Origin of the sequence: Micromonospora inaquosa (genome assembly GCF_003857055.1) — a bacterium.
GTDB classification, from domain to species: domain Bacteria; phylum Actinomycetota; class Actinomycetes; order Mycobacteriales; family Micromonosporaceae; genus Micromonospora; species Micromonospora inaquosa.
Genome location: NZ_QGSZ01000203.1, coordinates 1 through 56557, shown reverse-complemented (window position 1 = coordinate 56557; position 56557 = coordinate 1). Strand labels below are relative to the sequence as shown.

Here is a 56557-nt window from a genome sequence, read left to right as displayed (position 1 = left end):
GACCGGCCGAGTTCGTCCGGCACCTGGTGGAGACCGGGCGCACGTTCATCTTCGACACGGCACTGCCACCGGCGGTCGCCGCCGGTGTGCACGCCGCGTTGCGGCTCGCCCAGGTCGGCGACGACCTGCGCGCCGAACTGTCCGACCGGGTGGCGCTGGCGGTCGGTCGACTGCGGGCGGCCGGGTTGACCGTTTCCGCCCCCGACGCGGCGGTGATCTCGGTGACCGCCCCCGGGCCGGAGGCGGCGACCGCCTGGGCCGCGGACTGCCGGGACCGGGGCGTCGCGGTGGGTTGTTTCCGGCCGCCATCCACCCCGGACAGCCGCTCCCGCCTGCGGCTCACGGTCAGCGCGGGGGTGCCCCGGGCAGCGTTCGAGCGGGCGTTGGACGTCATCGTGGACTCTGCCCCGTGAGCGCGAGGAGTGAGCCGGGTTTGCGAGCCCCGCAGTCGCGAACAGATGGTGTCGCCGTGAGCGCGAGGAGTGAGCCGGGTTTGCGAGCCCCGCAGTCGCGAACAGGGGTGGCCCCATGACCGGGTGGGTGGGGCCGGTGTTGGTTACCGGGACGGACACCGAGATCGGCAAGACGGTGGTGACCGCGGCGATCGCGGCCGCCGCGCAGGCCTCCGGCCTGCGGGTGGCGGTGGTGAAACCGGGCCAGACCGGTACGGCCGGTGGTGAACCTGGTGACGTGGACGTGGTCAACCGGCTGGCTGCGCCGCTGACCGGTCGGACCTTGGCCAGCTACCCGGATCCGCTGGCCCCGTTGGCCGCCGCGCGGGTGGCCGACCTGCCGCCGCTGGAGTTGTACACGGCGGTGGACGCTGTCCGTGCGGAGGCCGACAAGCACGACCTCGTGTTGATCGAGGGCGCGGGTGGGTTGCTGGTTCCGATGGGGCTGCGGCCGTCGGGTGAGCCGTGGACGATGGCCGACCTGGCGGTGTCGCTGGGCGCGCCCGCGGTGGTGGTGGCCCGCGCCGGGTTGGGCACGCTCAACCACATCGCGTTGACCATGGAGGCGCTGGACCGTAGGGCGGTGCCGGCCGGCGTGGTGATCGGTGCCTGGCCGGCCCGGCCGGAGCTGGTGCACTGGACGAATCTCACCGACCTGGTGCCGAACCTGCTCGGCGCGCTGCCCGGCGGCGCGGGCGCGATGGACCCCGGTGTGTTCCGGCGTTCCGCGCCGGGTTGGCTCACCCCGTCCCTGCACGGCGTGCTCGACGACTGGCGGGTGTGGGCCGAGGAGAGCAGCTGAACACCTGACCTTTGTCGAGTGTCCACGCGGGTCGGGCTCCTCCCCGGTTGCGGGCCGTCATCGGCCGGCAACCGGGGATGTCGAACGTCGGAGCGCGGCGGGCCCGGTCAGGCGGCGGACAGGAACCGGTTGACCTCGCCAGCGAACTGGTGCGGGTACTGGAAGAGGAACCCGTGGTTCGCGTCCGGGTAGATGATCAGCTCGGCGTTCGGCAGGTGCCCGGCGAGCAGGTACGAGTTCGAGGTGGGCACCAGGATGTCGCGGTTGCCGTTTGCCACCAGCGTGGGCTGCTGGATCGCGGCCAACCTGTCGAACTTGGTGGTGCTGGGGATGCCCCAGTCGGCGATGGCCTCGGCCTGCGCGTCCCGTACGGCGAGCGTCGTGGGCGCGTCGCGGTCCTCCTGGCGGCTGAAGATTCGGCCGACGTACTCCATGCCCTTGGCCCGGCTCTCCTCGCTCGGGGCGAAGAAGAGGTAGAGCAGGTCCTCGGCGTCCTGTGCCTCTCGGTAGGCGTGTCCGCGGGTCTCTTCGGACCAGGCGTGGAAGTCTCGTCCGCCCTCCGGCCCGGTGCCGGCGAGGATGAGCCGACGCACCAGGTAGGGACGCTGCAGGACGATGCTCTGCGCGACGAAGCCGCCCATCGAGAAGCCGAACAGGTCGACGTTGGTCAGCGCGAGCGCGTCGATGAACGCGATCGCGTCGCGGGCGAACTCCCGTACGGTGTTGGGCACCTGTCCGGTCGATCCGCCGACCCCGCTGGCGTCGAAGAGGATGACCTCGCGCTCGGCGGCGATGTCGTCCACCAGTGCCGGGTCCCAGATGTCGATGTTGCCCCGGAAGCACTGCAGGAACACCACAGGCGTGCCGCCTGTCTTGCCGAATCTCCGGTACGTGTAGGTCGTCCCGCCGTTGGCCTGCACTGTCTGATTGGGCGCGGTGAGCAGTGACATGGTCTTTCTCCCGTTCGGAGCTGTCGTAGGTTGTTTAGATGACGACCATAATCTAACACTGGCAGAAAGATTGGCCGCGTAATCTAAATCTCAGCTGCGAGGGGTCTTCGCGGAACGGGGTGGGCTACCGCTCTGGTGCGGTGAGGGCCTCCCTGACGACGTCGAGGATCTCGTCCGACAGCGGTGTTCCACTCGTCGCCCGCGCCAGGGTGAGCGCCCCGACCATCGACGTCAGATCGACAATCGCGCGGCGACGGGCCTCCCCGCCCTCCGCGTCCTGATACTCGGCAACCTGGCCGAGAATGGACTCCAGCCCGGCCACGTACGCCTTCCTCAGCGGGCCTTCGACCGGGCCCCGGGCGGCGTCGGAGGCCAGCGCCGTGATGGAGCACCCGTCGCCCGGCGAGTCGCGGTGCGTGGCGGCGAGGTACTGCGCGAGGAGTTCGGCGCGAGCCTCCGCCCGGTCCGGGATCTCGCCGAGAAGCTTGTCCAGCAAGCTCTGGATCTCGTGGTGGGCCGTCCCGGTGGCGATGCCCATCAGCTCGTCCTTCGAGCTGAAGTGCTTGTAGAACCCGCCGTGGGTGAGCCCTGCCGCCGCCATGAGGTCCTGCACGCTCACGTCGGCGGCGCCGCGTTCGCGCAACAGCCGTGACGTCGCGGCCACCACCTCTTCGCGATGCCTCGCCGCGTCAGCCCGTGACGATCTACCCATCGAGCCGTCTCCTTCCGCGCTGTCCATTGGGCGAACCCGCGTCGTTTAGATTAGCTCTCTAATCCAAAGGCGGTGGGCCACTGGCGGGTCCGGGCCCCGGAGAGAGCGGCCGAACACCTGACTTTCGTCGGTGTCCGGGCAGGTCGCGCGTGGGTAGCCTGGCCGCCGTGCGGATCCTCGACTCCGCGCCGCCGGCGTGGTCGCACCGGCGGCGTCGCCTGCTGCTGGACGTGCTGCTCTGGGCGGTGGTAGCCGCTCCGGTCGGTTATGCCGGGGCCAGCCCGCCCTACCCGCCGTACGCGTTGCCGCTGCTGGTCGGCAAGCTGCTGCTCCTGGGTGTGGCGGTGGCGGCGAGCCGACGGCAGCCGTTGGTCGCCCTGGTGCTGGTGGTGCTCGGGTCGCTGGTCGATGGCAACTTCGTGTTCGCCATTCCGGTCTTCAGCTATCTCGCCGGACGGCGCAGCCCCACGGCGGGCCCGGTGGTCGCGGTCTTCGTCCTGATCGCGGCCGGCGGCACGGCGCTCAACCTGCTGCTGCTCGGCACCGGCGCGGCCACCTGGTTCCTGCTTGCCTCGGTGTTGCTCTTCGCCGCAGTGTTCCCCTGGCTGGTCGGCCGGTATCGGCGTCAGCAGCAGGAACTCGCGGAGGCGGGTCGCCGGCACGTCGACGCCTTGACCCGGGAGCAGCGCGGTGCCGCCGAGCGGATCCGGCTCCGGGAGCGGGCTCGGATCGCCCGCGAGATGCACGACTCGCTCGGTCACGACCTCAGCCTTATCGCGTTGCGCGCTGGTGCCCTGGAGGTCGCCGCCGACCTCGACGAGCGGCACCGGGCCGCGGCGGCGGAGCTGCGGGCCAGCGTCTCCGCCGCCACCGAGCGACTGCACGAGATCATCGGCGTGCTCCGCGAGGAGGGTGGCGCGTCGCTGCGCCCGAGCGGGGAGACCGTCGCCGACCTGGTCATGGGTGCCCGGGAGGCCGGCATGGCGGTACGGCTGGACGCCGCCCCGGCGGTCGCGGAGCTGCCGGCGATGACCGGTCACGCGGCGCACCGGATCGTTCGCGAGGCGTTGACGAACGCGGCCCGGTACGCGCCCGGCGCCCCGGTCGACGTGCGCCTCACCCGCGACGGTGACCGGGTCGAGGTGACAGTGGTGAACGACCCCCCACCGGCCGGGCCGCTGCCCGCCCCGCCGTCGCAGGGCAGTGGGCTGCTCGCCCTCGCCGAGCGGGTCCGTCTCGCCGGCGGGACGCTTGACGCCGACCACCGCCCCGACGGCGGTTTCGCGCTACGCGCGGTGTTGCCGGCAACCGCGCCGCCGCCTGAGGCGATCGGGTCGGCGGCGGAGGCCGAGTTGGCGCCGTGGCCGGAACCGTCCGGTTCGGCGCAGCGGCCGACCGATGCCGAGCGGCGGCTGCACGACGCCCGGCGGCGGGTTCGGCGCAGTCTGCTGGTGGCGCTGGTGGCACCGGTCGGCTTCGCCCTGGTGCTCTCGCTCGTCTACTACCCGGTGGCGACCGCCGGAACGGTGCTGGACCAGGCCACCTTCGATCAGATGCGCGTCGGCACCGCCCGCTCGGAGCTGACCGGGCTGCCCCGGCGGCAGTTGGAGGCCCCCACGACGGTTGGTCGGGCCGGCTGCGAGTACTACACCGACGGTAACTTTCCTCTCGCGGAGCCGACCTGGCGACTCTGCTTCACCGATGGCCGGCTGGTCAGCAAGGAGTGGATCGCCTAGTGGACACCGACACGACGGGGGCGTCGCCGATCCGGGTCGTGCTGGCCGACGACGAGGCGATGATCCGGGCCGGTGTCCGGGCCATCCTCGCCAGCGATCCCGGCATCGAAGTGGTCGCCGAGGCCGGCGACGGGCACGCGGCAGTGGAGTTGGTCCGGGCGCACCGACCCCGGGTAGCGCTACTGGACATCCGGATGCCGCGACTGGACGGGTTGGCCGCCGCCGCCGAGATCCGCCGGGTCGTGCCGGACACCGCGACGATCATGCTGACCACGTTCGGCGAGGACGACCACGTGGCCCGGGCGCTCGGGCATGGTGCCAGCGGATTCCTGCTCAAGGCCGGCGACCCGCGTGAGCTGATCGCCGGTGTGCACGCCGTCGCCGACGGCGGGGCGTACCTGTCACCCAGGGTGGCCCGCCGGGTGATCGAGCTGGGGGCCGGCCGGTTGGCCCGCCGACCCGCGGCACGGGACCGCGCCGCCGGGCTGACCGAGCGGGAACGGGAGGTGCTGGCCCTGGTCGGGGCAGGCCTCTCCAACGCCGAGATCGCCCGCCGGCTGCACCTCGTGGAGGGCACCGTGAAGAGCTACCTGACCAGCATCTTCACCCGGCTGGATGTGCGCAACCGGGTGCAGGCGGCGATCCTCGCGTACGAGGCGGGGTTGGTCGACGGCTGAGCGGGGACCGGCCGGCCCCCGCTCAGCGCGCCGTTCCTACGCGTCGCGGCGGCGCAGTGCGGCCCGGCCCAGCAGCAGCGCGGCGGCGGCCCACCCGGCGAGCAGGAGCAGCCCGACCGGGCGCGGATACGGCTCGGTGTCGCCGGCCAGGAAGTGCCCGCCGGCCACGCCGGGGAACACGTCGGCGATCCGGTTCAGCACGTCGATGTCCGGCTCCTGAAGCGACAGCGGCACGATCATCAGGGTGGCGAGGAGCACGGTGAGGGTGAGCACCGCGCTGCGTAGCGCGGCGCCGAGGCCCAGGGCGAGGACGCCGATCAGCGCCAGGTAGGCCGCCACCGCCACGATGTCGCCGATCGTGCCGGCGGTCGGGGCGCTGCCCCACTCGCCGAGCACCGGGCGGGCGACCAGGGCGCCGACGCCGCCGAGCAGCAGCCCGAGCGCGAAGGTGACCGCGCCCGTGACCGCGGCCTTGGCCAGCAGTACGCGACCCCGGGACGGGGTGCACTGCAACGTCGTCCGAATGGTGCCACTGGTGAACTCGGCGGTGATCGCGAGCAGACCCAGCGCCAGCACCACGTACTGGGTTAGCTCGACCGAGTCGATCAGCACGCTGCCGACGGTGACGATCCCCCGATCGTCGGTCGGGTCGTCGTTGGTGTTGTCGTTCGCCGCGTAGATGGCCAGTTGTCCGGCGCTCGCGGCCATCACCAGCAACCCGGCCAGCGCCGTCCACCAGGTGCTCCGCACCGAGGAGAGCTTGGTCCACTCGGCGGCCACGACGCCGTGACGGGTGTTGGTGCTCATCGCGCCCCACCTCCGGTCGGGCCGCCGGCGTACTCGACGCTGTCGGCGGTCAGTTCCATGAACGCCTGCTCCAACGACGCGGCGTGCGCGCTCAACTCGTGCAGTCGTACCCCCAGCTCGTGGGCCAGGTCGCCGACCTGGTCCGCGGTGACGCCGGTGACGGTCAGCTCGTTGCGGTCGGCCGCCTCGACGCTCGCCCCGGCGGTGGTGAGGCGCGCGGCGAGGGCGGCCAGCCCGTCCGGGTGCGGGCTGCGGACCCGGACCGCGACGGTGCTGCGGGCGATGACCTCGCCGATCGGCGCGTCGATGAGCAGCCGTCCCCGGCCGATCACCACGAGTTGGTCGGCGGTGAGCTGCATCTCGCTCATCAGGTGACTGGAGACGAAGACCGTCCGCCCCTCGTCGGCCAGTGAACGCATCAGCTGCCGCACCCAGCGCACCCCGTCCGGGTCGAGGCCGTTCACCGGCTCGTCGAACATCAGCACCGGCGGGTCGCCGAGCAGCGCGCCGGCGATGCCGAGCCGTTGGCCCATGCCGAGGGAGAGCGTCCGCCCCGGCTTGCCGGCGGCCCGTCCGTCCAGCCCGACGGTGTCCAGCACCTCGTCGACCCGGCGGGTCGGGATGCCGTTGCTGTGCGCCATGGCCCGCAGGTGCGCCCGGCCGGACCGGGCCGGATGGATGGCCCGGGCGTCGAGCAGCGCGCCCACCTCGTGCAGCGGCCGGCGCAACTCCCGGTACGCGCGCCCGCCGACCAGGGCCTGCCCGGCGGTGGGACGGTCCAGCCCAAGGATCATCCGCATGGTGGTGGACTTGCCGGCGCCGTTGGGGCCGAGAAAGCCGGTGACCCGGCCGGGCGCGACGTCGACTGTCAACGCGTCGACCGCGACGGTCGACCCGAACCGCTTCGTCAACCCACGTAATGTGATCATGCGCTGACGCTAGGCGAACGGCAGGTTGCCCCACCGCGCCCGAACGGCACCACCCACCCCTCACTTTCGTCAGGTCGGTGGCGGGCTGATCACCGTACGTACTGCTCCAGGAGTGCCGGGGTGAGCCCGGCCCGGTGGATCGCCTTCAACGCCGCGAGGAGGTCGTCCATCAGCGCCGGCCGGAAGTGCATCAGCAGCACGTCGCCAGGTTGGACCACCTTCTCCGGGGTCTGGTAGCGCACCTTCCCCTCGTGGACCGTCTCGGTCCAGTGGAAGACCGCCTTCGCGCCGCAGTCGTATGCGGCCTTCAGCGTGGTGCTGTCATGCTCACCGAACGGTGGCCGGAACAGGGTGGGCCGCTTGCCGAACAGCCCCTCCAGCCGGTCGGCGCCGCCGCAGATCTGCTGCTTCTGATAGTCGTACGACCGGCCGGCCAGCGAATTGTGCGCGATGGTGTGGTTCTCCACGACCCCGCCCACCGCCTCGATCTGCCGGAAGTAGTCGGTGTGCTCCGCCGCCGCCGGCGAGTTGAGGAACATGGTGACCGGGATACGCGCCTCCCAGACGAAGTCGATCACGCCCGGTGGGCGGGCCAGCCCACCGTCGTCGATGGTGATGAAGGCGACCTTCTGGTCGGTCGGCAGACGGTGCCAGAACGGGGCCGAACCGGTCGTCGGCAGCTGCACCGGCTGCGGCAGCGGCGCCTCGGGAAACGTCGGCACCTGGGACACGTACCAGGCCAGGCTCTTGAACGCCGGTTTCGTGGTCGCCGACGGCGACGCCGAAGGGGTCGGAGCCGACGCGGACGCGGTCGCCTCGGCCCCGGTGACCTGCCGGGCGTGGGCCGGGTGGCCCGGGCCGACTGTGCAGGCGGTCAACGCCAGCAGGGCCAGAAGCGTTACGACGACAGGGATCCGGCGGGTGGGGATGGCTGACACGCCCGGAAACATACCGACCTGAGATCAGGATCCGGTCAGCCCGGTGACCCTGGGGATCGGCGGACCACGAACGCGTCCGGCATCCGGAAGGTCAGATTGTCCGGGCACCACGGCGGGCGGAGCACTGTCACCCCGTCCAGCAGCGGCGCGGCCTCGGCCACCACCACGGCCGCCTCCATCCGGGCCAGCACGTCCCCGACGCAGCGGTGCGCGCCCGCCCCGAACGCCAGGTGCCGGCGTGACCCACGCTGACCCGGTCGGAACTCGTCGGGCGACTCCACGACCGCCGGGTCCCGACCGGCGCGGCCCAGCCACAGCACGAGGCTGCTGCCCGCCGGCACCACAGTCCCGCCCAGCGTGCTATCCGTCGCGGCCACCCGACGCCACGTGACGATCGGTGGTTCCAGCCGCAAGCCCTCCTCCACCACGTCGGCCACCGCGACCTCGCCGGTGCGCAACCCGGCCCGTACCAACGGCTCGCCGGCCAGCCGGTGCAGCAGCAGGGTGAGGAACTGCGAAGTGGTCTCCTGCCCGGCGACCAACAGGAAGAAGAGCGCGCCAACCACCACGTCCGGCGGGTGCCCGGCCGCGCGCAGCTCCGCGGCCAACCCGCCACCGACGGCCGCGAAGTCCCGCAGTACGTGGTGGAACCGGCCCACCTCGGCGGCGAGCGCCAGTTGCCGGTCGGCGTCCAGTGGTGCCCAGAACAACTCCAGCGCGGCGCGGGCGAACTCCTTGACCGCGCCGACCGGCGCGTCCGGCAACTCGACCAGCCGGGCCAGCACCAGCAGCGGCAGGTCCGCGGCGAGGTCGGCGTACAGGTCGACCGGCGCACCGGTGTCGAGCGCGGCGCTGAGCCGGGCCACCCGGTCCCGGACCAGCGCGGTGAGCCACTGCCGCTGCGCGGCGACCCGGGCGGGGTGCAGCGCGTCGGCGACAATCGCCCGGATCTGCGGATGGCTCGCGCCCGAGTTGTTCGCCAGGGTCGGCGGCAGCCGGAACCGGTGCCCGGCGAGCACCCGCAGCGCGGTCACCGGCATCGGCGTCACCGCGTCCAGCGCGTTGTCCGGCCGGTAGGTGACCGGGTCGGCGAGGACCTGGCGGACCAGCGCGTGCCGGGTCACGACCAGGTGGGTGCCGCCGACGTGGTCCGGCACCCGGGCCACGTCCGGCCATGCGGGGTCGGCCACCTGCGCCCAGCTGCGGAACAGCACCCGGACACGCTAGCTGGCGGCCCCCGGCAGCCCGGCCCGCAGCCGCCAGACGGTGGTGCGCTTCACCCGCACGCTCTCCAGCGCCTCCGGCACCGGCACGTCGTACGCCGCCACCTCGTCGAAGCGGTCCCGGGGCAGGAACGCCCGGCCGGGATCACCGACCAGCGCCGGCGCGCCGGCCCGCGCGGCGCGCAGCAGGAACCGCAGAACCCGGCGGGCCATCGCCTCGCTGTAGAAGACGTCCCCGGCGAGCACCACCTCGGCGTCCCCGGCGTCGCCGTCGAGGATGTCGCCGAACTCGGCGTCGACGCGTACCCCGTTGGCCTCGGCGTTGAGCGCGACCGCCGCCACCGCCAACTCGTCCACCTCCACGGCCCGCACCGACGCCGCGCCGGCGCGGGCGGCGGCGATGGCCACCAAACCGGAGCCGGAGGCGAGGTCGAGCACCCGCCGGCCGGCGACCAGCTCCGGGTGGTCGGTCACGTAGCGGGCGAGGGCCTGGCCCCCGGCCCAGGCGAACGCCCAGAACGGCGGCGGCCGGTCGCTGGAGAACTCGCCCTCGGTCAGCTCCCACAGCCCGATCGGCTCGTCGGCCTGGTGCAGCCGCACCTCGGGAACGAAGGCGACCGGGGCCAGCCGGGCGTGCAGCCGGACGAACGTGCTGGAGAGCTCGGACACGGCGTGATTCTCCCAGCGGCCCGACTGCCGGCGTGTCGCGGGGGAGCGGTGACCGGTTCACCACGGTCGGTGAAAACCCACACCAGCCTTGCCGTCCGGTGCGAACACACCCGTCTGGTCGGGCCGGTGCCCCGCTTCTAGCGTTGCCCAGTGGAGGCGACCGAACGGAGGACGGCGGTGGTGACGGTGTGGCGGTATGCGCTGAGGGCAGGGGTGGTGCTGGCCTGTCTGAGCGGGGTGGAGCTGGCGGCGGCCGCCCCGGCACAGGCGGCCTTCACCACCGAGATGAGCGGCCTGCCGGGACGGTTCACCGCCGGCGAGCAGGTGCGGACGATCTCCGCGGTGGTCTCCCAGACGGATCGGCGCGGCGGGTGCGCCAAGGTGCGCTGGTCGATGGTGCTCAGCGTGCAGGGCCTCCGGCTCGACCAGGTGAAGATGGACCGGGTGGAGGAGAACGGCGACTTCCCGCTGGAGATCCGTACCGAGGGTGACGTGGCCCGGCTGACCGACCGGCAGCTCGACCCGGGCACGCTCTGCCCAGGCCGCACGGTCACCGCCCGCTACCGGGTGGCCTTCGCCGAGGACGTCACCCAGGGGCGGGTCACCCTCGCCGCTGAGGCGTACGACGCCAACCTGCGTCTGCTGGCCCGGCAGACCGCCACCCGTTCGGTGGTGGGGGTGGGCGGTGCCCCGACCAGCAAGCCGAAGCCGACGAGGACCCCACCGGAGCCCACCGAAGCCGCGAGTGCGCCGACCGAGGACGAGAGCGCGGCGACGGAGGAGCCGGTCGCCGAGTATCCGGCGGACGCCGCACCACCGGCGGCCAACCGTCCGGTCTCGCAGTCCGGCGCGTTCGGCGTGGTGCAGGTCGCGTTCCTGCTCGGCGGGCTGCTGCTCTTCCTCGGCATGGGGCTGCTGCTGCGGCTGCGGCAGCTGACCCGGGCCGCCGCCGGGGACACCGACGAGGCCGACGAGCCCCCGGTGGACCGGCGCTGGGAGCGCCCGGCCGTGGCCGACCCCTGGCGCCGGGCGCACCGCTGATCTGGCCGTGGGGCCGGCGGGGTGCCGCCGGCCCCACGGTGTCACTTCGAGAACGCCTGGAACTCGGCGATCCTGACCTGACTCCGGGCCGGGCTGGCGGTCGCGCAGTCCGTCGTCGTGGCCGGGTCGTCGTCCTGCTCGCCCGCGTAGTGCGGGCCGCCGGTGCACTGGCTCGCCAGCACCTCGAGTCGCAGGTGGGTGGCGAGGGTGGTGGGTACCGCGAACGTCCGCAGGTTGATGTCCCGGTTGTACGCCCGGTACGCCCCGCCGGGGAACGCGTCCGCCGCGCTGGTGTAGATGCGCTGCCAGCGCGCCGGGTCCGCGCAGTCGGTGGTCTTCGCGTTGCAGGCGGACACCGCGAACGAGCGCAGCGCGGTGAGCGCGTTCTGCGCGCCGGTGTCGGCGTCGCCGGTGATCGCCGGGCGCAGCATCGCGCTGACGTTCACCCGCTTGACCGTCTGCGGGGCGTCCCCGGGCAGCGCCACGGTGAGCTGCCGACCGGCGACCCCGTCCAGGGAGGCCCAGTTCGTCGCCTCGGTGTCGTCGACGACCCGGTCGAGGTTGACCCCGTCGCCGCTGATGGTGGCGCCGGACGCGGCGGAGGCGAGGTTGCGGCTCATCCGCAGGTCGACGTAGCCCTCCTGACCTGCCTTGGCGACCACGCTGAGCCGCTGGTGCCCGAAGCCGGGGGCCACGGCGAGCAGGTCGTACGTGCCGGCCACCAACTCCACAGTGTCCGGGATGGGCGTCGCCGGGTCGGTGTCGGCCACCGGCACGGCCCGCGCCTCGTACGCCCCGACGTACACCCGGATCGGCGCGTCGGCGCTGTCCCCGCGCGGACGCAGGGTGAGCGTCGCGTTGCCGCCGCGCGGCGAGGCGAAACTGGGCGTCGGGTCGGTGTCGCCGGCACCGTTGGTGGCGGCGTCGCGGCCCATCCCGGAGCGGGCGAACTCGGTCCAGATCAGATCCTGGTTCGCGCCGCCGAAGCGGAGCAGGTCGGCGGTGAGCATGTTGTCCCGCATGTCGAGCATGCTGACCTGGCTGGCGGCCTGCAACAGGAACGAGTCGAAGACCAGCTGCGACCAGCGCCGGTTGCCCGGGCACTGGTCGGCCGCGACCTTGCCCTGCGCGCAGTCGAGCTGCCGCTGGGGGGTGCCGAGGCCGTACCGCTTGACCAGGGCGGAGCGGACCCGGAAGTTGGTGGCGCCCCAGATCTCCCCGTCGGCGTGCACGGCGGGGCCGGCGGTGTTGTAACCGATGTCGGAGTAGTTGAGCGGGCTGCGGCTCAGGTCGTAGTTGCGGATGCCGCTGACCAGGTTGCCGGTGACGTAGCCGCCGGTGACGAAGGGAGACTCGCCGGGTGCGCGCAGCCCGTGCTGGAAGAGGTACTCGGCGGCGAGCAGGTCGCCCCACGACTCACCCATCGACCCGCCCTGGTGGCCGCTGATCCCGCTGTCCGGGCCGGCGATCATCCGGTTGGTGATCGCGTGGGTGTACTCGTGGCCGATCACCGTCATGTCGTAGTCGCCGTCCACGCACGGTGGGTACGGCCCGCCGGCCTGCGGCTGCCACAGGTACATGTTGGTGGTCGGCGGCAGCCCGTCGCGCGGGGTGCCCTGGTTGGCGTTGTTCCGGTTGCCGCTCAGCGCGCCCTGCTGGGCGCGGCCCTGCTCGGCGTCACCGCCCAGCCCGGACGGGGTGAGGTTGACCGCCTGGAGGTTCCACGCCGACTCGGTGAAGCCCAGCTGGTACGACCAGTCGTGCATCCGGTTGTGCATGGCGAAGAGGTTGGCGATCGACGCGTCCGCGTCGTTGCGCTGGGCGGAGGTGAACACCGCCGGGTTGCAGCGAGCCTGGTGCCACTGGTCGGTGAAGGGGTACTCGTAGCGGCGTTCCGGGCTGGTGGGGGCCGGAACGACAGGGGTGTTGGCACCCCAGGACAGCACCGTGTTGGCCGAGTTGCCGCGTGAGGTGAAGGTCGGCGTGCCGGTGGCCGCGTCGACGTCCCACTGTTGGCCGGTGGCCGGGTCGCGGAAGGCCGCCTGGCAGCCGGGGGTGGGGTCGCCGCACCAGCGCACCCGGGGGTCCTGCCCGGGGCCGAGGTCGCGCGGCGGGGTGGCCGGGAAGACCGCCCAGCTCGGGTTGTCCGAGTCGAAGTCGACAAGATCCTCGCGGACCAGCACCTGCCCGGTGCTGCCGTCCACGTAGCTGGTGAACGCGGCCGGCTGCTCGGTGTCCGCGCCGATCATGGTCACCTCGTAGCCGGCCCGGGGCCCGTCCAGTGGGGTGGGCACGGCTACCGCACGGATGGTGTGGCTGGCCACCGCGTCGGCGGTCAGCTTGGCGTCGGCGAGCGCGGCGGCGTACGCCTGCTCGGGGGTGCGGGTGGCCGGTGCCGGCGTGCCGGTGTTCCGGGCCAGCGATGAGCTGACCGAGAGCACCTTGCCGTCGGCGACCGCGAGGGTGACCAGGCCGTCCGGCCCGGCGGGCAGGTCGCCGAAGCGTTGCCGGAGGGTGACGACGGTGCCGCTGCCGATCGGCCGGACCAGCACTCGTTCCATGCTGGCCACCGTGGCGGCGTCCATGCCGAACAGGTCGCGGTTGGCGGCCAGGTAGGCGCGGGCGGCGGCCTCCGGGTCGGCGGGCAGCCCGGTGGCGAGCGGGGTGCGACCGGGGCCGAGCGCCTGCGGGGTGCCGAGCCGGTTCCACCGGACGTCGGGGTCGACGGCGCGGGCCAGGCCGCGTTGGCGGGCGTCAGGTGCCGCCGTACCGGTGCGGTTGTCGGCGTCGGCGGGCGCGTGCCCTTCGGCGAACGGCCCGGACCGGCGCTCGGCGGACGCCGCGCCGCCGGTGGGAGCCGCGGTGCTCACGCCGCTGGGGAGCAGCGCGGCGGCCGTCGCCGTCGTCGCCAGGATGGCGATGAGCCGGCGTCGACGCCGGCTCATCGGGGGTGACCACTCCGGTCGTGGCACGGGACCTCCTCGTGGGAGCGGGATGGCCGGCGAGTCGCCGGCCACAGATGCGCGGTGACGCATGCGCATCTGTGGATATCAGTCTCCCGAGGTCACGGCAAGGTCCCGAGCCGCTGTCGCACCACCAGATCGAGATTGGTCAGGCGCCCGGCGCCCAGTCGGGGTCGCGGCCGAACGCGGCCAGCAGGTGGTCCTGTTCGTCGGCGTCGTCGGGCACCCGTACCCCGGTGTGCACCAGGTTGTTGCTCCGGTAGGCGTCGATCTGGCCGGCGAACCACTGGGCGGCGGCGTGCACCGCGTCCGGGTCGAGCCGCGGCTGCGCGCCGATCGCCACCGCCACGTCCCAGCCGTGCACGAGGTGCTCGGCGAGGAGTTGCTGGAGGTACTCGGCGGCCGGGGTGTCGCCGCCGGAGAGCTGCACTGTGCGGTCGATCGTGCCGGGGTGGGTGGCGGCGATCTCGGCCTGCGCGGCGGCCTCCCGCGCGGCCGCGATCGGGTCGGCGCCGAGCTGGTCACCGTCGAGCCGGTCGCCGACCTCGTTGATGGTCCGGCCGGCGAGCAGCGGAACGCTCCACCGGTCCTCGGTCACCACGTGGTTGACCAGGGTGCGGACGTCCCAGTCCGAGCAGGGCGTCGGGTCGGACCACTGGCCGGGCGTGATCTGCTCCACCCGGTCGATGAATTCGGCCAGGCTCCGGCGGTACGCCTCCAGGAGATCCATGCTGCCGATTGTTCCGGTCGGCGGGGCGGTTCGAGCCTGTTTTGCCCGGCCTGGTGCCTGGGTTCGGTGCCGGTTGCGTAGCTCAGTCCAGATCGGTCGGGTCCAGGCCGAGCTCCCGGGCGGTGACCAGCCGGACCCATTCGCCGAACTGCCGGCGGGAGATCACCCGGTCGTGCACGGCGAGTTGGACGGCGAGGCCGTCCATCACCGCGCTGATCCGCCAGGCGGCCCCGTCGGGGTCGGCGCACTGGAAGGTGCCGTCGGCCACCCCGGCGGTGATCACCGCAGCCAGGTCCTGCCGCCAGCGCAGGTCGAGCCGGCGGGAGACCTTCTCCAACTCGGGTGTACGCAGGGATTCGGACCAGCCGTCGATCCACATCGACCAGGAGGTCGCACGCCCGGCCGGGGTGTAGAGCTTGAGGATCCGGCGGAGCTTGGTCAGCGGTGGGGCCGAGGAACGGGTCACCGCGTCCAGCCGGGCCAGGTCCTGTTCGACCGCGTACGCGAAGGCCTGCGCGAGCAGCCGTTCCTTCGTGGCGAAGTGGTAGAAAACCAACGCCTGACTCACGCCCGCGGCGTTCGCCACGTCCGCCGTTCGGGTGTTGGCCAGACCGCGCTCGACGATCACGTCGCAGGCGGTGCGCAGCAGGGCATCCAGGCGGATCTCGGCCGCACGTCTCGTCACGACCGTTACCGTAGCCCATCCGACCGAACACGAACAGTTACCACCACGCGCTGATCCGCGCGGTGACAGTCGGAAGCCGGACACTTCCTCCGGGCGTCCTCGGTCGTTTCATTGGGGGTGTTCGTCGAGGTCTACTGCCCAGCTCCGGGGCGCACAGGCATCGACGGTCGGGACTGCGACGCGACGATGACGATCATTGCCTATTGATGTCGGAGGGTGACGGTCGGTGTGGGATCGGGGCATCAGGTCAGCCCCCTAGGAAGCCTGCCGAAGGTGGGCTCCGATCCAGCCCCGACCACCCCGGGACGCGCCGAGGCGACCCCGATTTGGCAGTCAAACACCTACTCGGCTAAAGTTCTCATCCGTCACCCGGGAACGTCCGGGGGCGTGCGGACGTAGCGCAGCTGGTAGCGCATCACCTTGCCAAGGTGAGGGTCGCGGGTTCGAATCCCGTCGTCCGCTCGGAGCTGCCGCCACGCATGACGGGGGCAACCTCGGTGGGGTGGCCGAGAGGCGAGGCAACGGCCTGCAAAGCCGTGTACGCGGGTTCAAATCCCGTCCCCACCTCGGCAACAAGCACGGGCGATTGGCGCAGTGGGAGCGCGCTTCCTTGACACGGAAGAGGTCACTGGTTCAAACCCAGTATCGCCCACCAGGAGAACGGCTCGTCATCGGAAGACCCGGTGACGAGCCGTTTCGCTTGTGGTGCCACTGTCGTCAGCCGACGCTGAGCCGATAGCCGATGCCCCGCACCGTGTGCACGCGCAGGGCGTCGTCGACGGCCTCCAGCTTGCGACGTAACCGCTTCACGGCCGAGTGCAGGATCGACGTGTCGCCGAGGAATGCGCAGCCCCAAACCGATTCGAAGAGCCGCTCGTACGTCCAGACCCCGACCGGCGCGGTGGCGAGTTGGGTGAGCAGGTTGCGCTCGAGTCGGGTCAGGGCCAGTGGTTCTCCACGCCACATCACCAGGTGCTCAAGCGGGTCGATGGTGAGGTCACCGAGGCTGATCCGGCCAGCCGCGCCGACGGGTGTGGCGGGGATCGGTGTGGACGCGGCGGTGGGGGGCCGGGCCGGCCCGCCGATGACCGGTCCGGCGATCATCGCCTGCAACTCCGCGAGGTCGGTGCAGATCACCAGGGTGCCGAGGCCGTTCAGCCGCCGGACCATCCGTTCGCGCACCGACACGTCGGCGGTCACACAGAACACGAGGGACACATCGTCGATCACTGTCGTACCTCCCCAGGTGCCAGTAAAGACAACGCTGTCTGAACCGCGTAGTCAATGGTTTCCGGCGCACCGTGGGCAGTCGCCTTCAGAATTTCAACAGGCGGAACTCGCCCACCTGCCGGAAGCCGAGGCTGCGGTAGACCGACTCGCCGACCGCCGACGAGGTGAGCGCGGCGGTGCGGACGCCCCGTTCGCCGGCCAGATCGAGCGCGGCCCTGGTCATCGCCGCGCCGATGCCCCGGCGGCGCTGCTCCGGCTGGGTGCCGACGAAATAGAGCGTGACCAGACCGTGGCTGATCCAGGCGACGGCAGTGGCGACGACCCGACCGTCATCGAGGCGGCCGGCCAGCCGGAGCACTGTGCCGTCACCGCTGAACGCCTTCTCCCGTTCGATCGTCGCCGCCACACCGTCCGTCGGAATTCCAGACACCCGGGCATAGGCCGGGACGAACGTGGCGAGGTCGGTGCTCTCGGCGATCTGCACGCCGGCCGGAGTCGGCACCTCGGCCACCGCGCCGATCTCCACAGTCATGATCGGCATGCGGGCGACCTGCGCGGCGCCGAGGGCGACCAGACCGTCAGCGGTGCCGGCGTCGCTGTCCGGGCCAACCCACCAGATCCGGGGTACGCCGTGCAGGCGCTGCCGGGCCTCGGCGAGCGCGTCCTGGGGGGTGCGCCCGGCCACCCGCAGCACGCCGTTGAGGGGCGCGTGCGGCACGTCACTGCGGTAGGTCGGGAGGTCGGGGCCCCCGGCGACTCCGATGTTCCAACCGAGCAGGTACGCCCGGTGCGCGGCCAGCACCGTGTCGAGAGGCTCCATGATCTGGATGGTAACGCGCGGCCGGCACCCTCCCGGCCAGCGGAAACGGCTCGTTTCGACAGGCTGTGACCAGCGGTACTTTGTCGATCGTTCCAGATAGTGGGTAGGGTTCGGTCATGGCCCGTACCCGTGAGTTCGACCTCGACGCCGCGGTCAGCGCGGCCATGGACGTGTTCCGGAGCAAGGGTTACGAGGGCACCTCCATGCGTGACCTCTCCGAGGCGACAGGCCTGGGCAGCGGCTCGATCTACGCCGCGTTCGGCAGTAAGGACGGCCTCTACCTGGCGGTGCTCGACCTGTACCGGCAGCGCTACGCCACCCCGATGGTCGATCTGCTGCGTTCCGGCAACGACCCGCGAGCGGTCATCCGGGAGGTCTTCATCGGCACGGTGGACGACATCACCGGCGACGGCCGGCACCTCTCCTGCCTCATCGTCGGCGCGTCGATGGAACGGGCGCACCAGGACGTGCGGGTCGCCGAGCGGCTTCGCTCGACCACCCAGTCCCTGGAGTTGGCGCTCTACGACCTGCTCGCCGAGGCGCAGTTGCGAGGTCAGATCACCACCGACCGCAGCGCCACCGACCTGGCCGGCTTCCTCGTGACCAGCCTCCAGGGCCTGCGGGTGATGGGGGCCATCAACCCGGACCGGGCGGCGCTGACCCGGTACGCCGAGGTCGCGCTCACCTGCCTGGACTGATTGACGAGCCGGCCGCCCTCAGGAAGGCGGCCGGCCCGGAATCGCGGTGATCGCCGGCTCCGCCGGCGTTGGAACAGGTCGGGTCACAGCGGTGGCGCGATGTCCCGCCGCTCCTCGACCTGGCGGTACTCCACCGGCTGCTCGGTGGTGGTGACGACCTGGCGGCGGCGACCCCAGATCAGCGTGGTCATGATCAGGCCGAGCACGCCGGCGCCCATCAGGATCCAGCCGACCACGTCGAGGTTGATGCCGCCGACGCTCGCGTCCATCGCGAAGGTGAGGATCGCGCCGAGCGCGATCAGGAAGATGCTGGTGCCGATACCCACGACAGCCTCCTTAAGGGGGTGTGGTGCGCTGTCGAGCCCCTCATTACCCCGGGAGGGAGCGGCGCAACCGCGACCGTCGGGGTGCCGTGCCAAGCGATCTTGGCATCGGGTAGGGTTCACCTGTCGCCGACGCGAGTCGGGGACGTGCGGACGTAGCGCAGCTGGTAGCGCATCACCTTGCCAAGGTGAGGGTCGCGGGTTCGAATCCCGTCGTCCGCTCGCGATCCGCCCCCTTGGGGCTTGGCTGCCGGGTTCGGCGGTCGCCACGGGCGATTGGCGCAGTGGGAGCGCGCTTCCCTGACACGGAAGAGGTCACTGGTTCAAACCCAGTATCGCCCACCAGGCATTACCGATGCACACCAGGTTGGACACGATCAACGTCCGATCTGGTGTGTTTTTTGGATCAAGTTCGCCCTCTGGCGATTCGACCATCGGAGCGACGTCTCTGCGTCGAGCTGAGGACCTGCGGGCAGCCGTTTCGAGAAGCTGCCGGAGCGGTCCTCTCAGATCGCACCGTTCGATGCTCCTGTTTGGTCAGTAGAGCTTCTTGAAAGCCCCTGCTTGATCTGATGTCGGAGCGGTAGCGCGAACTGCGGCCTCATGACGCCGACAGGAGCCAACGACCACCAGGGCACCCTCCAGAATCTGACCCGATCTACCGCCTTAACCCTTCCCGCTGCACAAAAATCTCTCGCCGCTCAGTGGCCTGCCCCTTTCCATCGAGCACGTACCCCGTGAGCCACAGCCATCCCCAGTAGGTCGGCTTCGGGCAGGCCTGGATGACTTTGAACCGGAACCCCCGGTCGCCCGCAAACTGGACGCTCGCGGCCCCGCCGATCTGCAGGACATCGCCCGGCTTGGGAGTCGGCGGCTCCAGCGAGGCAGGCAGGTGTTCGTGGCGTTTGCTCGGCCTACCGCTCGCGGTCATCGTGCTGACGAGCGAACGCACCCGCCGCGCTGGGAGTTGAATTCCGCGGTCTACGAACGTCGGCTGGCACCTCTCGCAGAGTGGATGCTCCGCACTCCGGGCACCATCGCTGCTTGACCTTGAAGCTGAGCAATCCTGTTATGAATCCCAGAAGTACGGCGCTGATCAGTGCACCAAACGTCATCACGGGTCACCCTTCGCCTGCTTGAGGGTGGCTGCCAGACGGACACCGTTGCCGCGGGGCCGTCCGGCAGCCTCAAGGGAACCTCGTCATCGAACGGGCAGACGTTGATGCGTCATGGCTGGGCGAGTGGTCGGCCGTTCGTCCGTTACCAATGGGCATCCGGCTTGGTGCTGTCGTCGGATCCACTGCAACGGCCGCCGTTCGTACCCGGCATCCGTCTTACCGAAGTTCCGCGATGACGGTATGAGCGAGCCAGCAACGGCGTCCACGATGTTGCGAAGTGTTGCGAAGCTACTGGTCGAGTTGATCGATCGTGCGGCCGATTAACGCCCGCGCCTCCGGGCCGTACACAGCCGAGACCTGGAGGCGGTCGAACATCCGGGCGTACAGCTCGATCTCGTGCGGTCGGGTGACCTCGATGCTCGCTGTGGGCGTCTCTAAGGCGACCAGCAGGTTGTCGAAGATCCAAAAGCCGGTGGACGCGACTGCCGGGCGTTCGGTCATCAGGGGGATGACGCCCACCGAGACGGTGGGCAGGGACATCACCGCGAGCAGCCGGTCCAGTTGCCCGGCCTGGGTGGCGGCGTCCCCGAACCAGGTACGCAGCGCCTGCTCCTCCAGCACCACCACGAACCGCTTGCCCCGCTGGTAGAGCACCCGCTGACGCTCCATCCGCACCGCCACGGCCTCGTCCAGGTCGTTCGGCGTCTCCAGAAAGTCGATCCAGAACGACAGCATCGCCGCCGTATAGTCGGCGGTCTGGAACAGTCCGGGGATGGCGTTGTGTTCATAGATCCGGAACACCGAGGTCTGCTCGTACAGGCCAAGGGTGTGCGCGCCGAGCACTCGCTTCATGCCCGCTCGGCTTTGGCGCCGGAACTCTATGTACGCCGATTCGACCGCCCGCAGCGTAGCGGTCAGGTCCGGGGCCTGGTCTTCGGCGTTGCACACCCGACACCAGACCCGGATGTCATGGTCAGTCGGCGGCTGCACGCCATGCTCGATCTTGCTCACGCGGGTGAAATGCTGGCCGGTCAAGGCCGCCAGCGCCCGCCCCGTGAGCCCTGCTTCCTTACGCAGCTCACGGAGGCGGACGCCGAGCGCCTCTTGGCCTTGGCGGTCAGCGCTAGACGGGTTGGTAGTCACGGTGCGGGACAGCCAACTGCCAGACGGCCTCGAACGCGGAGCGGCACAACTTGAGGTCAGCAGGGTCGGTGGACGCCACCCGATCCATAGCCAAACCGTTCCCCGCGTAGATCAGGAAGACCGCCAGGCGGTCGTCGAACAGGTAGTAGTCATTGCCGGGCAGCGCCAGCGATGACGCCAGCCGACGCGGCACCCAGCGGATGTCCTCGCCGGCGTCCACCATGGGCTGCGCGATGCTGTACGACCAGCGCTGATAGTCGCTCAGTGGCTCAGAGACGATGCGTGCCCGGCGAACCGACCGCCCTGCTTTGACGTGCTCGCGCAAACTCTCGCACCAGCTTTCCAGCCATGCCAGGTCGTCCGGCTCACCAGCGGCCCATTTGGCCATGTGCGGCAATTCGACCCCTGTGCCGTAGGCGTCGCGCGTCTCCAGGTGGATGGCATTGCGCTCGAAGGTCACCAACAGCCGCTCGAACTGAGCCTCACTGATCGAGGTCACGATCCCCCTGCCTGAAGAACTGGAGCATCCGGTCCGGGATCTCCACGCAGGACTCACCTTCCGGGATGCTCATCTGGGCCAACACCGTCGGATCCGACACCACCCAACCCTGCACCACCCAGCTCTCCCGGTCAGTGCGGTACACCGTGGGCGAGCCGGTCGGGTTCGACTCCGGATCCTTACCGATCAACGTTAGGCGCATGGTCCACTCCCTGTCCTGACGGTTGCGGGATGTTGCGACGTGGCCATCCTGAGGGCAGGCATGGATGGCGTCAAGGAGTAGACGTCCGATTGCATATGGTGAAGGTCTGGCAAGCCGGAGCCCCGGGCATCGCCCCTGGCGTCGTGACTTCTCGTTGATCAAGAGGTGCGGGTGCGCCAATACCGTCGCGGCCCGCCGTGAGAAACGTCCGCCACGCCGAACCAGTGAGTAACTTGATCTGACTCGCCTGGCTGATTACCGTCGCGCCTCACCCCAGACGCAGAAATGAATGCGCCTTATCGATCTTGACTGGCGCGGCAAGCATTTCAATATCAACTTACGAAGATCAACTAACCGAGCACCGCCCTCCGCTGGGGCGCACGGGCACTCCCTGCTGTCCGTGTTGCCTGTCGGCTGCGGGTCAGTGCCGCAACGCCATCCCAAAGGAGATTCATCTAGACCATGTATTTGTCAGAAATTGTGATCGAGAACTTCAGGCAGTTCGTCAAGACTAACCCTGCGTTCACGCTGAGCTTCAAGCCGGGCGTCACCGCCATCGTTGGCGAAAACGACTCTGGCAAAACAGCGATCATCGACGCGATCCGCTACGCCCTCCTTACGCGCGATACAGACCATGTGCGGGTCCAGCCTGACGACTTCCACGTGGATCCAAGCGGAGTGCCAGCATCAGAAAGCGTCATCCGATGCAGGCTTTCCGACCTCTCTGACGACGACAAGGGCGCTTTCGCCGAACACCTCACATACGAGGACGGCGAACTCTCTCTGTATGTCTACTGGCGTGCCCGGAATCTTACCCTGGCCGAATCCGGCCGTCGATTTGCCGACGTGTCTGTCCGCAGTGGCAAGGACGGCGCAGGGGCGAATATCGAACTTCAAGCCCGGCAGTTACTAGCGGCGGCCTACCTGAAGCCGCTCCGAGATGCCGAGCGGGAAATGGCGCCAGGAAATAGATCGAGACTGTCTCAGGTGTTACTCAGATTTCCCGGGATTGATTCCGGCCGGAGCTTCGAGCCAGGTGCTGCCATCGACTCCGAGGCAGCATCCGCCTTAAGTCTTTCGGGTCTGGCGGAGTACTTTCGGCATCTTGTCAATGAACACGAAGGGGTGCAAGGGGCGCAGTCGGCGATCAATGAGCGCTACCTTTCCAAACTTGCTCTGGGAGGTGAAAACCTGCATGGGCGCGTCTCCTACATTGACAGCGGATCCGACAAGGCACGGCTACGCCAGATTCTCGAACGGCTCCAGCTCAACCTTTTGGCGGGACCAGACGGAGGCTCCAAGGGAAGATATGGGCTGGGGTCTAACAATCTGCTGTACATGGCATGCGAGCTTCTCCTGCTTGGTACCGAGAGCGAAGGGTTGCCTCTTCTATTGATCGAGGAACCTGAAGCACACCTGCAGCCGCAGCGTCAACTTCGTCTCATGGAGTTCTTGGAGACAGCGGCAAGCATCCCGGGCTCCCGCAGCGTACAGGTTGTGCTTACAACGCATAGCCCCAACCTCGCATCCAAAATACCCCTGAACAACCTGGTCCTTCTGCAAGGGCAAAGAGCCTTCGCAATGGCCGAGGGTCAGACAATGCTTGAAAAGGGCGACTACAGGTTTCTTCAGCGATTCCTTGATTCAACCAGGGCCAACCTCTTCTTTGCTCGTGGGCTGATTGTTGTAGAAGGTGACGCAGAGGCAATCGTTATCCCGGCGCTCGCGCGAATGCTTGGTTGTGATCTGACCACACACGGGGTCTCGATCTTAAACGTTGGCGGTACAGGGCTTCGTCGATACGCGCGGATTTTTCAGCGCAAGAACTCCTCCGAGGCCCAACCCTCCATCCCGGTGGCGTGCCTCGCCGACCTGGATGTAATGCCAAACCGCGCCCCTGAGATTTTCGGAATGGTAGAGGGAGATTCAGACTCAAAGTGGGATGACCTTCGCTACCGTAGGTGGCGGGCCAGGCGGGACCTCGCCACTAAAGGTGTCTCGGAAAGCGACGGTGTCGAGCTTCGACGAGCAAAGCTTCGCGGTGGTGATTCCCCGCCCGTCAAGACCTTCGTCGCGGACAACTGGACATTGGAGTATGACCTCGCTAAATCGGGCCTAGCCGAAGAGGTTTACACGGCTGCGCTACTTGCCAAAAACGACGATTCACTCAATGAGGAGCGGAAGAGCCGAGAAGAGGTTATCGCTGGCGCCGAGATCGCGTTCAAAGCCCTCACCAACCAATGCATCGATGACCAGGAGCTTCTATGCATACATATTTACCGACTGTTCAAGGTTGACCAGGTCTCGAAGGCTGTCACGGCACAGTATCTTGTGGAAGTCATCGAGGGCGAGGCTGAGCGCGATTCGGGGTACAAGGATGCCCTGAAGTCGAGGTTGCCTCGCTACATTGCTGATGCTATTGCTTATGTATCCCGCAACAGCGGCCCTTCTTCCGGCGAGGTAGAGAATGCCTGAGCAAACTCCGGTTACGGGTTCGGTAAGCGATAGCGATATTGCTTGGGTGGTTGACTTGCTTGGCCTCGATCGCCTGGATGAGCCGCGTCGTACATTCCTCCAGCGGCTCGACACCCTCGATGTTGCTGCATGCCCGGGGAGCGGCAAGACGACACTCGTGGTTGCGAAGCTAGCGATTCTCGCCAAAAAGTGGGCAAGCCAGACGCGCGGAGTTTGTGTCCTGTCCCACACTAATGTCGCCCACGAGGAGATCCAGCGGAGGCTATCAAATGCTGCCGTTGGCCATGACCTCCTAGGCTATCCTCATTACATTGATACAATTCACGGATTCGTGAACCGGTTCTTGGCGGTTCCGTGGCTGGCGTCCAATGGGTACAAGGTGACGGCGGTAGATAATGAGATTACTACTTCGATTAGAAGGCGTCTTCTCGGGGGCGCGTGTTCCAAGGTGGAGTTCTTTCTCAGTAAGAGCGGCCGCAAGTTTGAATCATTGCGGATCGGTTCGAGCGACCTGGAGAATCCCCTAGTTGGCGCGGACTTTCCTGCTTCCCCGTCAGCACCCACTCATCAGCTAACGGCAGCCGCGATGCGATTGACGGCCGCGCAGGGTTACTTCTGTCACGATGAGATGTTCATTTTTGCGGAAGCCCTGCTTCGCGATCATCCAGAGATCTCCGCTATCCTCTCGCGTCGTTTTCCGTTCGTATTGATCGATGAGATGCAGGACACTTCGCTTCGGCAGTATGAGCTTCTGAACGCTCTCTTTCGAGGCGATACCGAGAGAGTTACCGTCCAGCGAGTGGGCGACAGTAATCAGGCGATCTTTGAGGACGATGGAGAATCTGGCGCAGGCGTCTTCCCGGACCGTCAATCAACCATTCTTGCGCTGCCGAATAGTTTCCGGTTTGACGGCTCAATCGCCGCATTGGCATCAAATCTGGCCCTTACGCCAGTCGAGCCGAATGGCTTGCAAGGGGTGGAACGCAGCCCATCCCCGCCCGAGCCACAGCATACAGTATTCATTTTTCCCAAGGACGACGTTGGTCGCGTCTTGCCCGCCTATGCGGCGCACGTGTTGCACTGCTTGGATGATGAGGATCTGGCTGCAGGGACTGTTAGTGCGATTGGCTGGGTTCACAAGGCGAAGGAGGGCGTCGAGCCGGGGCACGCGCATTATCCTGCGACAGTCTCGCACTACTGGGATGGCTACAGAGCGACGGCGGCTAGGCGCTCAGCACCACCTGCTCATTTAGTTGAGTGTTTCCAGAAGGCTCGAATGATGGTGGTTAGCAATTTGCCAGTCGGCGAAGCCGTTGACGCGGTAGCGTCGGGGTTTGCTCGCTTCCTCAATCAAGCCGCCAGTGTACCTCTCGTTAGGCTAGGGTTGCGGCCCCATCGCTCACTTGAAAGACTGCTTGAGCCTCACCCTGACGCTCGGAAGCTGTATCGGGAAGTGCTGGTCAGATTTGTACTTGACGGACAGCCGTTGACTGAACAAGCATGGAAAGTGTTGCTGCCATCCTTGATGCAGCTCGGGTTTGCCGTTACCGGCAGTCCCTTGAGTAGAGATTCATCCGCGTACCTAGACTGGAAAGAATATTTTGGCAGTACGATCGATGCGCCCGGATCGCACGCACGCTTAAACATCTACCAGTTCGAGGACTCTAGTCGCACCGTGGACGTCCATCTAAGTTCGATACATGCGGTAAAGGGTCAAACCCACGTTGCGACTCTTCTACTTGAGACATTTAAGCACGACCATTTTTTCGGTTCTATCATGCCTTGGATCGTAGGCGACAAGTCAGGTGGTGACCAAAAAATCGGAGTTCGCAACAGTGAGCGTCTGCGCCTCGCTTACGTCGCGATGACCCGCCCCAGCCATCTGTTGTGTCTTGCTCTTCCGGACTCGTCCCTAGGCGGGAGTAGTGAGCGAGCCACCGCTAAGGAAAAGCTGGTGTCTCGGGGCTGGAAGGTCGTTGAATTGGAGTAGGGACTTCCGGGGTCGCTGCTGGCGTCGTGTCCTAGATCCGACATGACCGGCGACTGTCATGCCGCGTGTTGGCTTGTTTACGTTCGGCTATGGCTCAGAAGCCGCGAAAGCAGAAGATCAAATGTCGGGGTCCGCGTGACGAGGACGGGCGTGCCTGTCAACGGCGGGTCGGCCGCGTCGGCCAGCGGTGTCCGCAGCACGTCGGTCGACCGGAAGTGCCGCCGGGCAAGCGCCTGTCCGAGTACGCCAAGCAGTCTCCCAAGAAGGCCACGCCGAAATCACCGGCGCGAACTCGACGAGCGGCAAGCCCACCGCGTCCAGCCAGGGTTTCGGCTCGGCCACGCCGTAGGCTCTCACCCGCAGCGCGGGACGCGCTGGTTGCAGAAGCGGTCGACTACTTCGAGGCGACGTTGGCGGTCGGAGCGGTCGACGCCGCTGTAGCTCAAGCGGCCAGGTACGCGGGCGACAGGGCCTGGAACCGGCTGACGGTCGACTCGTCAGGGCGGAACTGCAAGGGACTCGCTCGGCTTGCCCGTGCCGCCCTGGACGGCAAGGACTGGCTCCATGACCGGATCGGCGATCTGGTGAGCTTTCTGTTGGAGTGGCTCAGCACGCCCCGCGTGGTCAGGGTCTTCGGCAAGGAGGTCGCCAAGCGGATACCGCTGCCCTGGGATCAGCAGCTCGTAGCGGTGTCGAGAGGTATGCAGATCGCGGGCATCGCAGTGTGCATGATCAACGGCCGGAAGCTGACGAAGTGCGAGTGCTTCATCGATGTCGTGGTCGAGGAGGGCAAGGAGCGCGTGCGTCAGTTGATGGACTGGGCGGCCAAGGACTGGCGGAACCTGGAGCAGTTGGTTCCCGCCGCATGAGGTCGTTTCGCCGGTTTCTATTGGGAGCCTTTGTGTTTTAATGCGCACTTCCTGGCCATGCCAAGCAGGCTCTTTGCCTCCCAACAGGGGTGTGCAAGGGCCTCCACGAGTTCCACCAGGTATTACCGATGCACACCAGGTTGGACACGATCAACGTCCGATCTGGTGTGTTTTTTTGTAGCCGGTCACTCGCCGGCGCGGAGCACCTCACTCAGCCGGTCGCGTCGCCGCAGCGCCGACTCGACGGGTACGACCGCAGTGGCCGCCGCCAGCACCGCCACGCTCAGCAGGCCGAGCAGCCACCACGGCAGGACCGCCGCCGGGTCGGCGGCTTGGCCGGTGAGCAGCCGCAGGTCGAGCGGGCCGAGCGTCAGGCGTGCGAGCAGGGCCCCGAGCAGCGGGCCGCACACCGCGGCGACCACGACCGGCGGCAGCACCTCTCCGGCGGCGACCCAACGGGCGTCGCGTGGCCGAAGGCCGAGGGTCCGCAGCCGGGTCAGGGTCTGCCACCGCTCCGACGCACCGGCGGCGGCGGCGAGCATGAGGCCGAGCAGCCCCAGCGCCAGCAGCACGGCGGCGGCCGTCCACGCCAGCCGTAGGAGCCCCGCGGTCAGCGGAGCCACCCGCTGCGTCCGCAGGACGTCCGCGCGCAGCACGACGTCGGCGGCGACGTCGATGTTCGACACGGCCCGCGCCGCGCCGGGGCCGGTCACCCAGACGGTGTTCGGAACGGCGGGCAGCCCGGCGTCGGCGAGGGCCGCGACGTCCACGATGACGACGTCGCCGGCGCCGCCGACGGAGGGAGCGGTACCGACCGCGGTGAGACGGATCGCCGGGGCGTCATCCCGGGACAGTTGCAGCGGGGTGCCGGCCCGCAGCTCGCCGCGACTCGATCGGACCAGCGCGGGGACGTCCCCGGGGCCGGGTGCCGTGAGCCGGGCCAGCGCCGACGCGTCGGGCAGCGGGGTGGTGGCCAGCAGGCGCTGGAACGCGGCGGTGTCCACGATGACCAGGCGTGGGGCGAGCAGTGTCGATTCGCTGAAGACGCGCGCCGAGTCGGTCACCTGCGCGACGACGACCTGATCCACCCCGGGTGCGGCGGTGATGCGCTCCGCCAGTGCGGGTGTGGCGGCCTCGGCGTCAGCACCGACGTCGACGCGGGCGTCCGCGCCGACGGTGTCCCACGCGCCGTCGGCCAGACCCCGGGTGACGGTGCTGCCGAGGATCAGCGCGAACGACGCGAGCGCCGTGCTGCTGACCAGAACCAGCAGCGGCAGCGCGCGCCCGGCCGTTGTGGCCGCCCGGGCGGCACCGAACACGGCCAGCGGGCGGCGCGAGCGAAGGGCCTGTCGGAGCGCGAACCGGGCACCGAGGGGCACCAGCCGGCGCAGGACGAGCGCGCCGACGAGCGCGCCCAGGGCGAGGGCGCTGATCGGCAGGATCAGGTCGCCGGTCAGCTCACCCGTGCCGCCGTCGTCGGCGGCGGGCACGATCCCGCGCTGGTGCAGTATGCCGAAGGCGGCGACCGCGGCGATCAGGACAGCGACCTCCACGGCGGTGCGACGCAGCTGACCGGTGGCCCGGATCCAGCGCCGAGCGGTCGGGTTGGCGGGTTGGCGCCGGTCCCGGCTGGCGCGGGCGGCGGCGAGGGTGCCGAACGCCGGCCCGGCGGCGGCACCGGCGAGGACCACGGGAACGGCCCAGGCCCAGTGGACGCCCGGCGCGGCCGCGCGGGCGAGCGCGAGCCCGACGGCGGCGGCCGACACGGCCACCACCGTGGACTCGATGACCAGTTCCGTACCCAGGTCGGGCAGCGCCGCCCCACGCTGCCGGGCGGCGCTCAACGCCGGCGTACGGCGGCGTACCAGCAGGTCGGCGGCGAGCAGCAGGACCAGTACCGTGGCGGTCAGCACCCCGACGAGCAGGACGGCGGCCTGCGCGGAAGCGGCGCTGTTTCGGGCACGGGCCGCACGCAGGGTGGTGTCGAGCTGCGATTCCCAGCGCAGGGGCTCTTCGCGGACGCTTGAGCCGGAGACCGCCTTGAGCTTGACCACCTGGCTGGCGAGCGCCGCTGTGGCGTCCCAGGTGAGCGCGTCGGGTTCGGCGACGAAGTGGACGGTGCGCCGCAGTTGGTCCTCGTCGATGGCGAGCCGGGCGTCCGGTAGCGACTCGCGCGACAGCAGGCCGCCGAACCGGGTGGTCCCCACGCCGTCGGCGCCCGGCACGGGTTCCAGCAGCGCCGGAGCGAGTTGCCAGGCGGGGTCGGCGCTGTCCGCGGGTCGGTAGATTCCGCTGATCCGGACGTTTTTGTCGTGACCCTGGCCGTCCTTGACCGGGATTCGATCGCCGGGGCCGAGGCCGAGTGCGGCGGCGTCCGCCTCGGAGAGGCCGACCTGCACCGGCCAGGGCGGTCCGTCGTAGGGGACCTCGATGTATTCGTCGGGGACGGCGGGGCCGGGTGCGTTGCCGGCGACCCAGGTCACGTCCGGGCCGTCGAGGTCACCGGCCAGGTAGGTGAACTGGAAGGTACGCGGCACGTTGCCCTCGCTGACGCTGAGGATCGGGCCGTTGACAACTGCGACGGGCGGGAGCAGCGCGGCGTCCAGGTCGGGCCCGAGCGCGTAGGTCGCCCGGGCGCGGAAGTTCTCGATGTCGTCGGCGAGACCGGCTGTCCGGACCCGCCCGCCGTTCGGGCCGTCGTCGCGTTCCCAGTCCGCGTGTGCGAGGACGTTCGAGTCGTGGCCGGCGCGGCGGACCGTGTCCTGGACGGCGTTGTCGGCGGCGGCGCGCAGCAGCGCCGGCACGGCCCCGGCGAGCAGCGCGACGATCGCGATGACGGCGCCGGTGAGCAGCAGCGGGCCGAGATCGGTACGGCCACGGCCGCGGATGCTGGGCCAGTGCGGCGCCGGCCACCGGCGGGTCAGCCACCGGTTCACGGCGCCACCCGCAGGTGCGCGGCGTCGGCCCGGCGGACCTGGACGGTGACCACGGCGGCGACCGCCAGTACGCATCCGGTCAGCAGTACGACGAGCAGTGTCGCCTCGGCTGGCCACGGCCAGTGTGGCTGGGCGGCCGGGACGGGCGCGGCGCCGGTGTCGGAGCGCACGAGCAGGGGAGCGACGACACGGGTGGTGAGCGCGCCGACGGCCGCGCCCGCCGCGAGCAGGGGCAGCAGCACGCCGACGTGCTGACCGAGCAGCACGGCCCGGATGTCGCGTCGGGACATCCCCAGGCCGCGTAGCCGCGCCACCTCGACGGCGCGGACCTGCACATCGCAGGTGACGTGCAGGACGACGCCGGCGAGCAGCAGCAGGGCCGCGGCCGGGACGATGAGCCGGAGCGCGGCCGGCAGCCCGGCGCGCAGCGGGCCGCCGGCGAGGCGGGCGGTCTCCGCCTCGCGGGTCGTGACCGTGCCCAGGTGCAGGGCGGTGGCCCGCTCGGCGGCACCGGGACCGGCCGGGTGGCCGACCCACCAGGCGTCGACCGGGAACGTCAGGTCCCCGGTGACGACGCGTGCCCGGGACAGCGTGTCCAGGTCGGCCAGGACGGCGACGGCGCCGGGGGCGGACGGTACGGTCGGCACGACCTCGGTGACGACGATCGGGACGGGCGTGGTGCCGACCGTGACGCTGAGCTGGCTGCCGGTGCTGGCACCCGCCTCGCTGGCAAAGCGGGCGGAGACAGCGGCGGGGACCGGGCCGGGGTCCGGGAAGGCGGTGGCGACGAGGGTCCGGGCGGCGTCGTCGGCGCCGCCGAGGTCGACGGTCGCGGCCATCCGTAGCGCGGTTCCCGTCGACGTGTTGGAGAGCGTGACGCTCGGGTCCCTCACCTTGCTCGGGACCGGCGGCGCGGATGTGGCGGTCCAATCCGATCCGTCAGTGGACCTCTCCGTCGATGAGGCGGGCGGCACGGTGAGGGTGACGGTTACGGCGACGGGTCCGCCGGCCGCGTCGGCGCTGACCGGCAGGACGACCGCGACGAGGCGCTGCCCGTCAGCCGTCGCGCAGGCGGGCAGCGGATACTCCCGGCCGTCGAGCGGTACGGCCGGACCGGTGCAGGACGTGCGGAGGCCGGTGGTGTCCTGCAGCAGCAGCCGGGGCGTCACGGTGAGCGAGGTGTCGCCGGCCGCGGTCCCGCTCAGGACGAGCGGGGCGGCAGTCGGAATGGCGATGCCGGTGACCCGGGTGCGGGGCGCCAGCGTGGCACCCACGTCCGCCCAGTCGCGGTCGCTGTCCAGCCGCCCGCGCAGCAGCGCGTCGGCGCGGGTGGTGTCGATGGCGACCAGGCGTGGCGCGTCGCCGGCGGTGCCGAGCCACTGACCGACGGCGGTGCCACGGTCGAGGGCCGGACTCACGGTCCCCGAGGTCGCCGCGCTGACCGCCGCGCCCTCTCCGGCCACGGGTGCCGTGCTGAGGGTGAGGGCCAGGTCGGTGCCGACGGAGAGCGCGGCCTGGTCGCGTTGCGACTGGTGCCAGGTGGTTCCCAAGGCGAGGCCGAAGGTTCCGGCTGCGCAGGTCAGCCCGACCAGCAGCCCGGCGGCGACGGCCTGGGGCCGGCGGGCGGCCTCGGAGACGGCCAGTGGAAGCGCCAACCCGCGGGCGCGGTACGCCAGCCGGTCGACGCCGCGCAGGGCGGGCAGTACCACCCGGAGCGCCAGGGCGGCACCCGCGGTGAGCAGCAGCGCCGGCGCGAGCACCACCGCGTCGGGTGGGCCGGCGGTGGCCGGCTGAGCGTACAGCTGCCACCATCCGACGGCGGCGAATACCGCGAGCATCAGGTCGGCGCCGGATCGCGCCAGCAGTTCGCGGCGGGTACGCCGGTCGCCGGCTGCCGGAACGGGTCGGATCGCCAGGACGGTGAGCACAGCGGCGAGCACCAGCGCGCCGGCGGCGACCGCGAGGATCTGGGCGCTGGTGCTGGCCGGCCGGACGGTCAGGCCGGCGTCGTCCAGCGGCGACAGGTGGGTCAGGCCGGCGTGCAGGGCCGACGAGGCAGGTATCGCGAGCGCGGCGGCGACGACGGCCACCAGCCCCGCCTCGAGTGTCGCGGTGGCGGCGAGTTGGCGACGACTGGTGCCCAGGGTGGACCGCAGGGCGGTCTCGTCGGCGCGGATGCCCGCGGTCAACCGGCCGGCGAGGACGAGTGCCGTCGCGGTCAGGACACCGCCGAGGACGGCGATGGCGAGCACGACGGCGGCGGTGACGTGCAGTTGGTCGTCGGCGGCCCGCAGGGTCAGCGGCAGGTCGGAGGAGACCCGTGCGAGCTGGACGCGGTCACCGAGGGCGCCGGCCAGTGCGCGGTCGGCACGGCGGACGGCCCCGGCCGCGGCCTCCAGGTCCCGGCGGTTGGGGTGCGACAGGTCCGGATGGGCGGTGACCTCCATCCGGTCGATGGTGGCGCCCGTGGTGACCAGGTCGGCGAGGTCGACGAGGAACGGGCCGTAGGCGTTGACCGGCTGGAGGAACCGGCCGTCGCGGTAGCCGGTGGCGGAGCCGGCCGCGGCCAGCGGGTCGCGGTCCCAGCCGCGCCCCGACAGCGGGCGCACCACACCGACGACTGTCACCTCGAGGGCCGGGACGGGCGGGTGGGCCAGCTCGGCGCCGAGGCGTACCCGGCGACCGGGGGTGAGGCCGAGCCGTTCAGCGGTGGGCTCCAGCAGCACCGCGTCGCCGGGGTGCTGTGGCCAGCGCCCGGTGACCAGCTCGGCTCGGGCCGGCAGGTCGTCCAGCCCCGACAGGTACGCCTGGGCCGCGACGGTGGTGCCCGGGGCGAGTTCGGGCGGCAGCGCCCGCAGCACTGTCGACGCCCGCGCGGATGTTGTCACCGCGAACGGCGCGAGCGCGGAGGTCAACGCGGTGCGGGTGTCCGCGGTGACGGAGGACGCGTCCCGGCCCTCGACCGTGCCGGTGTAGACGGTCACGTCGACGTCGGCCGGGGCGGCGCGGGCCATGGCGACCTCCAGCGCCCGCTCGGCGGTGCGGGTGACCAGCAGGGTGCAGGTGCCCAGCAGTGTCGCGCCGATCGTGACGACCCCGAGCAGGGCTGCCAGCAACGGCCACTGCGCGCGGGCGCGCCGGCTGACCAGCCTCAGCATCGTCGCGTCACCCGACGTCCGGCGTGGACTCGTACGGCTGCCCGGCCGCCTGTTCGTGCAGGTGCCCGTCGTGGATGCGGATTACCCGGTCGGCCAAGGCCATCATCACCGCGTCGTGCGTCGACACCAGTACGGTGACGCCTTCGGATTCCACTACCCCGCGCAGCAGGGCCATCACCGACAGGCCTGTCTCGGCGTCCAGTTGCCCGGTGGGCTCGTCGGCGAGCAGAAGCCGGGGCGAGGCAGCCAACGCGCGGGCGATCGCCACCCGCTGCTGCTGGCCGCCGGACAGCTCGGTCGGCCGCTGCCGGGCGTGGTCGGCCAGGCCGACCAGTTCCAGCAGCAACTCGACCCGCCGCTCGCGCTGGGCGGGGGCGACGCGGGCCAGCCGCAGCGGGGCGGCGACGTTCTCCGCGGCCGACAGCACCGGGATCAACCCGAAGCTCTGGAAGACGTACGACACCTTCTCGCGCCGCAGCAGGGACAGGCCATCCTCGTCGAGCGCGGTGACGTCGGTGCCGTTGACGTGCACGGTGCCGGTGTCCGGGCGGTCCAGGCCGCCGATGACGTTGAGCAGGGTGGTCTTGCCCGAGCCGGACCGGCCGACGAGCGCCACCATGGAGCCGGCGGCCACGTCGAACGACACCCCGCGCAGGGCGTGTACGAGGGTCGGCCCGGTGCCGAATCGCCGGTGTACGCCGCGCACGCTGAGCAGCGGCTCGCTACTCATTCGCCGCTTCCCGCATCGGGGTGGATCGTGATGTGGTCGGGTTCCAGGGCGAGTCGGACCCGTCGGGTCAGCGCCAGCGCCTGGCGGAACTCGCGGGGCACCTGGACCCGCCCGGCGCGGTCCATCACGGCGTACTCCTCGGCGATCATGTGGGTGTCGCCCGCCGCGTCGGTGGTGCTGCGGCGCAGCACCTCGCTGCTGGTGCGCCCGTCCCGGATCGCGACGGTCCGTTCGACCTGCCCGCTGACCTCCGGGTCGTGGGTCACCACGACAACGGTGACGCCGTAACGCCGGTTGACGTCGCGCAGCACGCCGAAGACCTCCGCGGACGTGGCGGCGTCCAGCTCGCCGGTCGGTTCGTCGGCGAGCAGGACCCGCGGCTGGTTGGCCAGCGCCACCGCGATCGCGACCCGCATCTGCTGCCCTCCGGAGAGTTGCCCGGGGCGCCGGTCGGCGCAGTCGGCGACGCCGAGGCTGTCCAGTAGCTCGACCGCGCGCTCCCGGCGTTCCTCCTTCGCGGTGCGGGCCGCTCTCATCGGCAGGTCCACCATCTCCCGTGCGGTCAGGTAAGGGATCAGGTTGCTCGCCGTCTGCTGCCGTACGAACCCGACGGTGCGCCGCCGGTAGTCGACCCGGTCCGCGCGGGACATCGCCAGCAGATTCCACTCCTCGACCCGGACCCGCCCGGCGGTGGGGGCGTCGATGCCGGCCAGGATGGAGAGCAGCGTCGACTTGCCCGACCCGGAGGCACCGACGACGGCGATCAGCTCACCGCTCTCCACTGCCAGGTCCAGGCCCTGCAGTGCCTGGACCTCGATCGAACCGGTCTGGTAGATCCGCACCAGGTTCTCGCAGACGATGAGCGCGTCCCGGCCGAACTCGGGCGCCCGCTCGGATGGCCGCGGCAGGGACAGCGGTGTGCTGGACATTCCCCCTCCGTCCGGGTTGTGCCGACGTCGGATCAGCCTCGGGTAGCGGTCAGGCTCACCGATCGGCACGTGGCGTCACCTGGGCGGCACGCCTGGTCACCAAATGCGTCAAGAGCCTCGATTGCCCGTGCTGACGCACATTGAAGCAGTTTCGCAATCGGCGACTTCGTTGACCATGCCCCTGAGCGGCTTTCCTGCATCCTGGACGACTGTCGACCACTGAACGTCTCGGCGGGCGATCGGCGCAGGGATGGCGCTGGCCGGGATGTCGACGGGCGGTGGCTGACCGGCACTCGCCTCGGGGGTTCTGCCAGGGGCAGATCCGCTGCCGGTGAACAGGGGTGTCCTGTGCCGACGCGGGCCGGCAGGGTGGAGCGCATGCGACTGCTGGTGTTGGGTGGTACAGGTTTCGTGGGCGGGGCGACAGTCACCGAGGCGGTGCGCCGCGGCTGGTCCGTGACGGTGTTCAACCGAGGGCTACACGGCGCGGTGCCGCCCGGCGTACACCGGTTGCGGGGTGACCGCACCGCGCCCGACGGCCTGGCCGCGCTGGCCGACGGCGAGTGGGACGTCGCGGTGGACACCTGGGACGGTGCCCCACGGGCTGCCGGCGACGCCGCCCGCGCCCTGGTCGCAACGGTCGGCCACTACGTGTACGTGTCCAGCGGGTCGGTCTACGCCGACCACGCCACCTCCGGATTGCACGAGGACTCCCCGGTGGTGGACGCCGACCCGGGTTCGGTCGACGGCGACTACCCGCAGCTCAAGGCCGGTGCCGAGCGTGCCGTGCGGGAGGTGTTCGGGCAGCGCGCGCTGATTGCCCGGGCCGGCCTGATCCTGGGCCCGGGGGAGGACATCGGCCGGCTGCCCTGGTGGCTGCGGCGGATCGAGCGGGGCGGGGACGTGCTCGCCCCCGGGCCGGCCGACCTGCCGGTGCAGTACGTCGACGCCCGCGACCTGGCGGGGTGGATGTTGGACGCGGGCGCCCGCCGGGTGGGCGGCACGTTCAACGCTGTCGGTCGGCCGGGGCAGACCACGATGGGCGAGCTGCTCGACGCGTGCGTGACCGCCACCGGTGCCGACGCCCGGCTGCGCTGGACCGAGCCGGCGTCGATCCTCGCCGCCGGTGTGCAGCCGTGGAGCGACCTGCCGATCTGGCTGCCGCGCGGCCACCCGTACCGGGGGTTGCTGGAACGGGACGTGACCCGCGCGCTGGCCGCCGGGTTGACCTGCCGGCCGGTGGCCGAGACCGTCGAGGACACCTGGCGCTGGCTGCGCGAGGTCGGTGCGGTTCCGCGGCGCGCCGGGCGACCACACCACAGCTCGATCGGGCTGGACCCGGCGCGGGAGGCCGCCCTCCTCGCTGCCTGACCGTGCCCCCGGCCGGTTCAGGCGGGCACCACCGGCAGGTCCAGCACCTCGTCCACGCCTCGTCGAGGGGTCGGTCGGCCCGGTTGGCCGTACCCGATCCGCAGCGCCATCTGCGGCGTGCCGAACCGGCCCAGTGCCAGGCGCAGCTGCTCCCGCGCCGAGGGCACCTCGATCGGCTGGGAGAGCATCGACACGCTGAGCCCGGCATCCGTGGCGGTGAGCAACAGGCGTTGCAGGGCCTGCCCGGCGATCACCTGGTCAACGGCGGTGTTGCCCACCGAGCCCAGCACCCCCACCAGGGGTTCCGGTTCGAAGTCCCGCCCGGGGGCACGGTCGCGCCCACCGTAGCCGCGGGCCGGCAGGACGTCCTGCGGTTCGCCCTGCGGGCCTGCGGCCGAGCTGGGTACGCCGTCCGGGGCGTACTCGCGACGCAGCCATCGCTCGCGTTCGGCCCGGTATGCGGGGTCGCGCTCCAACACCCGGTGCGCGCCGCGCGCGACCTCGCCGAACGCGGAGACCGCGCTCACCCCGATCAGCAGCTCCAACCAGCACTGTTCCGCGCGGGCCGCCTCGCCGAGGCGCCACCGGGCGTCGGCGGGCACCGGGTCGGGCCAGAACGGCAGACGGTTGCTGAACCGGCGGGGGATGGCCCCGTACAGGCTCTGTTCGACGGGGGTGGGCCGACGCGCGACGTCCGGCACCAGCCGGGCCAGCAGGTCCGGCTCGGCCGGATCGGGGCGCAGCCGCACCTGGGCGGGGATGCCGGCGACGGCCAGGGCGATCCGCAGGTTGAACAGCGCCGCGCCGCAGGCCACCCGGACCCCCCACCCGCTCGGGTCGGTCGCCGGCAGCCGGCGGCCGGGGTCGGCCAGCACCTCGATGCCGCCGTCGCGCAGCCGTAGCCGCCACGGCTGGGTGTTGTGCAGCGACGGTGCGCGAACCGCGTCCACGGCAGCGGTCCGCAGCTGGGTCGCGGTGTAGCCGATCTCCATGGCGGTGCCCCTCTCCCGGTGCGGCCGGCGGCGGGTGGTGCCGCGGTGGTCGGCGTACCTCCACGGTCCATCGTCCGGTCGCCGCCGAGCAGGGCCGGACGTCCCGACCAGTCGGGTCGGAGCGCCCGCTCGCGCTGCGCCGGGTCGGGACCTTCGGCCCGTGTGGTGGGCCACGGGCAGCGGGTAGAAACGAGGGATGATCCGTGTGTTCCTCCTCGACGACCACGAGGTCGTCCGCCGTGGCCTGGCCGACCTGTTGCAGAGCAGCGGCGACATCGAGGTGGTCGGCGAGTCCGGCTCGGCGCAGGAGGCGGCCCGTCGCATCCCGGCGTTGCGGCCCGACGTGGCGATCCTCGACGCGCGACTGCCCGACGGCAACGGCATCGACGTGTGCCGGGACGTCCGCGCCGTCGACTCGTCCATCAAGGGGCTGATCCTGACCTCCTATGAGGACGACGAGGCGCTGTTCGCGGCGATCATGGCCGGTGCCGCCGGGTACGTGCTCAAACAGATCCGGGGCACGGACCTGGTTGACGCGGTGCGCCGGGTCGCGGCCGGGCAGTCGCTGCTCGACCCGGCGATCACCACCCGGGTGTTGGAGCGCATCCGCAACGGCGTCGAGCAGCCACGCGAGCTGAAGTCGCTCACCGAGCAGGAGCGGCGGATCCTGGAGTACGTGGCGGAGGGGCTGACCAATCGGGAGATCGCCGGGCGGATGTTCCTGGCGGAGAAGACGGTGAAGAACTACGTCTCCAGCGTGCTGGCCAAGTTGGGCCTGGAGCGCCGCACGCAGGCCGCCGTCCTGGCCACCCGGCTGCTCGGCAAGACTCCCTGACCCGAGTCGCGCAGGCCAGTCGCGCAGGTCAGTCGCGCAGCGGCACGGCCCAGCGCAGCTCGGTGCCGTGCGGCTCGACGCCCAGGATCGTGAAGGTGCCGGCGAGACGGCTGGCGCGTTCGCGCAGGTTGACCAGCCCACCCCGGGCGGCGGCCGGGTCGCAGCCCACCCCGTCGTCGCTGACGGTCACGGTGACCTGGCCGGCGTCGACGCGTACGGCCACGTCGACGCGGCTGCACCGCGAGTGGCGGACCACGTTGGACAGCGCCTCGCGCAACACAGCGGTGAGGTCCGGACGGATGGCATCCGGCACGGCGCTGTCCACCGGTCCGGTCAGCTCCAGGTGCGGTTTGAAACCCAGCGACTCGGCGGCGGCCTCGATCGCCGCACGGATCTCGGTGCGCAGCTCCGAGCTCATCGGCGTACGCAGCTCGAAGATCGTCCGGCGGATGTCCCGGATGGTGGCGTCCAGATCGTCGACGGCCGCGTTGATCCGCTTGGCCACCTCGGGGCGGGCCATCGGTGCGGCGCTCTGCAGTTGCAGGCCGGTGGCGAAGAGCCGTTGGATCACGACGTCGTGCAGGTCGCGGGCGATCCGCTCGCGGTCCTCCAGGACCACCAGCAGTTCCCGTTCCTCCTGGCCTCGCGCCCGTTCCATCGCCAGCGCGGCCTGCCCCGCGAAGCTGCCCAGCAGCGCCAGGTCCTCCTCGCTGGCGCCCCCGCCGCGCTCCGGCCGGTGGGCCACGATCAGCACGCCGTGCAGGGTTTCGGCGGTGGCCAGTGGTGAGATCGTCGCCGGGCCGGTGTGTAGCAGCGCCGGCCACGGCGCGGCGTGCGCCAGATCGTCCACCTGGTCGTGCCGGCCCTCGGCGACGGCCGCGCCGAAGCTGGTGTCGGCGGCGGGCAGGACCGCGCCGACGAGCGGGTGGGCCTGCTGGTCGGCGCCGTCGACGACCTCCACGGAGAACTGTTCGGTGTCGCCGTCGTAGAGCAGCACCAGCGCCAGTTCGGCCTCGGCGACCTCGCGGGCCCGGCGGGCGACCAACGCCAACGCGTCGGTACGGCGTACCTCGCCGAGCAGCACCGCGGTGATCTCGGCCGTGGCGGTGAGCCAGCGTTGCCGCCGGTGCGCCACGGCGTACAGGCGGGCGTTCTCGATGGCCACGCCAGCGGCGGCGGCGAGCGCGACGACGATCTCCTCGTCGTCCTCGGTGAACTGCGCGCCGCCCTGCTTCTCCGCCAGGTAGAGGTTGCCGAAGACCTGGTCGCGGATGAGCACCGGCACGCCCAGGAAGCTGTGCATGGGCGGGTGGTTGGCCGGGAAGCCGTAGGAGCGGGGGTGCTGGGTGATGTCGGGCATCCGCAACGGCCGGGGTTCGTCGATGAGCAGACCGAGCACGCCCCGCCCGTGCGGCAGGTCGCCGATCTGCTCATGCTGCTCGGCGGTGATGCCGTGCACGATGAAGTCGTGCAGCAGCCGGTCCGGGCCGACCACGCCGAGCGCGCCGTACCGGGCGCCGACCAGCTCGCAGGCCGCCTGCACGATGCGTTGCAGGGTGGTGCGCAGATCCAGGTTGGTGCCGATGCCGACCACGGCGTCGAGCAGAGCCCGCAGACGCTCCCGGCTGGTGACGACCTCACCGACCCGGACCAGCATCTCCTGTAGCAGCTCGTCGAGACGGACCCGGGACAGCGGGCTCAGCCCGAGCGACGGCGCCGTGGACGGTTCCCGACGGGGCGACGGCGCGCTGCTGGTCATCGGGGGATGGTAGCGCTGGCGCCGCTCGTCGTCAGGTCCCGTCAGCGCACGGCCGACGTGTCGACCACCTGAGCGGTGGTCAACCGCGGCGTGTGCGGCGGGCCGGAGTGGGCCTGGTCCGCGATGCCCAACCGCAGCACCAGGTACGGGAAGCCGATCCCGGAGAGCAGCTGACGCAGGGTCTGCCGGGTGCCCGGCACCTCCACCGCCGAGCTGAGCGGCACCGCGGAAACACCGAGCCGGGTGGCGGTCAACCAACCGGCGGAGAGCGCCTCGCCGGCGCGCAACCAGCTGCCCCGTTCGTCCTCGTCGCCGTGCAGCATCGCGTACACCGCCATCCGGTCGTGCCCGGGACCCACGGGCAGGCTGCCGGGACGACCGAAGTCACGGCCCGGGACGGTGGTCTGCGCAGGTTGCTCGGGCAGCACCTCCGCCGGTAGGCCGGTGCCCGAGCCGGCCCGGCTGGTCCAGTACGCCAGCTCGGTGCGCAGCTCCGGGTCGTCGGCTTCGACAGTGTCGGCGTGCCCGGCGGTGGCGGCCAGCTCCAGCACCTGGTCGCGGTCGAGGATCTGCAACCGGCAGCCTTCGGCGCTGACCGCCCGGGTGATCTCCTCGATCGCCGCGGGCGGAACCGGCTCATCGCTGACCGGGCGCCGGTCGGTGTGTCGCACCTGCATGCACTGCACCATGCGCATGGCGTCCGGGTCGGCCGCGGTGCGGCTCAGACTGGTCAGTCGGGCCAGCAGCTCGCTGTCGTCCGGGTCGGGCAGCCGTTGCACCACGACACGCCACCCCTCGGCGGCCAGCGCCAGTCGGGCGTGGTGCAGGGCGGCGCCGCAGCTGACGGCGAGCAGTCGCCCGTCGGGGTCACTGGCGGCGAGCTGCCGGTCGGCGACGGAGCGCAGCTCCAACGCGTCGGGCAGCACCCGCCAGCGCCACGGCTGGGTGTTGTGCACCGAAGGGGCGTGGCCGGCGGTGGTGGCGGCCTCCGCCAGCGCGGTGGTCAGCTGGCTCTCCTGACTCATGGTCACGACCTTTCCGTCTCTGCTCATCGGGTCGTACGGCGTCGCCGTGCCGGGGTTGCCACCTCATCCTCCGACAGTCGGTGATCTCACCGCAGGGCCACAGGTCCCGACCTCGCCGGGCCGTTGCGCCCGCTGTGGTCAGCGTTCGCGGACGACAGCGACAGGGCAGTGGGCGTGTTGGATGAGCTGTTGGCTGACCGAGCCGAGCAACATGCCGGCCAGCCCGCCCCGCCCCCGACTGCCGACCACCACCAGCCGCGCGTCCCGACTCGCCTCGATCAGCATCGCCGCCGGGCTGGTCGACACCAGGTCGACGGTCACCGCCAGCTCGGGGAACGTCCGTCGCCACGGGTCCAGCGCCTGCTCCACGGCGGCCCGCTCGTCGGGCACCCCGGCCGCCCCGCCGGGGCCCGGTGTCCAGGCGTGCAGGACGCGCAGCGGCACCTGGCGCTGCGCCGCCCGTTCGGCCGCGAAGCCGAGCGCCACCAACGAGGGTTCCGAACCGTCCAACCCGATCGCCACCGGGCGGCTCGACGTGTCGGTAGCGGCGCTGCCGGCCCCGTCCCGAACCACCACGACCGGGCAGTGGGCGTGCGCGGCGACCGACACCGCCGTCGACCCGGCCAGCAGGCCACCGAATCCGCCGTGGCCTCGGCTGCCGAGCACCAACAATCCGGCCTCGGCCGAGCGTTCCTGCAACACCAGCGCGGGCGGCCCGTCGTACACCTCGCCGGTGATCTGCAGCCCCGGGTTGGCCGCCGCGGCGTCGGCCGTGGCCTTGCGGACCAACTGGTCGACCTGCCGGCGGGCGGTGTCGTCGGGCCACACGCCGGGCGCCACCCCGGGGCCGACCCAGCTGGCCACGGTCAGCCATTCGAAGACGTACGCCAGCCGCACCGGCTGGCCGCTGCGCCGCGCCTCCTCCACGGCCCAGTTCAGGGCCACCGAGGCGTCGGTCGAGCCGTCGTAGCCGACCAGGATCTCCGCGTCGCGCACGTCGTTCTCCTTCAGGGGGTGGTGGGGTCGGTTTCGCGGATCCAGCGCCATTCGGCGACCTCGGGGTCGTCCTCGCCGTACTGGCGGGTGTAGTCGCGGGCCGCCTGCCGGGCGTCGACCATCCGTTGGCGCAGGTGCGCGGCGCTGGCGGCCAGCCCGGGCACCCGGTCGATGACGTCGATGACCAGGTGGAAGCGGTCCAGGTCGTTGAGCATCACCATGTCGAACGGGGTGGTGGTGGTGCCCTCCTCCTTGTAACCGCGCACGTGCAGGTTCTCGTGGTTGGTGCGGCGGTAGGTGAGTCGGTGGATCAGCCACGGATAACCGTGGTACGCGAAGACGATCGGCCGGTCCTCGGTGAAGATGGTGTCGAACTCTCTGTCGGTCAGGCCGTGCGGGTGCTCGGTGTCCGGCTGGAGTCGCATCAGGTCGACCACGTTGACCAGGCGCACCTTCAAGTCCGGGAGGTTCTGGCGCAGCAGCTCCGCGGCGGCCAACGTCTCCAGGGTGGGCACGTCGCCGCAGCAGGCGAGCACCACGTCCGGCTCGGTGCCGCTGTCGTTGCTGGCCCATTCCCAGATGCCCAGGCCCCGCCGGGTGTGCTGGATCGCCTCGGTCATCGTCAGCCAGTTCGGCGCCGCCTGCTTACCGGCCACCACCACGTTGATGTAGTGCCGGCTGCGCAGGCAGTGGTCCATCGTGGCGAGCAGCGTGTTCGCGTCCGGCGGGAGATAGACCCGCACCACTTCGGCCTTCTTGTTGACGACGTGGTCGATGAAGCCCGGGTCCTGGTGGGAGAAGCCGTTGTGGTCCTGCCGCCAGACGTGGCTGGACAGCAGGTAGTTCAGTGAGGCGATCGGCTGACGCCAGGGGATGGCCCGGGTCACCTTCAGCCACTTGGCGTGCTGGTTGAGCATCGAGTCGACGATGTGGATGAACGCCTCGTAGCTGGTGAACACGCCGTGCCGGCCGGTCAGCAGGTAGCCCTCCAGCCAGCCCTGGCACAGGTGCTCGGAGAGCACCTCCATGACCCGCCCGTCGGGGGAGAGGTGGTCGTCGCCGGGCACAGTGGCGGCCACCCAGACCCGGTCGGTCACCTCGAACGCGGCGCCCAGCCGGTTGGAGGCGACCTCGTCCGGGCCGAACAGCCGGAACGTTTCCGGGTTGGCGCTGATGACGTCGCGGATCCACGGGCCGAGCACCCCGGTCGCGCCGGCGATCGGCGTACCCGGTTCGGGAACCTCAAGGCCGTAGTCGCGGAAGTCCGGCAGGGTCAGGTCGCGCAGCACCACGCCGCCGTTGGTGACCGGGTTGGCGCTCATCCGACGGTCACCGCGCGGCGGCAGCGTCAGTAGTTCCTCCACCGGCGCGCCGGTCGCGTCGAACAGCTCCTCCGGCCGGTAGCTGCGCAACCAGTGTTCGAGTTCGGCCCGGTGCGCCGGGTTGTCGCGGACGGCCGACAGCGGCACCTGGTGGGCGCGGTAGGTGCCTTCGACCTGGACGTCGTCGACCTCACGCGGGCCGGTCCAGCCCTTCGGCGTCCGCAGAATGATCATCGGCCAGCGGGGGCGTTCGACCACACCGCCGGAGCGGGCCCGTCGTTGGATCTCGGCGATCTCGTCCAGCACGCGGTCCAGAGTCGCGGCGAGGGTCCGGTGCACCTGGGCGGGCTCGTCGCCGGCCACCACGTACGGCTGGTAGCCCGATCCGCGCATGAGGTCGAGCAGGTCGGCCTCGGGGATCCGGGACAGCACGGTCGGGTTGGCGATCTTGTAGCCGTTGAGGTGCAGGATGGGCAGCACCGCGCCGTCGCGCGCCGGGTTGAGGAACACGTCGGAGAGCCAACTGCCGGCCAGCGGACCGGTCTCCGCCTCGCCGTCGCCGATCATGCAGGCCACCAGCAGGTCCGGGTGGTCGAACGCGGCACCGTAGGCGTGGCTCAACGCGTACCCCAGCTCGCCGCCCTCGTGGATCGAACCCGGCACGTCCGCCGCCACGTGACTGGGGATGCCGCCGGGAAAGGAGAACTGGCGGAAGAGTCGGGACATCCCGGCCTCGTCGCGTGCCACGTCGTGGTAGCGCTCCGACCAGGTGCCCTCCAGCCAGGTGTTGGCCACGATGGCCGGGCCGCCGTGGCCGGGGCCGGTGACCAGCATGGCGTCGAGGTCGCGCGCCACGATCACCCGGTTGAGGTGGGCGTAGATCAGGTTGAGGCCGGGGCTGGTGCCCCAGTGCCCGAGCAGGCGAGGTTTGATGTCGTCGGGGGTCAGCGGCGCCCGCAGCAGCGGATTGTCCAGCAGGTAGATCTGCCCGACGGTGAGGTAGTTCGCGGCGCGCCAGTAGGCGTCCAGCCGGCGCAGCTCGTCGTCGGTGAGGGCGCGGTGCACGTCGAGAGCGGTGTCCATCATGCTGCCTCTCGCGGGTAGGTGTGGGGCGTCCGGGGTTCAGCCTGGTCGCTGTGGACGCCCCGGGTCAGGGCCGTTGGTCCCGCGTCGGGTGGGCACCAGGCCCGGTCAGTGGCGCCTCGGCCAGGCCACGGACGACGACAACCGGGGCCGGTGAGTGGTACAGCAGGGACTGGGCCACCGCGCCCAGCATGGCCCGGCCCGGTTCGTCGCCGCGGGCGGCGACCAGCGCCACCTGCGCGTTGCGGGACGTGTCGATCAGCACCTTGGCGGGGTCACCGCGTACCACCCGGCACTCGGTCGGCACCGCGCTGTGCCGGTCGGTGTGCCGGGCCACCGCTTCGCCGAGCTGCTCGGCGACCGCGTCGGTGTCCTCGTCGTACTCGACCACCCGCAGCGCCAGCAGTCGGGCGTCCCGGCGGGCCGCGCACTCCACGGCCCACTGCAGGGCGAGGTGCGAGCTGGGGGAGCCGTCCACGCCCACCAGCACCGGGCCCTGCGGCGGCGGCTCACGCCGGACCACCAACAGGGGGCAGCCGGCGCGTGCGGCCAGCTGTACGGCGGTCGTCTCGGCCGGAACGCACTGACCGCTGCCCGCCATGCCGCTGTCGCCGACCGCAAGGAGGAAGCTGACTTCCGAGCGGCGGATGAGGGTGGGCAGTATGGCGCTCTCGACGATCTCGCCGCGTACGGTCAGCCCCGGCTCGGTCTGGTGGGCCAGTTGGGCGGCGCGGGTGATCAGTTCTTCGGCCTGGTCGCGGGGTGCGGCGACGGTGTCCGCGGCGAAGGCCGCGTGCCAGTCGAAGGTGTACAGCAGGTGCAGTGGGCGGCCGTGTCCGGCGGCCTCCTGCGCGGCCTGTTCGACGACCGGGAGGTCGAGATCCGACCCGAGGCCGACCAGCACCGCTGCGTCGGCGGGTGCGGCCATCCGATATCACCTCCCGGGCGTCGCGCCCGGCACGACCAAGCTGTCCCTGACCGAGGGTAGTCGGATGGACGCGGCGGCGGGCGGGATCGGATGGCTCGGCGGTCAGGTCGGTGCGGACCTGAGTATGTCCACGACCGGACGCCGGGTGGCAACCATCGCGGGGATGGCGGTGAGCGCGGCGATGGCGAGCAGGACTCCGAGCGCGGTGGCGAACAGCGAGGAATCGGGTGGGTACTGGACCTCGCCGGTGCTGACGAACGTAACAAGCCCGACGCCGGCCGGGATCCCCACGGCGACGCCGGGTATGGCTGGAAGCAGTTGCGCCACCGCCAGGCCCAGGCCGGCCTGCGCGGGCGTCGCACCGAGCGTCCGCGCGACAGCCAGTGGCTGCCGGGCGTCGAGGACCGCGGTCCAGGCGCTCACGACGGCGTTGATGAGCGCGAGAACGCACAGCACGACGGTGAGCACGAGCGTGGCCTGCTCGCCCCGTTCCACCCGGGGATTGGCGAGTTCGGTGTAGCCGAGGTCGAAGTGCACCGCCTGGGTGTTGACCATGAGAATGCCGACGAGCGTGGTCGTGGTGATCAGGGTGTTCACGGTGACCAGCCGGGCGCGGCGCGGTCGCCGCGCGTTGATACGCATCCCGATCAGCAGGGGGGTGGGCAGCCGCCGCGACAGCCAGATGCGCCACCACCGGCGCCGCGGTGGCGTTGCGGCGTCGGCCAGCGCGTGAACGGTACTGGTGGCGGCGGCGCGCAACACCGGCACCAGAGTCGCCGCCACAGCGATCGCGAGGGCGAGGACCGTGACGGCGACCACCATGCGCAGCGCAGGTGGCTGGGCGTTGACGGAGCCGATGAGTCCGGCGCTGGGGCGGATCAGCGCGGGTGCGGCGAGCCAGCCCGTGACCAGGCCCGTGGCGGCGGCGGCAAGCCCGATCGCGAGGTACTCGGCGAGGTGGATGGCGGCGATCATGGCCGGTCCGGCGCCGACGGCTTTGAGCAGGCCCACCCGGCGACGCTGGCCGATGATCCGGCCCGCGACGATGCCGGCGACGCCGGCCAGCGCAAGGCCGTTGAGTAGCCAGCTACCGACGAGCAGGGCGATCCGCGCGTCGCTGTACAGCCGACCGTTGAGGTAGCTGATCGCCTGCCAGGTGGTGAGTTGGTCGCCGATGGGGTACGTGCTGCTGGCCGCCGGGTCGGCGAGTTTGAGGTTGAGGGTGTACGACAGGGGCTGGTTGCCCGCGAGCGTGGCGATGTCGCTCTGGTCGACCCAGACCAGGCCGCCGCGCTCGACCAGGACGCTCCCGGGGTAGTGCCACCCGGCGTAGGGGTACGTCGCTCTCGCGGCGGTGACCGCGGTTCCGATCACGCGCAGCCGATGGGCACTGATGGTGACCGTGTCGCCGATGCTGATGCCGAGGGCGTCGGCGAAGGCGCGCTCGACGACCACGCCGCCGGGGCGTACCCAGGTGCCGTCGGTCACGGCGGGCCGGTCGATCGATGCGGGCGTGGTGTCCCGGCCCGCTACGACGGTGTGCGCGGACTTGCCACCGGCCGTCATCGTCAGGTAGGCGATCGGAAAGGGGCCGCTGTGATCGGTGACGCCCGCCCCGGTGGTCAGCGATGCGAGCTCGTCCAAGGCGCCCTGGCCGGTGGCCTGGGGTGTCACGATCACATCCGGGCCGGCGGTGGCGGTCCGGGTCTGCTGGTACGGCCGGTCGGCGATTTCGTTGAGGGTGAGACCGATGGTCAGTGTGGCGGTGGCGGCGGTGATCGCGGTCAGGAGCAGGATGGTTTCGGTTCGGCGGCGGCGCAGGTCCCGCATCAGCAGCCGGCAGACGAGCAGGAGGCGGCCGGCCATTCAGCGCCACCCGTCGTAGAGGGTGCCGGCGACGGTGCTGGCAAGTCGGTTGTCGTCGACGAACGCGCCGTCACGCATGGCGATCACCCGGTCGGCGACCGCGGCGATGCGGGGGTCATGGGTAACCACCACGAGGGTCTGTCCTGCGGTGCGCAGTTCCTCGAACAGCCGCAGCACGTCCAGGGTGGCGGCGCTGTCCAGGTTGCCGGTGGGTTCGTCAGCCAGCACGACGAGGGGCTCGTTGCTCAACGCGCGGGCGATGGCGACCCGCTGGCGCTGCCCACCGGACAGCGCCGAGGGCAGGTGCCTGGCGCGGTCGGCAAGCCCCACCCGGTCCAGCAGGTACATCGCCCGCTTGCGGGCCCGCCCCGGTGACCGCCCGGCCAGCAGCGCGGCCAGCTCCACATTCTCCACCGCGGTGAGCTCGTCCATCAGGTGGAACGACTGGAAGACGAACCCGAGGTTGTCGCGCCGCAGCCGGGCCAGGGCCCGTTCGCTCATCGTGTCGATCCGACGGTCGGCCAGCCACACCTGCCCGTCGGTCGGGCGCTGCAGCCCACCGAGCAGGTACAGCAGGCTGGATTTGCCGCAGCCGCTGGGCCCCATCACCGCCAGCGACTGTCCGGCCGGCACGATCAGATCGACCTCGTCGACCGCGCGGACCAGCGCGTGTTTGTCGCCGTACAGCATGCTCAGCCCACGCGCCTGCAACACCGTCGACCCGGTCACGTCCCCGCCTTCCGTTTGGTCGGATCAAGTTCTGCCCACAGGCGCTCACACGCCTCCAGCCATTCCAGGTCGGCCCGCAGCCGCAGCACGACACCCTCCAACAGCAGCCCGGCAACCGGATCCATCGACCGGTCCAAGGCGGCCCGTTGGGCGTCGCGCAGCCGGCGCAGCACCTCACGCCGCTGCGCGTCGACCAGGGCCACCGGATCGGCCAGCCGGGCTGTCACGGCAGCCACCAACTTGAGATGAAACTCGGCGAGGTCCGGCTTCGGCCAGTTCACTTCGGCCAGCCAGGCGGCGACTCGCTGCTGCCCCTCGGGGGTCAACGTGTACACCCGGCGTTCGGGCCGGTCCGGCAGGCCGTCGGCCCGCTGCGAGGTCACCAGCCCGGCCTTGCCCAGGCGGGTCAGCGTCACGTAGATCTGTCCGGCGTTCATCGCCTCGCCCAGCGAACCGAGCGCGGCGCGCAGCCGGCTGCGCAGCTCGTACCCGTGCGCCGGCTCCTTGGCCAGCATGGCCAGCACCACGTCCTGCACCCGAACGCACCCCTCGTCTAGATCGTTAATGGATAACGGTTAGCTATGACACTGTCAAGTCGAGGGCGTAGCGGGCAGCGGCTCGTCAACTGAGGTTGACACGCGTGGAGTTGTCAACGTATGTTGACAGCATGAGTCAGGCGACAGAACTCGCGGCGGCAGCCGGCAGCACCGACCCCCGGGTCGGGCTGCGCGCCGTCCGCGCGCTACGCCGGCTGCTCGAGCGGCTCGAGGTGGTCCAGGTGGACAACGCCCGACGACAGGGCTGGTCCTGGCAGGAGATCGCCGACACGCTCGAGGTCAGCCGGCAGGCGGTCCACAAGAAGCACGCCGGGCGACCGGCGGTCAACTCATCCTGGGAGGCGTGATGTTCGAACGGTTCACCGACCGGGCGCGCGACGTGGTGCGACGGGCGCTGGAGGAGGCGCGGGCCGAGGGCCAGCGGCCGGTCGGCACCGAGCACCTGCTGCTCGCCCTGCTCGCCGACGACAACGGGCTGGCCAGCCGGGTGCTCGCCGACGCCGGGGTGCGCGCCGACGACCTGCGCGAACGCGTCCGCCGGCACACCTCAAGCGGCGGCGCCGGCCTCGGCGACGCGGACGCGGCGGCCCTGCGGGAGATCGGCATCGACCTGGCCGCGATCGTGGCCCGCATCGAGCAGTCCTTCGGCCCGGACGCACTGCGGGAGGCGGTGCCGGCACCGCGCCGCCGCTGGGGGCGTAAGCGCTACCTCGGCGGCCCGTTCTCGGCCCGCTCCAAGAAGGCGCTGGAGCTGTCCCTGCGGGAGGCCCTACGCCTGCGCCACCGTCACATCGGCACCGAGCACATCCTGCTCGGGGTGCTGCGGGAGGGCAACGGGCTGGGCGCGTTGGTGCTCACCGAGTCCGGGGTCGACCTCGACGATCTGCGTCGGCGGGTGGAGCTCGCGCTGCGGGCGGCGGCCTGACAGGTGGAGCCGTCTTGAAACCTGTCTGTGGCACTTCCGACGCGGGCCGGTCGCCGGGTCGCTGAAGCGGTCCGGGTGCTGCACACTGGCGCCGTGGATGCTGGACAGGACAGGCGGCCCGCAGGCGGCGACGGCGGGTTGCGCTCCGCCGTGGTGGTCAACCCAGTGAAGGTCGACGATCTTGACGAGCTGCGCCGTACCGTCGACGACGCCCTGACCGCGGCCGGTTGGCCCGCCCCGCAGTGGTACGAGACGACCGTCGACGACCCGGGGCGCGGTCAGACCGAGCAAGCCGTCAAGGCCGGCGTCGACCTGGTCTTCGCCTGCGGCGGTGACGGCACCGTGATGTCCTGCGTCAGCGGGTTGGTCGGCACCGACGTGGCCCTCGCCGTGCTGCCGCAGGGCACCGGCAACCTGCTCGCCGCCAACCTGGGGCTCTCCACCGACCTGGCCGCCGGGCTCCAGGTCGCCGTGGAACGCGGCCGACGGCTGCTCGACGTCGGCGCCGTCGAGGATCAGTACTTCACAGTGATGGCCGGCATGGGCTTCGACGCCCAGATGCTCGCCGCCACCTCCGAGACCACCAAGGCCCGCATCGGCTGGCCGGCGTACGTGATGGGCGCCGCCCGTCACCTACGGGACCGGCCGATGCGGGTGCAGATCCGCATCGACGACCGTCCGCCGGTGCGCCGCCGGGCCCGGTCGGTCCTGATCGCCAACGTCGGCCGACTGCAGGGCGGCCTGACCCTGCTGACCGAGGCCGAGCCGGACGACGGCTGGCTCGACGTCGCCGTGCTCACCCCCCGTAACCTGCGGCACTGGCTCGCGCTCGGCTGGGCGGTGCTCCGCCGCAGCGGCCAGGTGCCGCAGCTGGAGGTGTTCCGGGGCCGGCGCGTGGTGATCACCAGCAACCGGGCGCAGCCTCGCGAGTTGGACGGCGACCTGATCTCCCCGGGCCGGCAGCTGCGGGCGGAGGTCCGACCCCAGGCGCTCTGGCTCTGCGTCCCCCAGCCCGAGGACGCCCCCGACCTGGCCGTCGACGTGCAGAGCGCCGGGGAGCGGGGCGAGCAGCTGATCGAGGAAGCACGCCGTGAGTAGCACCCGGATCGTGCCGGAGACCCGGATGATGGCCGACGAGGAGCTCTCCGCCGACGACGCCTGGCACACGCTGCGCCGGCAGGGCGGGTGGCACCTGCTGCGAGACGCGTTCATCCGGTTCCGCTACGGCGACGGGTTCAGTCACTCCCGGGCCTTCGCCCTGCAACTCTGCCTCGCCGTGGTGCCGTTCCTGATCGCCCTCACCGGCCTGATCAGCGAGCTGGGCGTCGACGAGGGCGGCCAGGTGGTCGCCGACACCGTCCTGGCGCTCACCCCCGGCCAGAGCGCGCAGATGGTCGCCGAACTGCTCGGGGAGGGCGAACGCGTCGAGGACGCGGGGGAGGTGGCGCTCACCCTCGGTCTGCTCACCGGCCTGTTCGCGCTCACCACCACGATGGCCCAGATCGAGCGGGGTGCCAACCGCATCTACGGCGTCGAACGGGACCGCCCGGCGCTGCGGAAATATTTGCGAGCAGCCGTCCTGGCCGTCACCGCCGGCCTGCCCGCGCTCGCCGGCTTCCTGATCCTGGTCGGCGGCGGCGCGATGGGCGACTCGGTCCGCAGACACTACGAGTGGGGCGCGGTCGCCAACGGCATCTGGGACGTGGTCCGCTTCCCGCTGAGCCTCGGGCTGACCGTCGTCGCCGTCGCCGTGCTGTTCCGGCACGCGCCGCGCCGCAACCAGCCCGGCCTGTCCTGGCTGTTCTTCGGCGCCGGCATCGCCACCGCGCTGTGGTGGCTGGCCAGCCTGCTGCTCGCCGCGTACGTGCGGTTCAGTGACGGTTTCGGGCAGACCTACGGTGCCCTGACCGGCATGATGGCGCTGCTGCTCTGGGCCAACCTGACCGGGATGGCGCTCTTCGGCGGGCTGGCCTTCGCCGCCCAACTGGAGGCGCTGCGCATCGGTGTGCAGGAGCCCGCCCAACCGGACCTGTGGGAGCCCGACCCGGACCGCGCCGAGCTGTACGACACCGGGGACATGTCCGCCCTCTAGGCCCTGGCGGCACCCGGCGTGTACGACGGCCGCAGATCGGGTACTGCGCCTCGCCAGAGGCGACAAAGGAGGTGCGGGGTGACCGCGGTCAAAGAGGTGGCGCGCCGTCCGATCGGTCATTTCGCCGAGCGGAGCATTGCCGGCCTGGTGGCCGTCACCGGTGCCGGGGTGGCCTTCGGGCTGCTGCTGTTGCTCGTCCGGGTGCAGTGGAGCCCTCTACAGGATGCCGACCACGCGCTCGCCGAGTGGTTCAACGGGCTCGTCGCCCCGCACCACCCGCTGGTCACCGTGCTCCAGGCGGTGACGGACCTGGGCGGCCGGCCGATCCTCATCTGGCTGGTCACCATCGCCGTGGTCGGGTTGCTGATCAGGCGGCAGCCCCGACTCGCCGTCTACCTGATCATCACGGGGGTCGGTGGGCTGATCCTCGACCCGTCGCTGAAGACGCTGGTCGGTCGGCTCCGCCCGATCGTGGACGTGCCGATCGCCAGCGCCCCCGGTAACAGCTTCCCGAGCGGGCACGCGCTCGGCTCGTTCGTCGCCTACGGAGCGCTGCTGCTGGTGTTCCTGCCGGCGATGGCGCCCCGCTGGCGCAAACCGGCCATCGTCGGCGTCGGTGTGCTGGTGGCACTGGTCGGCCTCACCCGGATCGCGTTGGGCGTGCACTTCGTCTCCGACGTGCTGGCCGCCTGGCTGCTCGGGGCCGCCTGGCTGGGCGTCACCGCGTACGCCTTCCGACTGTGGCGGCGGGAGCGGGGGCGGCCGGTGCCGCCGCTGACCGAGGGCCTGGAGCCGGAGGCGGGGCACGACATCGCGCCCGCCCCGGCCGAGGAGCACGTGTTGGCCCATCCGCGCTCGGCGGTGGCCGAGCTGCTGGTCGGCTGGGTGATCGTGTTCGGGGCGTTGTACGCCTTCGGCATGTACGTCAGCTACCACGCCAAGGGCACCTTCTTCGACACCCTCGACACCGAGGTGCCGCAGTGGTTCGCCGAGCGGCACACCGAGGTGCTGACCGAGGTCAGCTGGTGGTGGAGCAAGTTCGGTGACACCCACGCCATCCTGCTGATCTCGTTGGTGTTCTGTCCGCTGGTGCTGGCGGTGTGGCGGCGCTGGCGCCCGGTGCTCTTCGTGGCGCTGGCGATGGTGGGTGAGCTGACCCTCTTCCTCGCGTCGGCTCACGTGGTCGACCGGCCGCGTCCCCCGGTGGAGAACCTGGACGGGCAGATGCCCACCTCGTCGTTCCCGTCCGGGCACATCGCGGCGACGATCTGCATCTGGCTGGCGATCACCCTCATCGTCTTTCCGCGTACCGACCGGTGGTGGCGTTGGGTCTTCGTGGCGGTGGCCGTGCTCATGCCGGTCGGGGTGGCCACCTCCCGGATGTACCGGGGGATGCACCACCCGACCGACTTCATGGGCGCGATCCTGCTCTCCGCACTCTGGATCGGGTTGCTCTACCTGGTGATCCGCCCGAACGAGGACCTGAGGGAAGGCAACCAGCCGGCCATCGAGTCGGAGGACGTGGACACTCTCGACGACGAGCTGGCGCGGGCCGGCCGAGCCGACTAGGCGGCGTCGTGCTGCGGGTGATGACCTGGAACATCCGCACCGGCGGGTGGGATCGCGGCGGCCCCGACCGGCTGGATCAGGTGGTTCAGGTCATCGACGAGCAGGCGCCGGACGTGCTGGCGTTGCAGGAGTTGCGCGGCTTCGACCGGGACGGGCTGATGGCCACCGTGGCGGGCCGGGTGGGGATGACGCCCCACCTGGCCCGGTCCTGTTTCGGGCAGCCGGTGGCGGTGCTGGTCCGGCCGCCGTACCGGGTCGTCGACGCCGGGTCGGTGCGCCGCCCGTTCCACCACGCCGCCGCCCGCGTCGTGGTGGCCACGTCCGGCGGCCCGTTCACAGTGCTGGGCACCCACCTCTACCCGTACTCGGGGGGCCGGCGGCGGATGGAGGTCGACTGGTTGGTCGCGGCGATGCGCCGCGACGAGGGGCCGCTGGCGCTGGTCACCGGTGACCTCAACTCGCTCGACCCGACCGTCGACCACACCGCTCGGCTGGCCGGCATGCCCACCCTCTACCGGCGGCGGCACCTGCGTCGCTCCGGCGACGCGGTGGACACCCGTGCGATCGCCCGGCTGCTCGCCGCCGGCCTCGTCGACCTCTGGCCGTCGGCCAACGTCGACGCACCGGAGGCCGACGGCCTCACCGTGCCCACCCGACTGGGCGGGGCCGAGTTCGCCGGGATGCGGCTGGACTATCTGCTCGGCACCCCCGCGGTGGCGCAGCGGGTCCAGGACTGTCGGGTCATCCGCAGCGGTGCGGCGGCCATCGCCTCCGACCACTACCCGCTGGTGGCCGCGCTGGAGTTGTCCGCCGACTGAGGCCGTCGGGTCCTCAGAGCACCAGATTCAGCAGGACGGTCAACACCACCGACGCCACGATCGAGAAGAGGATCATCAGTAGGCAGCCGAGGCCACCGCCGAGCGGACGGATCTCCGTGTTGCCGAAGCGCATGATGTTTCACCTGTCCGTGGGTGCGGGTTGCGGGGCGAGCAGGTGCCGGATCGCGTCCGCGACAACCGTCGGGGCGGTCGTGACCACGTTGTGCGCGGCACCGGGAACGACCACCAGGGCCGCCTCCGGCACCAGCCGCGTGGCCTCCTCCCGCCACCGTTGCGGCACGACCGGGTCGCGCTCGCCGGTCAGGACGACAGTCGGCGCGCTGACGCGGACGAGGTCCGCCTCGATGGCGTTGCGCACCGAGTGCGACAGCGTCGCGAGGGCCCGCCAGGGCCGGGCGTTCCAGACGTCCCGAAACAGGACCGGGGCCTGAAGCGGCGCCTCGCGCAGGTTGTCCACCAGCCAACGACCGAACTGGCCCCGTCGGGACCGGGCCGCCGGGTCACTTGTCGGCCCGGCCAACACCAGCGCGCGTACCGCATCGGGGTGGGTCGCGGCGACCGCGGCGGCCACCTCCGCACCGAACGAGTGCCCCAGCAGGCAGACCGGCGGCAATTGGTACGCGGCCAGCCAGGCGGCCAGGTGGGCGGCGTGCCGGCGGACGTCGTACGCGCCCCGGGGGTGTTCGGACAGGCCGAAGCCCGGCAGGTCCGGCAGGTACACCTGATGGGTGGTGGAGAGCGCGACGGCCAGCGGGGTGAGATACCGGTGCGAGACCGCCAGGCCGTGCACGAGCACCACGGGCGGCGCCCCGGTGGTCGGGCCCGCCGCGTGTCGGGTGTGGGTACGCAGCCCGTCGACGAGCCGCCACTCGCTGGTCAGCCCGGCGGCTGGCCGGGGCGCGGCCATGGCGAGCCGCAGGTCGGCCAGCCCGAACCGGCCGACCGCGGTGCGGTGGGACGACCCGGGCGGCCGAGGGGCCACGACTCGGTTCACAGCTCGCGCAGCCGGGGCAGCAACTGTTCCTGCGCCCAGTCCAGGAACATCGGCTGGGTCTCCCCGCCCACCTGGATGATCGCCACGTGGGTGAAGCCGGCGTCGACGAACTTGCCGAACGCCTCGACGCAGGAGATGCCCTCGGCGACGTCCTCCTCGCGCACGAACTGGGTGGCGGCGGCGAAGGAGTCCGGGTTGGGCAGGTCGGCGTTGACCTTCCAACCCATCCCGAACCAGCGGAACTGGTCGTGCACGAGCTTGCGGCACTCGGCCTCGTCGGGGCCGTAGCAGATGGCCACCTGGCCGTAGCGGGGCTGGCCGGCGCCCCCGGCATCGTCGTACATCTCGATGATGTGCCGGTCGGGTTCGGTGGAGATGAGGCCGTTGCCGTATTCGGCGGCCAGCGTCGCGGACTGTCGACCGGACGCGGCGACGGCCATCGGCACCGGCCGTTCCGGGCGGTCCCAGACGTAGGCGTCGGGCACGTCGAAGTGGTTGCCGGAGAAGGTCAGCGTCTCCCCGTTGAGCAGCGGCCGGATGATCTGCAACGCCTCCTCGAACATCTCGTGCCGCTGCTGGACGTGCGGCCAGCCGCCGACCACGTGTTCGTTGAGGTTCTCCCCGGCGCCCAGCCCGAGGGTGAACCGGCCGTCCGAGAGCGCCCCGATCGTGCTGGCCTTCTGCGCGACCACGGCCGGGTGGTAGCGGCGGATCGGGCAGGTCACGAAGGACATCAGTTGGGCGCGGGAGGTGGCGTGGGCGACCGCGCCGAGCACCGACCAGGCGTACGGGGAGTGTCCCTGGGAGTCGAGCCACGGGTAGTAGTGGTCGGACACCACCAGTTGGTCGAAACCGGCCGCCTCCGCCCGTACCGCGTGGTCCACCAGTTGCTTGGGCCCGGCCTGCTCGCTCATCAGGGTGTAGCCGACGCTGACCATCCTGGTATCCCTTCTCACCGACGGATCGTTCCCGGAATACCCCGGTGCGCGGCGGTCAACCCTCTCGTCCGGTTCGGCTGCGCGCTCGTCCGCTTCGGCTGACGCGATGCTTGACGGATCGCGGTCACCTGCCTACCGTCGCTCTTAACCGGTTAAGAGCCGGGTGTGGCGCACATCCTGTGGTGGGGATGACCGCCCCGTGACGGCCTGCGTCCGCGTGGGCCGTTGCGGCTGTCCGGGCATCGGGGCCGCCAACTGAACCGGTTGCGAGGGCCATTCCATCGCCCTACGCTGATGCCTGCGCCGGGCGCCGGGCGCGGCTGTCGGGCTGCAGCCGCCTTCCCCTGTCACGTCCCCACCCCTGTCGGGCACCGGGGGTCCTCCCTGAGGAAGGCCATGAAGACTCGACTCTCCGCCGCCGGCGCGACAGTGCTCGCGTTGCTCGTCGCCGTGCTGGCGTTCGGCCAGCCGGCGCACGCCGCGGCTGGTTTCTCCGTCGCTGGCGGCAAGTTGTACGACGCCAACGGCAGCGAATTCATCATGCGCGGCGTCAACCACGCCCACACCTGGTATCCGCAGCAGACCAGCTCGTTCGCCGACGTCAAGGCGCTCGGCGCGAACACCGTGCGGGTGGTGCTCTCCAGCGGCGACCGGTGGACCCGCAACACCAGTGCCGACGTCGCCAACGTCATCGCGGCCTGCAAGGGCAACCGGCTGATCTGCGTGCTGGAGGTGCACGACACCACCGGGTACGGCGAGCAGAGCGGCGCGATCACCCTGGCCCGCGCCGTCGACTACTGGCTCAGCCTCGCCGACGTCCTCGCCGGCCAGGAGAAGTTCGTCATCGTCAACATCGGCAACGAGCCGTACGGCAACCAGAACTACGCCTCGTGGGCCACCGACAACGCCGATGCGATCAAGCGCCTGCGTGCCGGCGGCTTGACCCACACGATCATGGTGGACGCGCCGAACTGGGGGCAGGACTGGTCGTTCACCATGCGCGACAACGCCGCGTCGGTCTTCGCCGCCGACCCGGCCCGCAACACGGTCTTCTCCATCCACATGTACGGCGTGTTCGACACCGCCGCGGAGATCAGCGACTACCTGGGCCGGTTCCGCACCGCCGGGCTGCCCATCGTGGTCGGTGAGTTCGGCTTCAACCACTCCGACGGCGACCCGGACGAGGACAGCATCCTCGCCTACAGCCAGGCCATCGGAATCGGCTGGCTGGGTTGGTCGTGGAGCGGCAACGGCGGAGGTGTCGAGTACCTGGACATGGCCACCAGCTTCAACCCGGCCAACC

The 56557-nt window shown here is 70.9% G+C and carries 49 protein-coding genes and 5 tRNA genes (1 of these 54 cut by a window edge); 23 read left to right on the top strand and 31 right to left on the bottom strand.

All coding sequences use genetic code 11. From position 1 onward, the window contains the following. Positions 1-413, top strand: partial view of an 8-amino-7-oxononanoate synthase gene (locus tag DLJ59_RS14760; RefSeq protein ID WP_124773073.1) — the end only. 724 nt of this gene lie to the left of the window's left edge; 413 of the gene's 1137 nt are visible here — the last part of the coding sequence; its start codon lies off the left edge, out of view; it ends in the stop codon at positions 411-413. Between the two features lie 115 nt (positions 414-528). Next, entirely contained in the window at positions 529-1254 is a 726-nt protein-coding gene (bioD, locus tag DLJ59_RS14755) for a dethiobiotin synthase (RefSeq protein ID WP_124773072.1), read from the top strand. A 107-nt stretch (positions 1255-1361) separates the two neighbouring features. Here bioD and DLJ59_RS14750 read toward each other — a convergent pair whose 3' ends face one another. Next, complete coding sequence (locus DLJ59_RS14750) at positions 1362-2204, bottom strand: alpha/beta fold hydrolase (protein WP_124773071.1); 843 nt, start codon at positions 2202-2204, stop codon at positions 1362-1364. 124 nt (positions 2205-2328) lie between these two features. Next, on the bottom strand, positions 2329-2916 hold the full coding sequence (locus DLJ59_RS14745) for a TetR/AcrR family transcriptional regulator (RefSeq protein WP_124773070.1): 588 nt from the start codon (positions 2914-2916) through the stop codon (positions 2329-2331). Between the two features lie 167 nt (positions 2917-3083). On the opposite strand from DLJ59_RS14745, the gene DLJ59_RS14740 reads away from it, so the two are divergent. Both DLJ59_RS14740 and DLJ59_RS14735 read left to right on the top strand, forming a co-directional pair. Further along, entirely contained in the window at positions 3084-4652 is a 1569-nt protein-coding gene (locus DLJ59_RS14740; RefSeq protein ID WP_244236025.1) for a sensor histidine kinase, read from the top strand. Between the two features lie 59 nt (positions 4653-4711). After that, the gene (locus DLJ59_RS14735; protein ID WP_244236031.1) at positions 4712-5329 is read left to right on the top strand and encodes a response regulator; all 618 of its coding nucleotides are present in this window, start codon (positions 4712-4714) and stop codon (positions 5327-5329) included. A gap of 36 nt (positions 5330-5365) precedes the next feature. On the opposite strand, the gene DLJ59_RS14730 is transcribed toward DLJ59_RS14735, so the two are convergent. The 5 genes from DLJ59_RS14730 to DLJ59_RS14710 form a co-directional block, all read right to left on the bottom strand. After that, complete coding sequence (locus DLJ59_RS14730; RefSeq protein WP_244236024.1) at positions 5366-6136, bottom strand: ABC transporter permease subunit; 771 nt, start codon at positions 6134-6136, stop codon at positions 5366-5368. Further along, positions 6133-7065 carry an ATP-binding cassette domain-containing protein gene (locus tag DLJ59_RS14725; protein WP_124773067.1) on the bottom strand — a complete coding sequence of 311 codons (933 nt, stop codon included), beginning with the start codon at positions 7063-7065 and terminating at the stop codon, positions 6133-6135. Before DLJ59_RS14725 ends, DLJ59_RS14730 begins: the two co-directional genes overlap by 4 nt. Positions 7066-7154: 89 nt before the next feature. Beyond that, the gene (locus DLJ59_RS14720) at positions 7155-8003 is read right to left on the bottom strand and encodes a polysaccharide deacetylase family protein (protein ID WP_244236023.1); all 849 of its coding nucleotides are present in this window, start codon (positions 8001-8003) and stop codon (positions 7155-7157) included. Between the two features lie 35 nt (positions 8004-8038). Continuing rightward, positions 8039-9217, bottom strand: a complete 1179-nt coding sequence (locus DLJ59_RS14715) for a cytochrome P450 (protein WP_124773065.1) — start codon at positions 9215-9217, stop codon at positions 8039-8041. Between the two features lie 9 nt (positions 9218-9226). Then, on the bottom strand, positions 9227-9895 hold the full coding sequence (locus DLJ59_RS14710) for a class I SAM-dependent methyltransferase (protein WP_124773064.1): 669 nt from the start codon (positions 9893-9895) through the stop codon (positions 9227-9229). A gap of 150 nt (positions 9896-10045) precedes the next feature. Between DLJ59_RS14710 and DLJ59_RS14705 the strand changes: the two genes are divergently transcribed. Then, positions 10046-10936: a hypothetical protein gene (locus DLJ59_RS14705; protein ID WP_244236022.1), complete on the top strand. Its 891-nt coding sequence runs from the start codon at positions 10046-10048 to the stop codon at positions 10934-10936. Positions 10937-10977: 41 nt separating this feature from the next. On the opposite strand, the gene DLJ59_RS14700 is transcribed toward DLJ59_RS14705, so the two are convergent. From DLJ59_RS14700 to DLJ59_RS14690, 3 genes are all read right to left on the bottom strand, one after another. Next, positions 10978-13908 (bottom strand): M36 family metallopeptidase, encoded by a 2931-nt coding sequence (locus DLJ59_RS14700; RefSeq protein ID WP_208648695.1) that lies wholly within the window; start codon positions 13906-13908, stop codon positions 10978-10980. Positions 13909-14047: 139 nt separating this feature from the next. Next, positions 14048-14629 (bottom strand): TIGR03086 family metal-binding protein, encoded by a 582-nt coding sequence (locus tag DLJ59_RS14695; RefSeq protein ID WP_124773063.1) that lies wholly within the window; start codon positions 14627-14629, stop codon positions 14048-14050. Between the two features lie 82 nt (positions 14630-14711). Continuing rightward, positions 14712-15314: a TetR/AcrR family transcriptional regulator gene (locus tag DLJ59_RS14690; RefSeq protein WP_124773062.1), complete on the bottom strand. Its 603-nt coding sequence runs from the start codon at positions 15312-15314 to the stop codon at positions 14712-14714. Positions 15315-15703: 389 nt separating this feature from the next. Between DLJ59_RS14690 and DLJ59_RS14685 the strand changes: the two genes are divergently transcribed. The 3 genes from DLJ59_RS14685 to DLJ59_RS14675 all read left to right on the top strand — a co-directional run bounded on the left by DLJ59_RS14685 (position 15704) and on the right by DLJ59_RS14675 (position 15969). Further along, a tRNA-Gly gene (locus tag DLJ59_RS14685) sits at positions 15704-15776 on the top strand. Positions 15777-15810: 34 nt separating this feature from the next. Next, positions 15811-15881: transfer RNA gene (locus DLJ59_RS14680), tRNA-Cys, on the top strand. Between the two features lie 13 nt (positions 15882-15894). Continuing rightward, positions 15895-15969: transfer RNA gene (locus tag DLJ59_RS14675), tRNA-Val, on the top strand. A gap of 62 nt (positions 15970-16031) precedes the next feature. On the opposite strand, the gene DLJ59_RS14670 is transcribed toward DLJ59_RS14675, so the two are convergent. Next, positions 16032-16484 (bottom strand): winged helix-turn-helix domain-containing protein, encoded by a 453-nt coding sequence (locus tag DLJ59_RS14670; protein ID WP_124773129.1) that lies wholly within the window; start codon positions 16482-16484, stop codon positions 16032-16034. A 145-nt stretch (positions 16485-16629) separates the two neighbouring features. Beyond that, positions 16630-17364, bottom strand: coding sequence for a GNAT family N-acetyltransferase (locus tag DLJ59_RS14665; RefSeq protein ID WP_124773061.1), 735 nt, complete (start codon positions 17362-17364; stop codon positions 16630-16632). A gap of 116 nt (positions 17365-17480) precedes the next feature. Between DLJ59_RS14665 and DLJ59_RS14660 the strand changes: the two genes are divergently transcribed. Then, complete coding sequence (locus tag DLJ59_RS14660; protein ID WP_124773060.1) at positions 17481-18062, top strand: TetR/AcrR family transcriptional regulator; 582 nt, start codon at positions 17481-17483, stop codon at positions 18060-18062. Between the two features lie 83 nt (positions 18063-18145). On the opposite strand, the gene DLJ59_RS14655 is transcribed toward DLJ59_RS14660, so the two are convergent. After that, positions 18146-18388: a DUF6458 family protein gene (locus tag DLJ59_RS14655; protein WP_124773059.1), complete on the bottom strand. Its 243-nt coding sequence runs from the start codon at positions 18386-18388 to the stop codon at positions 18146-18148. A gap of 146 nt (positions 18389-18534) precedes the next feature. On the opposite strand from DLJ59_RS14655, the gene DLJ59_RS14650 reads away from it, so the two are divergent. Further along, positions 18535-18607, top strand: a tRNA-Gly gene (locus DLJ59_RS14650). Between the two features lie 48 nt (positions 18608-18655). Then, positions 18656-18730 (top strand) — tRNA-Val (locus DLJ59_RS14645). A gap of 1061 nt (positions 18731-19791) precedes the next feature. Here DLJ59_RS14645 and DLJ59_RS14630 read toward each other — a convergent pair. From DLJ59_RS14630 to DLJ59_RS14620, 3 genes are read right to left on the bottom strand one after another with little or no spacing between them, the layout of a single operon-like run. Next, positions 19792-20646, bottom strand: a complete 855-nt coding sequence (locus DLJ59_RS14630) for a helix-turn-helix domain-containing protein (protein ID WP_124773057.1) — start codon at positions 20644-20646, stop codon at positions 19792-19794. After that, the gene (locus DLJ59_RS14625; protein WP_124773056.1) at positions 20627-21145 is read right to left on the bottom strand and encodes a DUF6879 family protein; all 519 of its coding nucleotides are present in this window, start codon (positions 21143-21145) and stop codon (positions 20627-20629) included. The genes DLJ59_RS14630 and DLJ59_RS14625 overlap by 20 nt, the downstream gene beginning before the upstream one ends. Further along, entirely contained in the window at positions 21129-21347 is a 219-nt protein-coding gene (locus DLJ59_RS14620; RefSeq protein ID WP_124773055.1) for a hypothetical protein, read from the bottom strand. The genes DLJ59_RS14625 and DLJ59_RS14620 overlap by 17 nt, the downstream gene beginning before the upstream one ends. A 462-nt stretch (positions 21348-21809) precedes the next feature. Here DLJ59_RS14620 and DLJ59_RS14615 point away from each other — a divergent pair, with 462 nt between their 5' ends. The 3 genes from DLJ59_RS14615 to DLJ59_RS14605 all read left to right on the top strand — a co-directional run bounded on the left by DLJ59_RS14615 (position 21810) and on the right by DLJ59_RS14605 (position 26681). Then, the gene (locus tag DLJ59_RS14615) at positions 21810-23822 is read left to right on the top strand and encodes an ATP-dependent nuclease (RefSeq protein ID WP_124773054.1); all 2013 of its coding nucleotides are present in this window, start codon (positions 21810-21812) and stop codon (positions 23820-23822) included. Next, positions 23815-25812: a UvrD-helicase domain-containing protein gene (locus DLJ59_RS14610; protein ID WP_124773053.1), complete on the top strand. Its 1998-nt coding sequence runs from the start codon at positions 23815-23817 to the stop codon at positions 25810-25812. Before DLJ59_RS14615 ends, DLJ59_RS14610 begins: the two co-directional genes overlap by 8 nt. A gap of 89 nt (positions 25813-25901) precedes the next feature. Next, a complete protein-coding gene (locus tag DLJ59_RS14605) occupies positions 25902-26681 on the top strand; it encodes a hypothetical protein (protein ID WP_124773052.1) in 780 nt (259 codons plus the stop codon). A 185-nt stretch (positions 26682-26866) separates the two neighbouring features. Here DLJ59_RS14605 and DLJ59_RS14600 read toward each other — a convergent pair whose 3' ends face one another. Genes DLJ59_RS14600 through DLJ59_RS14585 form a run of 4 tightly spaced genes read right to left on the bottom strand, consistent with a single transcriptional unit; the run spans position 26867 to position 34434 of the window. Then, complete coding sequence (locus tag DLJ59_RS14600; protein ID WP_124773051.1) at positions 26867-29617, bottom strand: FtsX-like permease family protein; 2751 nt, start codon at positions 29615-29617, stop codon at positions 26867-26869. Then, positions 29614-32775, bottom strand: coding sequence for an FtsX-like permease family protein (locus DLJ59_RS14595; RefSeq protein WP_124773050.1), 3162 nt, complete (start codon positions 32773-32775; stop codon positions 29614-29616). Before DLJ59_RS14595 ends, DLJ59_RS14600 begins: the two co-directional genes overlap by 4 nt. A 7-nt stretch (positions 32776-32782) precedes the next feature. Beyond that, entirely contained in the window at positions 32783-33505 is a 723-nt protein-coding gene (locus DLJ59_RS14590) for an ABC transporter ATP-binding protein (RefSeq protein ID WP_124773049.1), read from the bottom strand. Further along, a complete protein-coding gene (locus DLJ59_RS14585) occupies positions 33502-34434 on the bottom strand; it encodes an ABC transporter ATP-binding protein (protein ID WP_124773048.1) in 933 nt (310 codons plus the stop codon). The genes DLJ59_RS14590 and DLJ59_RS14585 overlap by 4 nt, the downstream gene beginning before the upstream one ends. A gap of 378 nt (positions 34435-34812) precedes the next feature. Between DLJ59_RS14585 and DLJ59_RS14580 the strand changes: the two genes are divergently transcribed. Then, positions 34813-35805, top strand: coding sequence for an NAD-dependent epimerase/dehydratase family protein (locus DLJ59_RS14580; RefSeq protein WP_124773047.1), 993 nt, complete (start codon positions 34813-34815; stop codon positions 35803-35805). A gap of 17 nt (positions 35806-35822) precedes the next feature. Here DLJ59_RS14580 and DLJ59_RS14575 read toward each other — a convergent pair whose 3' ends face one another. Then, entirely contained in the window at positions 35823-36797 is a 975-nt protein-coding gene (locus tag DLJ59_RS14575) for an Acg family FMN-binding oxidoreductase (protein WP_124773046.1), read from the bottom strand. A 196-nt stretch (positions 36798-36993) separates the two neighbouring features. Between DLJ59_RS14575 and DLJ59_RS14570 the strand changes: the two genes are divergently transcribed. After that, positions 36994-37632: a response regulator gene (locus DLJ59_RS14570; protein WP_030336079.1), complete on the top strand. Its 639-nt coding sequence runs from the start codon at positions 36994-36996 to the stop codon at positions 37630-37632. Positions 37633-37660: 28 nt separating this feature from the next. Here the strand turns inward: DLJ59_RS14570 and DLJ59_RS14565 are convergent, their stop codons facing one another. The 8 genes from DLJ59_RS14565 to DLJ59_RS14530 all read right to left on the bottom strand — a co-directional run bounded on the left by DLJ59_RS14565 (position 37661) and on the right by DLJ59_RS14530 (position 47876). Next, complete coding sequence (locus DLJ59_RS14565) at positions 37661-39391, bottom strand: sensor histidine kinase (RefSeq protein WP_124773045.1); 1731 nt, start codon at positions 39389-39391, stop codon at positions 37661-37663. A 41-nt stretch (positions 39392-39432) separates the two neighbouring features. Beyond that, complete coding sequence (locus DLJ59_RS14560) at positions 39433-40416, bottom strand: Acg family FMN-binding oxidoreductase (RefSeq protein WP_124773044.1); 984 nt, start codon at positions 40414-40416, stop codon at positions 39433-39435. Between the two features lie 138 nt (positions 40417-40554). After that, positions 40555-41463 carry a universal stress protein gene (locus tag DLJ59_RS14555; RefSeq protein ID WP_425271424.1) on the bottom strand — a complete coding sequence of 303 codons (909 nt, stop codon included), beginning with the start codon at positions 41461-41463 and terminating at the stop codon, positions 40555-40557. Further along, positions 41424-43817, bottom strand: a complete 2394-nt coding sequence (locus DLJ59_RS14550) for a phosphoketolase family protein (RefSeq protein ID WP_124773125.1) — start codon at positions 43815-43817, stop codon at positions 41424-41426. The genes DLJ59_RS14555 and DLJ59_RS14550 overlap by 40 nt, the downstream gene beginning before the upstream one ends. A gap of 67 nt (positions 43818-43884) precedes the next feature. Beyond that, the gene (locus DLJ59_RS14545) at positions 43885-44745 is read right to left on the bottom strand and encodes a universal stress protein (RefSeq protein WP_124773042.1); all 861 of its coding nucleotides are present in this window, start codon (positions 44743-44745) and stop codon (positions 43885-43887) included. A gap of 102 nt (positions 44746-44847) precedes the next feature. After that, positions 44848-46611 carry an ABC transporter permease gene (locus tag DLJ59_RS14540; RefSeq protein WP_124773041.1) on the bottom strand — a complete coding sequence of 588 codons (1764 nt, stop codon included), beginning with the start codon at positions 46609-46611 and terminating at the stop codon, positions 44848-44850. Next, positions 46612-47340: an ABC transporter ATP-binding protein gene (locus DLJ59_RS14535; RefSeq protein WP_244236021.1), complete on the bottom strand. Its 729-nt coding sequence runs from the start codon at positions 47338-47340 to the stop codon at positions 46612-46614. Next, positions 47337-47876, bottom strand: coding sequence for a PadR family transcriptional regulator (locus tag DLJ59_RS14530; RefSeq protein WP_124773040.1), 540 nt, complete (start codon positions 47874-47876; stop codon positions 47337-47339). The genes DLJ59_RS14535 and DLJ59_RS14530 overlap by 4 nt, the downstream gene beginning before the upstream one ends. Positions 47877-48007: 131 nt before the next feature. Here DLJ59_RS14530 and DLJ59_RS14525 point away from each other — a divergent pair, with 131 nt between their 5' ends. The 6 genes from DLJ59_RS14525 (at position 48008) to DLJ59_RS14500 (ending at position 53301) form a co-directional block, all read left to right on the top strand. Then, entirely contained in the window at positions 48008-48244 is a 237-nt protein-coding gene (locus DLJ59_RS14525) for an HTH domain-containing protein (RefSeq protein WP_030336062.1), read from the top strand. After that, the gene (locus DLJ59_RS14520) at positions 48244-48822 is read left to right on the top strand and encodes a Clp protease N-terminal domain-containing protein (protein ID WP_124773039.1); all 579 of its coding nucleotides are present in this window, start codon (positions 48244-48246) and stop codon (positions 48820-48822) included. The genes DLJ59_RS14525 and DLJ59_RS14520 overlap by 1 nt, the downstream gene beginning before the upstream one ends. Before the next feature lie 93 nt (positions 48823-48915). Then, the gene (locus DLJ59_RS14515; protein WP_124773038.1) at positions 48916-49920 is read left to right on the top strand and encodes a diacylglycerol/lipid kinase family protein; all 1005 of its coding nucleotides are present in this window, start codon (positions 48916-48918) and stop codon (positions 49918-49920) included. Beyond that, entirely contained in the window at positions 49913-50914 is a 1002-nt protein-coding gene (locus DLJ59_RS14510) for a YihY/virulence factor BrkB family protein (protein ID WP_124773037.1), read from the top strand. Before DLJ59_RS14515 ends, DLJ59_RS14510 begins: the two co-directional genes overlap by 8 nt. A 78-nt stretch (positions 50915-50992) precedes the next feature. Beyond that, on the top strand, positions 50993-52483 hold the full coding sequence (locus DLJ59_RS14505) for a phosphatase PAP2 family protein (protein ID WP_124773036.1): 1491 nt from the start codon (positions 50993-50995) through the stop codon (positions 52481-52483). A gap of 8 nt (positions 52484-52491) precedes the next feature. Next, positions 52492-53301, top strand: coding sequence for an endonuclease/exonuclease/phosphatase family protein (locus DLJ59_RS14500; RefSeq protein ID WP_124773035.1), 810 nt, complete (start codon positions 52492-52494; stop codon positions 53299-53301). 139 nt (positions 53302-53440) lie between these two features. Here the strand turns inward: DLJ59_RS14500 and DLJ59_RS14495 are convergent, their stop codons facing one another. Continuing rightward, a complete protein-coding gene (locus DLJ59_RS14495; protein ID WP_244236020.1) occupies positions 53441-54304 on the bottom strand; it encodes an alpha/beta fold hydrolase in 864 nt (287 codons plus the stop codon). 8 nt (positions 54305-54312) lie between these two features. Next, on the bottom strand, positions 54313-55254 hold the full coding sequence (locus DLJ59_RS14490) for a TIGR03557 family F420-dependent LLM class oxidoreductase (RefSeq protein WP_124773122.1): 942 nt from the start codon (positions 55252-55254) through the stop codon (positions 54313-54315). 396 nt (positions 55255-55650) lie between these two features. Here DLJ59_RS14490 and DLJ59_RS14485 point away from each other — a divergent pair. After that, on the top strand, positions 55651-56557 hold a 907-nt coding region (locus tag DLJ59_RS14485; protein ID WP_148096949.1), incomplete at its 3' end, for a glycoside hydrolase family 5 protein.

Excerpts from the sequence above, each read along its gene's own strand:
- DLJ59_RS14580 (WP_124773047.1), top strand. The coding sequence starts at position 34,813 with ATGCGACTGCTGGTGTTGGGTGGTACAGGTTTCGTGGGCGGGGCGACA.
- DLJ59_RS14550 (WP_124773125.1), bottom strand. The coding sequence starts at position 43,817 with ATGGACACCGCTCTCGACGTGCACCGCGCCCTCACCGACGACGAGCTG.
- DLJ59_RS14660 (WP_124773060.1), top strand. The coding sequence starts at position 17,481 with ATGGCCCGTACCCGTGAGTTCGACCTCGACGCCGCGGTCAGCGCGGCC.
- bioD (WP_124773072.1), top strand. The coding sequence starts at position 529 with ATGACCGGGTGGGTGGGGCCGGTGTTGGTTACCGGGACGGACACCGAG.
- DLJ59_RS14605 (WP_124773052.1), top strand. The coding sequence starts at position 25,902 with ATGGCTCAGAAGCCGCGAAAGCAGAAGATCAAATGTCGGGGTCCGCGT.
- DLJ59_RS14560 (WP_124773044.1), bottom strand. The coding sequence starts at position 40,416 with ATGAGTCAGGAGAGCCAGCTGACCACCGCGCTGGCGGAGGCCGCCACC.
- DLJ59_RS14525 (WP_030336062.1), top strand. The coding sequence starts at position 48,008 with ATGAGTCAGGCGACAGAACTCGCGGCGGCAGCCGGCAGCACCGACCCC.
- DLJ59_RS14610 (WP_124773053.1), top strand. The coding sequence starts at position 23,815 with ATGCCTGAGCAAACTCCGGTTACGGGTTCGGTAAGCGATAGCGATATT.
- DLJ59_RS14735 (WP_244236031.1), top strand. The coding sequence starts at position 4,712 with ATGATCCGGGCCGGTGTCCGGGCCATCCTCGCCAGCGATCCCGGCATC.
- DLJ59_RS14665 (WP_124773061.1), bottom strand. The coding sequence starts at position 17,364 with ATGGAGCCTCTCGACACGGTGCTGGCCGCGCACCGGGCGTACCTGCTC.
- DLJ59_RS14725 (WP_124773067.1), bottom strand. The coding sequence starts at position 7,065 with ATGATCACATTACGTGGGTTGACGAAGCGGTTCGGGTCGACCGTCGCG.
- DLJ59_RS14545 (WP_124773042.1), bottom strand. The coding sequence starts at position 44,745 with ATGGCCGCACCCGCCGACGCAGCGGTGCTGGTCGGCCTCGGGTCGGAT.
- DLJ59_RS14750 (WP_124773071.1), bottom strand. The coding sequence starts at position 2,204 with ATGTCACTGCTCACCGCGCCCAATCAGACAGTGCAGGCCAACGGCGGG.
- DLJ59_RS14590 (WP_124773049.1), bottom strand. The coding sequence starts at position 33,505 with ATGAGTAGCGAGCCGCTGCTCAGCGTGCGCGGCGTACACCGGCGATTC.
- DLJ59_RS14620 (WP_124773055.1), bottom strand. The coding sequence starts at position 21,347 with ATGCGCCTAACGTTGATCGGTAAGGATCCGGAGTCGAACCCGACCGGC.
- DLJ59_RS14670 (WP_124773129.1), bottom strand. The coding sequence starts at position 16,484 with ATGGTCCGGCGGCTGAACGGCCTCGGCACCCTGGTGATCTGCACCGAC.
- DLJ59_RS14555 (WP_425271424.1), bottom strand. The coding sequence starts at position 41,463 with ATGGCGCTGGATCCGCGAAACCGACCCCACCACCCCCTGAAGGAGAAC.
- DLJ59_RS14490 (WP_124773122.1), bottom strand. The coding sequence starts at position 55,254 with ATGGTCAGCGTCGGCTACACCCTGATGAGCGAGCAGGCCGGGCCCAAG.
- DLJ59_RS14615 (WP_124773054.1), top strand. The coding sequence starts at position 21,810 with ATGTATTTGTCAGAAATTGTGATCGAGAACTTCAGGCAGTTCGTCAAG.
- DLJ59_RS14745 (WP_124773070.1), bottom strand. The coding sequence starts at position 2,916 with ATGGGTAGATCGTCACGGGCTGACGCGGCGAGGCATCGCGAAGAGGTG.
- DLJ59_RS14520 (WP_124773039.1), top strand. The coding sequence starts at position 48,244 with ATGTTCGAACGGTTCACCGACCGGGCGCGCGACGTGGTGCGACGGGCG.
- DLJ59_RS14585 (WP_124773048.1), bottom strand. The coding sequence starts at position 34,434 with ATGTCCAGCACACCGCTGTCCCTGCCGCGGCCATCCGAGCGGGCGCCC.
- DLJ59_RS14575 (WP_124773046.1), bottom strand. The coding sequence starts at position 36,797 with ATGGAGATCGGCTACACCGCGACCCAGCTGCGGACCGCTGCCGTGGAC.
- DLJ59_RS14565 (WP_124773045.1), bottom strand. The coding sequence starts at position 39,391 with ATGACCAGCAGCGCGCCGTCGCCCCGTCGGGAACCGTCCACGGCGCCG.
- DLJ59_RS14595 (WP_124773050.1), bottom strand. The coding sequence starts at position 32,775 with ATGCTGAGGCTGGTCAGCCGGCGCGCCCGCGCGCAGTGGCCGTTGCTG.
- DLJ59_RS14695 (WP_124773063.1), bottom strand. The coding sequence starts at position 14,629 with ATGGATCTCCTGGAGGCGTACCGCCGGAGCCTGGCCGAATTCATCGAC.
- DLJ59_RS14570 (WP_030336079.1), top strand. The coding sequence starts at position 36,994 with ATGATCCGTGTGTTCCTCCTCGACGACCACGAGGTCGTCCGCCGTGGC.
- DLJ59_RS14730 (WP_244236024.1), bottom strand. The coding sequence starts at position 6,136 with ATGAGCACCAACACCCGTCACGGCGTCGTGGCCGCCGAGTGGACCAAG.
- DLJ59_RS14540 (WP_124773041.1), bottom strand. The coding sequence starts at position 46,611 with ATGGCCGGCCGCCTCCTGCTCGTCTGCCGGCTGCTGATGCGGGACCTG.